Source organism: Aeromonas salmonicida (assembly GCF_028355655.1).
Taxonomy (GTDB): domain Bacteria; phylum Pseudomonadota; class Gammaproteobacteria; order Enterobacterales; family Aeromonadaceae; genus Aeromonas; species Aeromonas salmonicida.
The window spans coordinates 4,182,288-4,238,652 of sequence record NZ_CP110645.1; the positions used below are offsets into that span (position 1 = coordinate 4,182,288).

General features: G+C 60.3%; 53 protein-coding genes, 7 tRNA genes and 1 pseudogene (2 of these 61 only partly in view). 21 read left to right on the forward strand and 40 right to left on the reverse strand.

The genetic code is table 11. The features are described from left to right. The 3 genes from rlmD to ONZ54_RS19455 all read right to left on the reverse strand — a co-directional run. Positions 1–450, reverse strand: partial view of a 23S rRNA (uracil(1939)-C(5))-methyltransferase RlmD gene (rlmD, locus tag ONZ54_RS19445; RefSeq protein WP_059169429.1) — the beginning only. Its footprint begins 903 nt before the window's first position; only the first 450 of its 1,353 coding nucleotides appear in the window; it begins with the start codon at positions 448–450; its stop codon lies beyond the left edge, outside the window. 191 nt (positions 451–641) lie between these two features. Further along, complete coding sequence (gene amt / locus ONZ54_RS19450) at positions 642–2,087, reverse strand: ammonium transporter (protein ID WP_017412704.1); 1,446 nt, start codon at positions 2,085–2,087, stop codon at positions 642–644. 605 nt (positions 2,088–2,692) lie between these two features. Next, positions 2,693–2,778, reverse strand: a tRNA-Leu gene (locus tag ONZ54_RS19455). A gap of 143 nt (positions 2,779–2,921) precedes the next feature. Here ONZ54_RS19455 and ONZ54_RS19460 point away from each other — a divergent pair. Beyond that, positions 2,922–3,443 carry an RDD family protein gene (locus ONZ54_RS19460; RefSeq protein ID WP_165484172.1) on the forward strand — a complete coding sequence of 174 codons (522 nt, stop codon included), beginning with the start codon at positions 2,922–2,924 and terminating at the stop codon, positions 3,441–3,443. Between the two features lie 72 nt (positions 3,444–3,515). On the opposite strand, the gene lptG is transcribed toward ONZ54_RS19460, so the two are convergent. Both lptG and lptF read right to left on the reverse strand, forming a co-directional pair. Beyond that, on the reverse strand, positions 3,516–4,586 hold the full coding sequence (gene lptG / locus ONZ54_RS19465; protein WP_005315733.1) for an LPS export ABC transporter permease LptG: 1,071 nt from the start codon (positions 4,584–4,586) through the stop codon (positions 3,516–3,518). A 25-nt stretch (positions 4,587–4,611) separates the two neighbouring features. Continuing rightward, positions 4,612–5,724, reverse strand: coding sequence for an LPS export ABC transporter permease LptF (lptF, locus tag ONZ54_RS19470; RefSeq protein WP_271786944.1), 1,113 nt, complete (start codon positions 5,722–5,724; stop codon positions 4,612–4,614). 172 nt (positions 5,725–5,896) lie between these two features. Here lptF and pepA point away from each other — a divergent pair, with 172 nt between their 5' ends. The 6 genes from pepA to pbpG all read left to right on the forward strand — a co-directional run bounded on the left by pepA (position 5,897) and on the right by pbpG (position 14,078). Next, complete coding sequence (gene pepA, locus ONZ54_RS19475; protein WP_271786945.1) at positions 5,897–7,405, forward strand: leucyl aminopeptidase; 1,509 nt, start codon at positions 5,897–5,899, stop codon at positions 7,403–7,405. 174 nt (positions 7,406–7,579) lie between these two features. Next, entirely contained in the window at positions 7,580–8,035 is a 456-nt protein-coding gene (locus ONZ54_RS19480; protein ID WP_005315744.1) for a DNA polymerase III subunit chi, read from the forward strand. Between the two features lie 65 nt (positions 8,036–8,100). Next, complete coding sequence (locus ONZ54_RS19485; RefSeq protein ID WP_271786946.1) at positions 8,101–10,953, forward strand: valine--tRNA ligase; 2,853 nt, start codon at positions 8,101–8,103, stop codon at positions 10,951–10,953. A 184-nt stretch (positions 10,954–11,137) separates the two neighbouring features. Next, the gene (locus ONZ54_RS19490) at positions 11,138–12,430 is read left to right on the forward strand and encodes a hemolysin family protein (RefSeq protein WP_087757130.1); all 1,293 of its coding nucleotides are present in this window, start codon (positions 11,138–11,140) and stop codon (positions 12,428–12,430) included. An 18-nt stretch (positions 12,431–12,448) separates the two neighbouring features. Further along, on the forward strand, positions 12,449–13,114 hold the full coding sequence (locus ONZ54_RS19495; protein WP_059168790.1) for a DedA family protein: 666 nt from the start codon (positions 12,449–12,451) through the stop codon (positions 13,112–13,114). A 136-nt stretch (positions 13,115–13,250) separates the two neighbouring features. Next, positions 13,251–14,078, forward strand: coding sequence for a D-alanyl-D-alanine endopeptidase (gene pbpG, locus ONZ54_RS19500; protein ID WP_058395346.1), 828 nt, complete (start codon positions 13,251–13,253; stop codon positions 14,076–14,078). A gap of 326 nt (positions 14,079–14,404) precedes the next feature. Here pbpG and ONZ54_RS19505 read toward each other — a convergent pair. From ONZ54_RS19505 to pncC, 12 genes are all read right to left on the reverse strand, one after another. Next, positions 14,405–14,481, reverse strand: a tRNA-Arg gene (locus ONZ54_RS19505). A gap of 26 nt (positions 14,482–14,507) precedes the next feature. After that, positions 14,508–14,584, reverse strand: a tRNA-Arg gene (locus ONZ54_RS19510). Positions 14,585–14,611: 27 nt separating this feature from the next. Continuing rightward, positions 14,612–14,688, reverse strand: a tRNA-Arg gene (locus tag ONZ54_RS19515). Positions 14,689–14,714: 26 nt separating this feature from the next. Beyond that, positions 14,715–14,791: transfer RNA gene (locus tag ONZ54_RS19520), tRNA-Arg, on the reverse strand. 100 nt (positions 14,792–14,891) lie between these two features. Then, a tRNA-Arg gene (locus ONZ54_RS19525) sits at positions 14,892–14,968 on the reverse strand. A gap of 3 nt (positions 14,969–14,971) precedes the next feature. Continuing rightward, a tRNA-Ser gene (locus ONZ54_RS19530) sits at positions 14,972–15,064 on the reverse strand. 213 nt (positions 15,065–15,277) lie between these two features. Beyond that, on the reverse strand, positions 15,278–15,466 hold the full coding sequence (csrA, locus tag ONZ54_RS19535; protein WP_005315760.1) for a carbon storage regulator CsrA: 189 nt from the start codon (positions 15,464–15,466) through the stop codon (positions 15,278–15,280). A gap of 93 nt (positions 15,467–15,559) precedes the next feature. Further along, a complete protein-coding gene (locus ONZ54_RS19540; RefSeq protein WP_271786947.1) occupies positions 15,560–16,807 on the reverse strand; it encodes an aspartate kinase in 1,248 nt (415 codons plus the stop codon). A gap of 16 nt (positions 16,808–16,823) precedes the next feature. Then, positions 16,824–19,448 (reverse strand): alanine--tRNA ligase, encoded by a 2,625-nt coding sequence (gene alaS, locus ONZ54_RS19545; RefSeq protein WP_113720606.1) that lies wholly within the window; start codon positions 19,446–19,448, stop codon positions 16,824–16,826. 399 nt (positions 19,449–19,847) lie between these two features. Beyond that, positions 19,848–20,357, reverse strand: coding sequence for a regulatory protein RecX (locus ONZ54_RS19550; protein WP_212541052.1), 510 nt, complete (start codon positions 20,355–20,357; stop codon positions 19,848–19,850). 35 nt (positions 20,358–20,392) lie between these two features. Beyond that, positions 20,393–21,454 (reverse strand): recombinase RecA, encoded by a 1,062-nt coding sequence (gene recA, locus ONZ54_RS19555; RefSeq protein ID WP_021139427.1) that lies wholly within the window; start codon positions 21,452–21,454, stop codon positions 20,393–20,395. 80 nt (positions 21,455–21,534) lie between these two features. Then, a complete protein-coding gene (gene pncC, locus ONZ54_RS19560; protein WP_087757127.1) occupies positions 21,535–22,026 on the reverse strand; it encodes a nicotinamide-nucleotide amidase in 492 nt (163 codons plus the stop codon). Between the two features lie 201 nt (positions 22,027–22,227). On the opposite strand from pncC, the gene ybaK reads away from it, so the two are divergent. After that, the gene (ybaK, locus tag ONZ54_RS19565) at positions 22,228–22,701 is read left to right on the forward strand and encodes a Cys-tRNA(Pro) deacylase (protein WP_271786948.1); all 474 of its coding nucleotides are present in this window, start codon (positions 22,228–22,230) and stop codon (positions 22,699–22,701) included. A 40-nt stretch (positions 22,702–22,741) separates the two neighbouring features. On the opposite strand, the gene ONZ54_RS19570 is transcribed toward ybaK, so the two are convergent. The 3 genes from ONZ54_RS19570 to ONZ54_RS19580 form a co-directional block, all read right to left on the reverse strand. Further along, positions 22,742–23,482 carry a GNAT family N-acetyltransferase gene (locus ONZ54_RS19570; RefSeq protein WP_271786949.1) on the reverse strand — a complete coding sequence of 247 codons (741 nt, stop codon included), beginning with the start codon at positions 23,480–23,482 and terminating at the stop codon, positions 22,742–22,744. Continuing rightward, positions 23,472–23,909 carry a rhodanese-like domain-containing protein gene (locus tag ONZ54_RS19575; RefSeq protein ID WP_265433293.1) on the reverse strand — a complete coding sequence of 146 codons (438 nt, stop codon included), beginning with the start codon at positions 23,907–23,909 and terminating at the stop codon, positions 23,472–23,474. Before ONZ54_RS19575 ends, ONZ54_RS19570 begins: the two co-directional genes overlap by 11 nt. 85 nt (positions 23,910–23,994) lie before the next feature. Beyond that, a complete protein-coding gene (locus tag ONZ54_RS19580; RefSeq protein ID WP_271786950.1) occupies positions 23,995–24,483 on the reverse strand; it encodes an OsmC family protein in 489 nt (162 codons plus the stop codon). 131 nt (positions 24,484–24,614) lie between these two features. On the opposite strand from ONZ54_RS19580, the gene pdxR reads away from it, so the two are divergent. Then, the gene (gene pdxR, locus ONZ54_RS19585) at positions 24,615–26,042 is read left to right on the forward strand and encodes a MocR-like pyridoxine biosynthesis transcription factor PdxR (protein ID WP_271786951.1); all 1,428 of its coding nucleotides are present in this window, start codon (positions 24,615–24,617) and stop codon (positions 26,040–26,042) included. Between the two features lie 109 nt (positions 26,043–26,151). Further along, on the forward strand, positions 26,152–27,030 hold the full coding sequence (locus ONZ54_RS19590) for a hypothetical protein (RefSeq protein WP_271786952.1): 879 nt from the start codon (positions 26,152–26,154) through the stop codon (positions 27,028–27,030). A gap of 8 nt (positions 27,031–27,038) precedes the next feature. Here the strand turns inward: ONZ54_RS19590 and ONZ54_RS19595 are convergent, their stop codons facing one another. After that, positions 27,039–27,914, reverse strand: a complete 876-nt coding sequence (locus ONZ54_RS19595; RefSeq protein WP_155603586.1) for a LysR family transcriptional regulator — start codon at positions 27,912–27,914, stop codon at positions 27,039–27,041. A gap of 126 nt (positions 27,915–28,040) precedes the next feature. Between ONZ54_RS19595 and ONZ54_RS19600 the strand changes: the two genes are divergently transcribed. The 4 genes from ONZ54_RS19600 to ONZ54_RS19615 all read left to right on the forward strand — a co-directional run bounded on the left by ONZ54_RS19600 (position 28,041) and on the right by ONZ54_RS19615 (position 31,059). Next, a complete protein-coding gene (locus ONZ54_RS19600; RefSeq protein WP_017412989.1) occupies positions 28,041–28,442 on the forward strand; it encodes a CidA/LrgA family protein in 402 nt (133 codons plus the stop codon). Beyond that, entirely contained in the window at positions 28,435–29,124 is a 690-nt protein-coding gene (locus tag ONZ54_RS19605) for an LrgB family protein (RefSeq protein ID WP_005315798.1), read from the forward strand. The genes ONZ54_RS19600 and ONZ54_RS19605 overlap by 8 nt, the downstream gene beginning before the upstream one ends. Before the next feature lie 58 nt (positions 29,125–29,182). Next, entirely contained in the window at positions 29,183–30,097 is a 915-nt protein-coding gene (locus ONZ54_RS19610) for a hypothetical protein (protein WP_271786953.1), read from the forward strand. 77 nt (positions 30,098–30,174) lie between these two features. Next, the gene (locus tag ONZ54_RS19615; protein WP_265454885.1) at positions 30,175–31,059 is read left to right on the forward strand and encodes a type 2 periplasmic-binding domain-containing protein; all 885 of its coding nucleotides are present in this window, start codon (positions 30,175–30,177) and stop codon (positions 31,057–31,059) included. Positions 31,060–31,211: 152 nt separating this feature from the next. Here ONZ54_RS19615 and ONZ54_RS19620 read toward each other — a convergent pair whose 3' ends face one another. Together ONZ54_RS19620 and metB are read right to left on the reverse strand one after the other, a co-directional pair. Beyond that, a complete protein-coding gene (locus ONZ54_RS19620; protein ID WP_271786954.1) occupies positions 31,212–33,665 on the reverse strand; it encodes a bifunctional aspartate kinase/homoserine dehydrogenase II in 2,454 nt (817 codons plus the stop codon). Further along, complete coding sequence (gene metB / locus ONZ54_RS19625; protein WP_271786955.1) at positions 33,665–34,837, reverse strand: cystathionine gamma-synthase; 1,173 nt, start codon at positions 34,835–34,837, stop codon at positions 33,665–33,667. Before metB ends, ONZ54_RS19620 begins: the two co-directional genes overlap by 1 nt. Positions 34,838–35,132: 295 nt before the next feature. Here metB and metJ point away from each other — a divergent pair, with 295 nt between their 5' ends. From metJ to ONZ54_RS19640, 3 genes are all read left to right on the forward strand, one after another. After that, positions 35,133–35,456, forward strand: coding sequence for a met regulon transcriptional regulator MetJ (metJ, locus tag ONZ54_RS19630; RefSeq protein ID WP_005315809.1), 324 nt, complete (start codon positions 35,133–35,135; stop codon positions 35,454–35,456). Positions 35,457–35,495: 39 nt separating this feature from the next. Further along, positions 35,496–36,254, forward strand: a complete 759-nt coding sequence (locus ONZ54_RS19635; RefSeq protein ID WP_271788308.1) for an AraC family transcriptional regulator — start codon at positions 35,496–35,498, stop codon at positions 36,252–36,254. A gap of 84 nt (positions 36,255–36,338) precedes the next feature. Beyond that, positions 36,339–36,677 (forward strand): tRNA-binding protein, encoded by a 339-nt coding sequence (locus ONZ54_RS19640; protein WP_005315814.1) that lies wholly within the window; start codon positions 36,339–36,341, stop codon positions 36,675–36,677. 72 nt (positions 36,678–36,749) lie between these two features. Here ONZ54_RS19640 and ONZ54_RS19645 read toward each other — a convergent pair whose 3' ends face one another. The 3 genes from ONZ54_RS19645 to nudE form a co-directional block, all read right to left on the reverse strand. Next, positions 36,750–38,021 (reverse strand): aromatic amino acid transport family protein, encoded by a 1,272-nt coding sequence (locus tag ONZ54_RS19645; RefSeq protein WP_271786956.1) that lies wholly within the window; start codon positions 38,019–38,021, stop codon positions 36,750–36,752. A gap of 412 nt (positions 38,022–38,433) precedes the next feature. Next, positions 38,434–39,246, reverse strand: a complete 813-nt coding sequence (cysQ, locus tag ONZ54_RS19650) for a 3'(2'),5'-bisphosphate nucleotidase CysQ (protein ID WP_005315821.1) — start codon at positions 39,244–39,246, stop codon at positions 38,434–38,436. Between the two features lie 41 nt (positions 39,247–39,287). Beyond that, positions 39,288–39,896: an ADP compounds hydrolase NudE gene (gene nudE, locus ONZ54_RS19655; protein WP_058394900.1), complete on the reverse strand. Its 609-nt coding sequence runs from the start codon at positions 39,894–39,896 to the stop codon at positions 39,288–39,290. A gap of 148 nt (positions 39,897–40,044) precedes the next feature. On the opposite strand from nudE, the gene yrfG reads away from it, so the two are divergent. Beyond that, on the forward strand, positions 40,045–40,713 hold the full coding sequence (gene yrfG, locus ONZ54_RS19660) for a GMP/IMP nucleotidase (protein ID WP_271786957.1): 669 nt from the start codon (positions 40,045–40,047) through the stop codon (positions 40,711–40,713). A gap of 319 nt (positions 40,714–41,032) precedes the next feature. Here yrfG and tyrS read toward each other — a convergent pair whose 3' ends face one another. Next, on the reverse strand, positions 41,033–42,301 hold the full coding sequence (gene tyrS / locus ONZ54_RS19665; protein ID WP_271786958.1) for a tyrosine--tRNA ligase: 1,269 nt from the start codon (positions 42,299–42,301) through the stop codon (positions 41,033–41,035). Between the two features lie 145 nt (positions 42,302–42,446). Here tyrS and ONZ54_RS19670 point away from each other — a divergent pair, with 145 nt between their 5' ends. Further along, positions 42,447–43,268, forward strand: coding sequence for a helix-turn-helix transcriptional regulator (locus ONZ54_RS19670; RefSeq protein ID WP_271786959.1), 822 nt, complete (start codon positions 42,447–42,449; stop codon positions 43,266–43,268). 62 nt (positions 43,269–43,330) lie between these two features. On the opposite strand, the gene exeN is transcribed toward ONZ54_RS19670, so the two are convergent. The 13 genes and pseudogenes from exeN to exeC all read right to left on the reverse strand — a co-directional run bounded on the left by exeN (position 43,331) and on the right by exeC (position 54,871). Beyond that, complete coding sequence (exeN, locus tag ONZ54_RS19675; RefSeq protein WP_271786960.1) at positions 43,331–44,089, reverse strand: GspN family type II secretion system protein ExeN; 759 nt, start codon at positions 44,087–44,089, stop codon at positions 43,331–43,333. A gap of 97 nt (positions 44,090–44,186) precedes the next feature. Beyond that, positions 44,187–44,678, reverse strand: a complete 492-nt coding sequence (gene exeM, locus ONZ54_RS19680; protein WP_096117828.1) for a GspM family type II secretion system protein ExeM — start codon at positions 44,676–44,678, stop codon at positions 44,187–44,189. Beyond that, the gene (exeL, locus tag ONZ54_RS19685; protein WP_099994854.1) at positions 44,675–45,859 is read right to left on the reverse strand and encodes a GspL family type II secretion system protein ExeL; all 1,185 of its coding nucleotides are present in this window, start codon (positions 45,857–45,859) and stop codon (positions 44,675–44,677) included. Before exeL ends, exeM begins: the two co-directional genes overlap by 4 nt. Positions 45,860–45,979: 120 nt before the next feature. Next, a complete protein-coding gene (exeK, locus tag ONZ54_RS19690; RefSeq protein ID WP_271786961.1) occupies positions 45,980–47,005 on the reverse strand; it encodes a GspK family T2SS minor pseudopilin variant ExeK in 1,026 nt (341 codons plus the stop codon). Continuing rightward, a pseudogene (locus tag ONZ54_RS23360) lies at positions 46,995–47,066 on the reverse strand (type II secretion system protein GspJ); the annotation flags it as partial. The pseudogene ONZ54_RS23360 and the gene exeK, both read right to left, overlap by 11 nt. A gap of 25 nt (positions 47,067–47,091) precedes the next feature. Beyond that, on the reverse strand, positions 47,092–47,739 hold the full coding sequence (exeJ, locus tag ONZ54_RS19700; RefSeq protein ID WP_271786962.1) for a GspJ family T2SS minor pseudopilin variant ExeJ: 648 nt from the start codon (positions 47,737–47,739) through the stop codon (positions 47,092–47,094). After that, positions 47,736–48,095 (reverse strand): GspI family T2SS minor pseudopilin variant ExeI, encoded by a 360-nt coding sequence (gene exeI, locus ONZ54_RS19705; RefSeq protein WP_021139454.1) that lies wholly within the window; start codon positions 48,093–48,095, stop codon positions 47,736–47,738. Before exeI ends, exeJ begins: the two co-directional genes overlap by 4 nt. Next, positions 48,092–48,655 carry a GspH family T2SS minor pseudopilin variant ExeH gene (gene exeH, locus ONZ54_RS19710; RefSeq protein ID WP_271788309.1) on the reverse strand — a complete coding sequence of 188 codons (564 nt, stop codon included), beginning with the start codon at positions 48,653–48,655 and terminating at the stop codon, positions 48,092–48,094. Before exeH ends, exeI begins: the two co-directional genes overlap by 4 nt. Before the next feature lie 44 nt (positions 48,656–48,699). Further along, positions 48,700–49,131: a GspG family T2SS major pseudopilin variant ExeG gene (gene exeG, locus ONZ54_RS19715; RefSeq protein WP_005315859.1), complete on the reverse strand. Its 432-nt coding sequence runs from the start codon at positions 49,129–49,131 to the stop codon at positions 48,700–48,702. 36 nt (positions 49,132–49,167) lie between these two features. After that, on the reverse strand, positions 49,168–50,388 hold the full coding sequence (exeF, locus tag ONZ54_RS19720; protein ID WP_021139456.1) for a GspF family T2SS innner membrane protein variant ExeF: 1,221 nt from the start codon (positions 50,386–50,388) through the stop codon (positions 49,168–49,170). 71 nt (positions 50,389–50,459) lie between these two features. Beyond that, positions 50,460–51,965 (reverse strand): GspE family T2SS ATPase variant ExeE, encoded by a 1,506-nt coding sequence (exeE, locus tag ONZ54_RS19725; RefSeq protein ID WP_271786963.1) that lies wholly within the window; start codon positions 51,963–51,965, stop codon positions 50,460–50,462. Next, positions 51,965–54,001, reverse strand: a complete 2,037-nt coding sequence (gene exeD / locus ONZ54_RS19730) for a GspD family T2SS secretin variant ExeD (protein ID WP_271786964.1) — start codon at positions 53,999–54,001, stop codon at positions 51,965–51,967. Before exeD ends, exeE begins: the two co-directional genes overlap by 1 nt. Before the next feature lie 21 nt (positions 54,002–54,022). Further along, complete coding sequence (gene exeC, locus ONZ54_RS19735) at positions 54,023–54,871, reverse strand: GspC family type II secretion system variant ExeC (protein ID WP_276327973.1); 849 nt, start codon at positions 54,869–54,871, stop codon at positions 54,023–54,025. A 214-nt stretch (positions 54,872–55,085) separates the two neighbouring features. Between exeC and hslR the strand changes: the two genes are divergently transcribed. Continuing rightward, positions 55,086–55,484 (forward strand): ribosome-associated heat shock protein Hsp15, encoded by a 399-nt coding sequence (gene hslR / locus ONZ54_RS19740; RefSeq protein ID WP_005315870.1) that lies wholly within the window; start codon positions 55,086–55,088, stop codon positions 55,482–55,484. A 108-nt stretch (positions 55,485–55,592) separates the two neighbouring features. Continuing rightward, positions 55,593–56,365, forward strand: the 5' portion of a protein-coding gene (gene hslO / locus ONZ54_RS19745; protein WP_058394888.1) for an Hsp33 family molecular chaperone HslO. The gene runs 112 nt beyond the window's last position; 773 of the gene's 885 nt are visible here — the first part of the coding sequence; the start codon lies at positions 55,593–55,595; the stop codon falls past the right edge of the window.

Sequence of the window (56,365 nt, forward strand, 5' to 3'; positions counted from 1 at the left end):
ATCGTGAGAGTGCTTGCGATAAAAGCCGATCTCGGCACCGGCTTCGCAGCCACGCACCGCGTATTGGGCCTTGTTGCGATAGGCGAACGGGCTCTCCATGCCGAGGATGGGGTTGACTGTGGTGTTACCCAACCCGGCCTGCTCCAGTGCGCTCTGCACCAGAGCCTGCTTGAGCTTGAGCTGGGCCGGATAGGCCAGCGGGCGTACCTGACAACCACCGCACTCTGTGTTGGGGCAAAAGTCGGCGACCCGATCGGCAGAGGGCTGGAGCAGCTCGGTGACCTTGCCGTGCAGATAGTTCGGCTTGACCTCGGTCAGCTCCACCAGCGCCTGCTCACCGGGCAGCAGACCCTCGACGAACAGGGGGCGGTCGAACAGGCGTCCTTTGCCATCTCCCTTGTCAGTCAGTTCCAGGATCTCGATCTGGTGTTGATGTCCCACTAACGGCATGAGCGGCTCCAAAGGCATAGAAAATGATGGGGAAAATGGGGCAAGCCCATTAAGGGTGGCAGAGTTTAGCGGAGATCTGCCCAAATTGCAGGCATAAAAGGTTGGGTAAAGCGCACTCTACTTTTGCAGACATAAAAAAGCCGCCGGCATAACCGGCGGCGCACTCTTATTGGCACAGGGCCACGACTGGGTTACAGGCTATAAGCTTTCTCACCGTGGGTGGTGACATCCAGCCCTTCACGCTCCGCATCTTCTTTGACTCGCAGACCGACCATCAGATCCACCAGCTTGAAAGCCACCACAGAGATAACACCGGACCAGAGGATGGTGACTCCAACCCCGATAGCCTGGATCTTCACCTGAGTCAGGATGGAGTAACCCTCCGCAACCTGGTTGGTGACATAGTCCCACACCCCGGTACCACCCAGATCCGGGCTGGCGAAGACGCCGGTCAGCAGGGCACCGAGAATGCCGCACACACCATGCACACCAAACACGTCAAGACTGTCATCGGCGCCAAGCAAGCGTTTGAGACCATGAACTCCCCACAGCCCCGCCACGCCACCAATCAGGCCCATCACAAGGCCACCACCTACACCGACAAAACCGGCCGCCGGGGTGATCACCACCAGACCGGAGACGGCACCTGAGGCTGCTCCCAGCAAGGAGGGACGCCCCTTCATCACCCACTCGGCCATCGTCCAGGAGAGCGCTGCGGCGGCCGGGGCCACCCAGGTGTTGATAAAGGCCAGTGCGGCTATGCCATTGGCTTCCAGTGCTGAGCCTGCGTTGAACCCGAACCAGCCGAACCAGAGCAGGGAGGCCCCGATCATGGTCATGGTGAGGCTGTGCGGTGTCATGGGATCACGACCGTAGCCCAGACGTTTTCCCACCAAATAGGCCCCCACCAAACCAGCTACGGCGGCGTTGATGTGCACCACTGTGCCACCGGCAAAATCCAGTGCACCATGCTGGAACAGATAACCAGCCGTCGCCGTTGCTGCGGCTGCGGCATCAGCCGTGGTATAGGCATCCGGGCCCGCCCAGTACCACACCATGTGGGCCAGCGGTATGTAGGCGAAGGTGAACCAGATCACCGAGAACAGCAAGACGGCGGCGAACTTGATGCGCTCGGCGAAAGCCCCCACGATGAGGCCGCAGGTAATGGCCGCGAAAGCCCCCTGGAACACCACGTAGATAAACTCGCTGATACCGACACCTTTGCTGAAAGTGGCCGCGATGGAATCAGGGGTTACCCCCTTGAGCAGCACCTTGCTGAAAGAACCGTAAAGGCTGTTGCCCTCGGTAAAGGCCAGTGAATAACCGTAGATCACCCACAGCACGCAGATGAGAGAAAACAGGGTAAACACCTGCATCAGCACGCTCAACATGTTCTTGCTACGTACCAGACCGCCATAAAACAACGCCAACCCGGGGATCGACATCAGGATCACCAAGGCGGCAGAGAGCAGCATCCAGGTGTTGTCCCCCTTGTTGATGGTCACGGCAGCCACCACTGGCACCGCTGCCTGCACGACATCGACCGATGCGGTCACTATTACCTCTTCAGCCCAACTGGGGCTGGCCAGCAAGGCGGCAAGCGCCAACAGGCCTGTCATCACGAGTCTCTTGAGCATACTGCCTTCTCCTTCCCTGTCGTCCCGGCACCAGTCCGGGTCCATTTCCTGATATGAATATCGAATCCATAAGTTACGCCGCACACTGAATCCACTTTGTTGCACCACTGTTACTCGGCAGTGCATCGACTTGTCCAGCATCATGGCAATCTCAAAGCATAAAACAGGCCAACTCACTAAATCATTTAAGATCAATGCCTTGAAATCATACAGGCTGAGCAATGCACCAGAGTTGAGCACAAGGTACATCAGCGTGGGAGCAAGGGCGCACTTATGCTGTGCAGGGTAACCCGCTCGCACCGAAATAGAGCAGAGCATAAGCCAGGACAGATGACAGACCGGTGACGACCAAACAGCAGGTAACAACGGGGATATACCTGGCTACCGCCCGTGATGAATGCGGATACAGAGAGAAAGCAGTGGAGAGAAGCGAGCATTGACACAATATCAAAGGTCATCAGCAAGGATAGTCTTTGATATTGGCCGGGATCTGACAGGGCGCAGTCATGAACATGCCGCCACTTTGGCGAGACTGCATCCTGTTCAGGCACTGAAAAAACAAAAGGCCACCTACTTGGGTGGCCTTTTGTCATTGAATTAGTTGATGGTGCCCGGGGTCGGACTCGAACCGACACGATTATTCATCGGCGGATTTTGAATCCGCTGCGTCTACCGATTTCGCCACCCGGGCAACTGCGAGAGATTATACGAATGGCGCGATGCCATGCAAGGTGTTTTTCTTGTGCACGCTCTCGTTTGCTCATTTATTCAACGCCTTGCCGATACAAGGTCAGTTACATAGAATGCCCGCATCATATTAATGGAATAAAAACGATGGCCAAGCGTACACCCGTCTCACCAAAACCTGTCTCTACCGCAACCCCGCACTACCCGTCGGCTGGTCTGCTACGCCGCCTCGGCGCTCTGCTCTATGACTATCTTGTGGTCATCTCTTTGCTGATCATCGCAGGCTTTATCGGTATGGGGGTAGCGCATCTGCTGCTGGCAACCGGCGCAGCTACCATTCCGGAAGGCAAAGACGCTTCCTGGCTGCTGACCAGTCCGATCTACAGCGCCTGGCTCGCCTTCATCATCTGCGGTTTCTACACCTGGTTCTGGACCCGTGCCGGTCAGACCATAGGCATGCGCGCCTGGCGACTGCGCATTCAGAATGCGGATGGCAGCAACATTCGCATCACCCAGGCCCTGATCCGGCTGGCGACGGCGGCATTCGGCCTTGGCAACCTGATGTGTCTGTTCAACCGCAAGGCACCCCGTGCCTTTCAGGACATCTGGTCCGAGTGCGAAGTGGTGGTGTTGAGCAAGCAGGAGAACCTGGAGCAGCTGAACAAGTGATCTGGCGAGCAGGGTATGAATAACAAGAAGGGCACCCAGTGGGTGCCCTTCTTGTTTGGTCTATGCAGGCCGCTACTGTTTGCGGCTCAAGATATAGAAGGAGATACCGCCAAACAACAGACTGGGAGCAATGGCGGCCAGGATCGGCGGCACTGCGTACACCAGACTGATGGGCCCGAACACACGATCGCTCACATAGACGGCGAAACCTGTCATGATCCCCATCAGCATGCGAGCCCCCATGCTCACCGAGCGCAGCGGGCCGAAGATGAAGGAGGAGGCGAGCAGTATCATGGCCACCACGGAGAGCGGCGACAACAGCTTGCGCCACATCTCCAGCTTGTAACGCCCGGCGTCCTGCTTGTTGGCGTCCAGATAGCCGATGTAGTCGAGCAGACCGGCCACCGGCAGGTTTTCTGGGTCGATACTCACCACACCGAGCTGCTTGGGCGTGAGCTCGGAGCTCCACTCCATCTGGGCCTGCGTCTCGCTCAGGATCTGCGCGGGATCGTCAAAACGGGTGATCTGGACCTGCTTGAGCAGCCAGTGATGCTGCTCAAACACGCCTTCGCGAGCCTGGAGTATATCGATCAGTTTACGCTCTGGCGTGAAGCGATAGAGGGTGATGCCGGTCAGTGCGCCATCGTTGCGCACCCCGTTGATATTGACGAAGTTGTTGCCATCACGTGCCCAGACCCCATAAGCAGAAACAGTCAAGCGCCCCTCTGACAGCGCACCAGCCTTGACGTCGTCTGCCATCCGCTTGGCGATGGGCGCCACATATTCACCCATCAATCCCACCAGTATCATCAAGGGGATCGCAGTCTTGAGCGCCGCCATCACGATACTGATCTTGGAGCGGCCCGCCGCCTGCATCACCACCAGCTCAGAGCTGGTCGCCAGCTGACCCAGCCCTATGAGTCCGCCCAGCAGGGCAGCCAGCGGGAAGAACTGAACCGCCTCCTTGGGCATGGAGAGCAGGACGTAATAGAGCGCATTGATCATGTCGTAGTTGCCTTCCCCGACCGACTTGAGCTGCTCCACATACTTGATGAGCGCAGCCAGCCCGACCAGGGTCAGTTCACACAACAGGATCGACATGAAAATGACCCTGCCGATATATCTATCGAGAATGCCAAACATCAGGCGAGATTCCTAAGTTGCAGCATCATGCTGATTTTCTGTTGAAATAGCGTCCTTTCACCCCGTTCCACCAACTGGTGCCCTGCAAGTTGAGCGGCAGGCCGATCAACAGCAGATAGACCAGGGGCACCAGGAACATACCCGGCCAATGGGGCAGGCGTCCGCTGTCGATGGCCGAGCGCGCCGCGCTGAGCAACAGGAAGTAGGAGAGATAGAGCAAGATGGCCGGCAGCAGCTTGGCATAACGGCCCTGACGGGGGTTGACCCGCGCCAGTGGCACCACCAGGAAGGTGAGCACCAGAATGGATAGCGGCAACGAGATACGCCACTGCAGCTCGGCCATCATGCCGTTGTCCTGAGTCCCCAGCAGCTCGACCGTCGGCCTGGCGGCCGCCTTGCGGTTGGAACGCTCCATCTCCTGCTGACGGATCACCAGACTGTACTCGTCAAATTCGGAGATCTGGAACTGCCTGGTGCTGAAGTGCCCCTCATAGCGAGAACCATCTTTCAGGGTCAACCATTGCAGGCCACTGCTGTCGAGGGTCACCACCCCTTCCGTCGCGACCACCACAGAGGGCGGCTTGCCATCATGGGAGCGTTGCAGCACGAAGATTTTCTGCAGCAAAGACCCCTTGTCATTCAACTCCTGGATGTAGGCAACGAGGCGCCCCTTGTCGAGCTCCATGAAGCGACCCGCCTGCAGGAAAGAGATACCCGGATCGGCCTTGAATTCATCGATCACCTGATACTCCCGTTCCTTGGCCTGGGGAGCTATCCAGCCGGTGTTGAAGGCCGCAACGGCGGCAGTCAACAGGGCCAGCACCATGGCGCAGCGCATCACGAAGCGGTGACTGAATCCCACCGCATGCAGCACCGTCATCTCACTTTCGGCATACAGGCGCCCGTGAGCAAACAAGATGGCTAAAAACAGGCTGATAGGCAGCATCAACAACGCCATATTGGGCAGGTTGAGCAGCAACAGGGTGGAAACCAGGCGTGTCGGTACCTCACCATCGGCGGCATCGCCGATGATCTTGATAAATTGTTGGCTGACAAAGATAAGCAGCAATACGAATAACACTGCCAGCTGCGTTTTCAGGGTTTCCCTGAACAAATATCGGAAAACGATCACAGTCATTCCCAAGTAAACTTGTGTTTTTAGTCGAATGCCTGAAAAATAGGGCCGTATATTGGATTTTTACCAGTTTGAACTGCGGAGCCTATGGCTGTTCGCTCCGCCTCTGATACCCCAACAAGCACCGCATTATTCAATAAAAGGTGCCTTTTGTCTTTAGGATGTAGGAGATTCCATGGAGTTCAGTGTAAAGAGTGGCAGTCCTGAGAAGCAACGCAGTGCTTGCGTCGTGGTCGGCGTATTCGAGCCCCGTCGTCTCTCTCCGGTTGCCGAACAACTGGACAAGATCAGCGATGGCTACATCAGCTCGCTGCTGCGCCGTGGCGACCTGGAAGGGAAACCAGGCCAGATGCTGTTGCTGCATCAAGTACCAGGCGTGCTCAGTGAGCGCGTGCTGCTGGTCGGTTGTGGCAAGGAGCGGGAACTCGACGAACGCCAGTACAAGCAGATCATCAACAAGACCATCACCACCCTGAACGAGACCGGCTCCATGGAGGCTGTCTGCTTCCTGACCGAGTTGCACGTCAAGGGGCGGGATACCTATTGGAAGGTGCGTCAGGCGGTGGAAACCACCAAGGCGGGCCTCTACAGCTTTGATCAGTTCAAGACCAACAAGGCCGAGCCGCGCCGCCCGCTGCGCAAGCTGGTATTCAATGTGCCGACGCGTCGGGAACTGACCATTGGTGAAAAAGCCATCGCCCACGGTCTGGCCGTGGCGAAAGGGGTCAGAGTCTGCCGCGACGTGGCCAACATGCCGCCCAACGTCTGCAATCCGGCCTATCTGGCCTCCCAGGCCCGCCGTCTGGCAGACTCTTTCGACAATATCACCACCAAGGTGATCGGCGAGCAGGAGATGGCCGAGCTCGGCATGAACTCCTATCTGGCGGTAGCCCGTGGCTCCGAGAATGAAGCCATGATGGCCATCATCGAATACAAGGGCAACGCCGATGCCAAGCCCATAGTGCTGGTCGGCAAGGGTCTGACCTTCGATTCGGGCGGCATCTCCATCAAGCCGGCCGAAGGCATGGACGAGATGAAGTACGACATGGGTGGCGCCGCCTCCGTGCTCGGCACTATGCACGCCCTGGCCCAGTTGCAACTGCCCATCAACGTCATTGGCGTGCTGGCCGGTTGCGAGAACATGCCGGGTGGCAACGCCTATCGCCCGGGTGACATCCTCACCTCCATGTCCGGCCAGACTATTGAAGTGCTGAACACGGATGCGGAAGGCCGTCTGGTGCTGTGCGATGCGCTCACCTATGTGGATCGTTACGATCCCGAGACCGTCATCGACGTGGCGACCCTGACTGGGGCCTGCATCATAGCGCTGGGCCACCACACCACGGGGCTGCTGGCCAACCACAATCCGCTGGCCCACGAGCTGCTCAATGCCTCCGAGCAGGCTGGCGATCGCGCCTGGCGCCTGCCGCTGTTCGACGAGTATCAGGAACAGCTGGAGAGCCCGTTTGCCGACATGGCCAACATAGGCGGGCGTCCGGCCGGTACCATTACCGCTGCCGCCTTCCTGTCACGCTTCACCAAGAAGTACAACTGGGCTCACCTGGATATCGCCGGGACCGCCTGGAAGAGTGGCAAGGACAAAGGATCCACCGGTCGTCCGGTTCCCCTGCTGACCCAGTTCCTGCTCAACCGGGCAGGCGTGGATATCGAAGAAAAAGAGTAACTCCCCTGCCCCTTTCGATGAATGCATCGGAAGCCCGGGAGTTGCCCAGTACCACAAGGAAGAGGCCCGCCTCTTCCTTGTTTCATTCTTGAATCAGTGAGCAGCAGGCGGGAAAACTCCCTGTCAGCCTCTTCGGCGGTCAATAGTCCGTCACCGCAAAACGGGATCAACCTGATGAGCCAAGTGACTTTTTACCTGATGAACGAACAGGATGACGCACAGGCCAGCGCCGTCGAACGGCTCGCCTGCCAACTGGCGGCCGAGTCGTGGGGCGCAGGCCACCTCTACCTGTTTTGCGACGATGAGGCCCAGGCCCTGCGCCTGGACGAGTTGTTGTGGCAACTGCCACCGGAGCGTTTCGTGCCGCACCAGTTGCAAGGCGAGAGCGGTCAGGCGCCGGTGGAGATAGGCCATCAGCCGCCGAAACGGCGCTACGCCCGCCTCATCAATCTGGCCAGAGAGACACCTTTGTTTGCAGGACACTTCGCTCAAGTGGTAGATTTTGTCCCCACTGACGAAACGCAAAAGCAGCAAGCCCGCGAGCGCTACAAGCACTATCGCCAGGCAGGCCATGCCCTCGAGATGAGGGATCAGCCCGTCCTTGCCGCACCGGATCCGGCGCAGCCCTGACTACGTCACCCTCGATCCACGACGAATCAACACCAGACTCCATCCATCCAGATTACGGCGAGACCATGGAAAAGACTTTTAATCACAATGCCATCGAACAGGCGCTCTATCAGCACTGGGAAGCCCAGGGTTACTTCAAGCCCCACGGCGACACCAGCAAAGACTCCTTCTGCATCATGATCCCGCCGCCGAACGTCACCGGCAGCCTGCACATGGGTCACGCCTTCCAGCAAACCCTGATGGATACCCTGATCCGCTACAACCGCATGCAGGGCAAGAACACCCTGTGGCAGGCGGGCACCGACCACGCCGGTATCGCCACCCAGATGGTGGTTGAGCGCAAGATCGCTGCCGAAGAGGGCAAGACCCGTCACGATTACGGCCGTGATGCCTTCATCGACAAGATCTGGCAGTGGAAGGAAGAGTCCGGTGGCACCATCACCCGCCAGATGCGCCGTCTGGGCGACTCCGTGGACTGGGAGCGCGAGCGCTTCACCATGGATGAGGGTCTCTCGAGCGCTGTGCAGGAAGTGTTTGTCCGTCTCTACGAAGATGGCCTCATGTACCGCGGCAAGCGTCTGGTGAACTGGGATCCCAAGCTCAACACCGCCATCTCCGATCTGGAAGTGGAAAACCGCGAGATCAAGGGCCACATGTGGCACCTTCGCTATCCGCTGGCCAACGGCGCCAAGACAGCTGAAGGTCAGGATCACCTGATCGTCGCCACCACCCGTCCGGAGACCATGCTGGGCGATACCGCCGTGGCAGTAAACCCGGAAGACCCGCGCTACAAGGCGCTGATCGGCCAGCACATACTGCTGCCACTGGTGAACCGTCTGATCCCCATCGTCGCCGACGAACACGCCGACATGGAGAAGGGCACCGGCTGCGTGAAGATCACCCCGGCCCACGACTTCAACGATAACGAAGTGGGCAAGCGCCACAACCTGCCGATGATCAACATCTTCACCCTGGACGCCCACGTGCGCGCCGAGGCCGAAGTGGTCGACACCAACGGCAACCCCAGCACTGCCTACGACGCCGCCCTGCCGACCGAGTTCGCCGGTATGGAGCGCTTCGCCGCCCGCAAGGCCATTGTGGCCAAGCTGGATGAGCTGGGCCTGTTGGCTGAAATCAAGGATCACGTGCTGCAGCAGCCTTACGGCGATCGCGGTGGTGTGCCCATCGAGCCGATGCTGACCGACCAGTGGTACGTGCGTGTGGCGCCGATGGCCAAGACCGCCATCGAAGCGGTGGAAGATGGCCGCATCCAGTTCATGCCCAAGCAGTACGAGAACATGTACTTCTCCTGGATGCGCGACATTCAGGACTGGTGTGTCTCCCGTCAGCTGTGGTGGGGTCACCGCATCCCGGCCTGGTATGACGACGCCGGCAACGTCTACGTGGGCCGTGACGAGGCAGAAGTGCGTGCCAAGCACAGCATACCGTCCGTAACAGTACTGCGTCAGGACGAAGACGTGCTCGACACCTGGTTCAGCTCCGCCCTGTGGACCTTCTCCACCCTGGGCTGGCCGAACAACACCGAAGCGCTCAAGACCTTCCACCCGACCGACGTGCTGATGAGCGGCTTCGACATCATCTTCTTCTGGATTGCCCGGATGATCATGATGACCATGCACTTCATCAAGGACGAAAACGGCCAGCCGCAAGTCCCGTTCAAGACCGTCTACATCACTGGCCTTATCCGTGACGAAGAAGGCCAGAAGATGTCCAAGTCCAAGGGCAACGTGCTGGATCCGCTCGACATGATCGACGGCATCTCGCTGGAAGACCTGATGGAGAAGCGCACCGGCAACATGATGCAGCCGCAGATGGCCGAGAAGATCGGCAAGCGTACCGCCAAGCAGTTCCCGGAAGGGATTGAGGCTCACGGCACCGATGCCCTGCGCTTCACCCTGGCGGCGCTCGCCTCTACCGGTCGTGACATCAACTGGGACATGAAGCGCCTGGATGGCTACAACAACTTCTGCAACAAGCTGTGGAACGCCTCCCGCTACGTGCTGATGAACACCGAAGATCAGGATTGTGGCTTTGGCGGCGGTGAGATGGTGTTCAGCCTGGCAGATCGCTGGATCCAGTCCCAGCTGCAGGTCGCCATCCGCGACTTCCGCACCGCGCTCGATACCTACCGCTTCGACATCGCCGCCGGTGTGCTGTACGAATTTATCTGGAACCAGTTCTGCGACTGGTATCTGGAGCTGACCAAGCCGGTACTGGGCAAAGGCTCCGAGGCCGAGCAGCGTGCCACCCGTCACACCTTGGTGACTGTGCTGGAAACCCTGCTGCGTCTTGCGCACCCCATCATCCCCTTCATCACCGAGACCATCTGGAAATCGGTGGCCCCGCTGACCGGCGTGCACGCCGACACCATCATGCTGCAAGCCTTCCCGCAGTTCGATGCCGCCAAGGTAGACGACGCTGCGATGGCGGATCAGGAGTGGGTGAAGGAGTTTATCGTCGGCATTCGCAACATCCGCGCCGAGATGAACGTGGCGCCGAGCGTGGCCTTGAACGTGCTGCTCAAGTGCGATGCCAAGGACACCCAGCGCGCCGGTGACAACGAGGCCTTCCTCAAGTCCCTGGCCCGTCTGGAATCCATCCGCGTACTGGCGGACGGTGAAGTGGCTCCCTTGTCAGTGAAGAAGCTGATCGGTGCCACCGAGCTGATGATCCCGATGGCAGGTCTCATAGACAAGGATGCCGAACTGGCCCGTCTGGCCAAAGAAGTGGCCAAGCTGGTCGGCGAGTGCGCCCGTATCGAAGGCAAGCTCGGCAACGAAGCCTTCGTGGCCAAGGCGCCGGAAGCCGTCATCGCCAAGGAGCGCGAGAAGCTGGAAGAGTACCGTGCCCAGCTGGTGACGCTCGAGACCCAACAGGCCGAAATCGCCGCCCTGTAAGCCGATTGCTGTCCTGAAAAAGCCCCCTTTTACAGGGGGCTTTTGTTTATCTGTCCCCATCCCCGCTGGTTTACTCACACTTTCATACAAATTTAGCGAGCCAAATCACCTGCTTTCACAAGCGCATTTCCCCCAAATTCATTACACTGCCAGCGATCTTTTCTACCAGGAGTGCTGTGGCAGTATGGAAATATTGATCCTGTTTGGATTGATTTTGCTCAATGGCGTCTTTGCCATGTCGGAAATCGCCATTGTTACCGCACGCAAGGCCCGCCTTGGCAAGATGGCGAGCGAAGGGAATCGTTCTGCTGCCATTGCCCTCAGGCTGAGCGAAGATCCGACCAACTTCCTCTCCGCCGTCCAGATAGGCATCACCAGCATAGGCCTGCTCAACGGCATCTACGGCGAGTCCCTGCTGGCCCAACCGCTGGCGCTCTGGCTGCAGGAGTGGGGCATGGCCGCCAAGAGCAGCAGCATGCTTGCAACCGTGCTGGTGATCGTCATCGTCACCTACCTCTCAATCGTTGTCGGTGAACTGGTGCCAAAACGCCTCGGTCAGCTCAACGCCGAACGCCTCGCCTGTCTGGTAGCCCGCCCCATGATGTGGCTGGCGGCCATCACGCGCCCCTTCGTCTGGCTGCTGTCGGCCTCCACCAACGCCAGCCTGCGTATTCTCAAGGCCAAGCAGGATGGTGGTGCCAACGTGACCCAAGAGGAGATCCACGCCATGCTGGCGGAGGGTTCGGAAGCCGGGGTCATCGAAGATCATGAACACACTATGCTGCGCAACGTGTTTCGTCTCGACGAACGCAGCCTGGCCTCCCTGATGGTGCCGCGCAGCGACATCCGTTATCTGGATCTCGCGCTGCCACTGGAGGTGAATCTGCAGCGACTGGTGGAGTATCGCCACAGCTTCTTCCCTGTCTGTGATGGCAGCCTTTCCGATCTGGTTGGCATCATCAACGTCAGCAAGGTGCTGCACGCCTACATCAAGGGGGAGCCCATCGATCTGGCGGCCCTGACCCAGGATGGCAGCCTGTTGCCGGAGACCCTCAACGGACTCGAGCTGCTCAACCATTTTCGCACCCACGCCGAGCACATGGTGCTGGTGGTGGACGAATATGGCGAGTTGCAGGGGCTGGTCACTCAGCAGGATCTGCTGGAGACGCTGGCTGGCGATTTTCAACAGGAAGACAGCGAGGATAACTGGGCATTCCAGCGAGCCGATGGCAGCTGGCTGCTGGACGGCCTCATTCCCCTGCCGGAGTTGAAGGACTGCCTCGGACTGGTTCGACTACCGGAAGAAGAAAAACATCACTACCACACCCTAGGAGGGCTTATTATGCTGCTCCTTGGCCGTGTTCCCAGGACCGGAGATCTGGTCACCCTGGAACAGTGGCAACTGGAAATTGTTGACATGGATGGTCTGCGCATCGACAAGGTGCTCGCCATGCCTTTGCTCGATCAACCCAGCTAACCTGCGGAGTTTGCAAGAATGGAGCAGTTTTACCAACTGGCTCACGCCTTTATGCATCAGGATCTGGTGACCTTGTCCGATCCCAAGATGGCCTTTATGGTCTGTGGCGTGTTATTGACTTTTTTGGTGCTGGAGAATGGCTTCATCCCCACCGCCTTCTTGCCCGGTGATAGCCTGCTGATCCTGACAGGAGTACTCATCTATCAGGATGTGCTCTCCCTCAGCATAGTGCCGCTACTTATCCTGGCTACCTTCGTCGGTACCTGGCTGGGCTATATGCAGGGTCGCTTCCTCGGCCACACCAGGATGTACCATCGCCTCTTGTCTCATGTGGAAGACAGGCACAAGGAGAAGGTCTTCTATCTGCTGGACAAGTACGGCATCCTGACCCTGATCACCGCCCGCTATATTGCTTTCGTACGCACTGCCTATCCCTATATCGTCGGGGCGACCGAGATCCCCCAGGGGCGCTTTCTCATCGTCAATCTGATCAGCTCCATCATGTGGATCTGCCCGCTGGTCGGGCTGGGTTACTACCTGAGCCACACCAAGCTCGCCGCCCAGTATGAGTCACAGTTTCTCAGCATCATTCTCTACTTGCCGCTGGTGCTCTTGCTGGGGGGCATTGTCGCCCTGCTCTGGCGCTGGCTGAGTAAACGCAAAGCCGTTCTCCCACGAGAGTGAGTCAAATACCAAGGGCCATCGCAAGATGGCCCTTTTTTTACCAAAATAGTGGTGAATTCCCACGGGCACCCTTGTAAAACCAGAGTAAAAATGCGTGAATCTAGCGCCTTTTTTCGATGTAAACGGAGTCGGTAGTATGCGGTGTCGGGTTAGCGCAATGGCGCTGGTATATGCATTGGTTGGACTGCTGGGTTTGCCAGCAGCATTGGCTGCCCCCAACCCGGCCAAACTGCAACTGCGATCGAGCAGTGCCCTTGTAGTGGACGTCAACACGGGCAAGACTCTGTATCAGAAGAACGCCACCCGGGTTCGGCCGATCGCCTCGCTGACCAAGCTGATGACGGCGCTGGTGGTACTGGAGGGGCGACAGAGCCTCAACCAGACCCTGACCATAGATCAGAATGACAGGGACAACGTCAAGCACACCTATTCACGCATCCGTTTCGGCACCAAGGTGACACGCCGTGATGCCCTGCATTTGACCTTGATGTCCTCCGAAAACCGCATGGCTTCGGCCCTGGCACGCCACTATCCCGGCGGCCGCCAGGCCTTCATCCGCGCCATGAACAACAAAGCCAGGCAGCTTGGTATGCGCAACAGCCGCTTCCACGACTCCACCGGCCTGTCGACGCGCAACGTCTCCACCGCCCAGGATCTGGCCAAACTCATCTCCGCCGCCTATCGCCAGCCGCTGATCCGCCAGTTCACTCAGGATGCAAACCGGGATATGCGCTTCAGTACCCCCGCCTATCGCCTGATGTTCAACAACACCAACCCGCTGGTGAAGAACCCTGACTGGGGTGTGCGCCTCTCCAAAACGGGCTTCACCGATGAGGCAGGCCGCTGTCTGGTGATGCGCGCCAAACCCGACAGCCGTGAGCTGGCCATAGTACTGCTCAACTCTGTGGGCAAGCGCACTCCCATCGGCGATGCCAACCGCATTCGCAAATGGCTGAAAAGCTGAGGCTCTGAACAGGTGTGGGAAAAAGGATGCTGCGGCATCCTTTTTTATTGGCCGCAGCTCTACGGGTCTCGTCACGTCGAGCCTGCCACACTTGCCCATCGGTTTGGCTCAGCCCGCTATTTGGCAGAGGAGCGCAGAATGGCGCTATGGTGCAAGGTATTGAGGGGATCAGCAGGACGAGGTGAACGCAAGGGTGAGGCCGGGTGGAAACCCATAGATGAGGGGAGAGAAAGGGGACGATTGGTCATGTTGCCAGGCATCAGGGGCTGCCTGGCCAGCTCCGGCACATAAAAAAACAGCCCCGACCTAAGTCGAGGCTGTCTATATGGTGCGCCCGGGAGGATTCGAACCTCCGACCACCTGGTTCGTAGCCAGGTACTCTATCCAGCTGAGCTACGGGCGCTCATCAACTTTTGGTACTGCTCAAAATGGTGCGCCCGGGAGGGTTCGAACCTCCGACCACCTGGTTCGTAGCCAGGTACTCTATCCAGCTGAGCTACGGGCGCTCACAAACTTTTGTGTACTGCTAAAAATGGTGCGCCCGGGAGGATTCGAACCTCCGACCACCTGGTTCGTAGCCAGGTACTCTATCCAGCTGAGCTACGGGCGCTCACAAACTTTTGGTACTGCTCAAAATGGTGCGCCCGGGAGGATTCGAACCTCCGACCACCTGGTTCGTAGCCAGGTACTCTATCCAGCTGAGCTACGGGCGCCCTGATTTAAAACGATAAAAAAAGCTTACTTATCAGTAAGCCTTTTCCAAAGTGTCGACTTGCTGATGGTCAACACATGACTCTTGCTTGAGTCTTAATATGGTGCGCCCGGGAGGATTCGAACCTCCGACCACCTGGTTCGTAGCCAGGTACTCTATCCAGCTGAGCTACGGGCGCAAATGGCGGAGAAGGGGGGATTCGAACCCCCGATGCGGGTATAAGCCGCATACTCCCTTAGCAGGGGAGCGCCTTCAGCCTCTCGGCCACCTCTCCGTTTGCGGGGCTGATAATACTTCACAGGGATTTTTAGTCAAACACTTTTTTGGAGAAAAAAGCGTGTTCGCTCAGCATTTGGACAAAGCGTGGAATATTCAAACAATATCGGCACTTACCCCGCAGTTTAGTGCCTTGCAGGGCCATTTCAGACGCGCAAAAAAACAAAAGGCGACACAACAAGTGTCGCCTTAAAGCAGCTATCGATGCGGCTTAGAAATTCGGTTGGCCCGGCACTTTCTCGGCCTGTATCCGCATGTAGATCTCTTCACGGTGTACGGAGACCTCTTTCGGTGCGTTAACACCGATACGAACCTGATTGCCTTTAACGCCCAGTACGGTGACAGTCACTTCGTCACCAATCATCAGGGTTTCCCCTACACGACGAGTCAAAATAAGCATTCGCTTGCTCCTGTATCCTGTTTTGTATTTATATCGATATGCGACATTATCTTACAAAGATACCGATATGGTAAATGGTTGAAACTAAATCAATCAGGGATTGTTCCCCAAGGGCTGCTCATGAGGCTCATTATCCAGCCCGAAAGCGGCGTGCAAGGCGCGCACGGCCAGCTCCAGGTACTTCTCGTCAATCACCACGGATATTTTGATTTCAGAGGTGGAAATCAACTGCATGTTGATCCCCTCCTCGCCCAATACCTTGAACATGGTGCGGGCGACACCGGGGTGGTTCCACATGCCGACACCGACAATGGACACCTTGGCTATCTCGCCGTTGCCCTGCACGCAGGCGGCCCCCAGTTCACTGGCGGTCTCCTCCAGCAAGGCGCGCGCCCGGCGATAGTCATCGCGATTCACCGTAAAGGTGAAGTCTGCTGTGCCATCCCCCAGCGTGTTCTGCACTATCATGTCGACATCAATGTTGGCGTCGCTGATCGGATTCAGGATCTGCGCCGCAACGGTGGGCCTGTCCGGCACACCCAGAATGGTCAGACTGGCCTCGTTGCGATTGAAGGCTATCCCGGATACCAGGGGAGCTTCCATCCTCTCACCTCCATATGTGATTAAGGTTCCCTCTCCATCGACAAAGCTCGACAGCACCCGTAGTGGTACGCGGTACTTGCCCGCGAACTCCACCGAACGGATCTGCAGCACCTTGGCCCCCAGGCTCGCCATCTCCAGCATCTCCTCGAAAGTGATGGTGGAAAGACGACGCGCCTTGGGCTCGATGCGCGGATCCGTGGTATAGACCCCATCCACATCGGTAAAGATCTGGCATTCATCGGCTTTGATGGCCGCGGCTACCGCTACTGCCGTGGTATCAGACCCACCGCGCCCCAGGGTCGTGATGGCATTTTGCTCATCACGGCCCTGGAAACCGGCGATCACCACCACCTTGCCCGCCCCCAGTTCAGCCTGAACCTGTTCGGTGTCGATGTGGGTGATACGTGCCTTGCCATAGGCGGAGTCGGTATGAATGCGTACCTGATCGCCGGTCATAGAGACCGCAGCGCAACCGCGTTTGTTCAACGCGATCGCCAGCAGCGCTATGGTGACCTGCTCACCGGTGGAGACGAGCACATCCATCTCGCGCCGGTTGGCATCAGGATCCAGCCGCTGGGCCATACCCAGCAACCGGTTGGTTTCCCCCGACATGGCAGAGACCACTACCACCACGTCGTGTCCCTGGGCGCGGGTCAGTTGAACCCGCTCAGCCACCGCCTCGATCCGCTCCAGCGTGCCGACCGAGGTGCCGCCGTACTTCTGTACATAGAGTGCCACAGATCACCTCGCCCTTTTACAGGCGCTCTTCCAGCCAGGAGTGAACGGATTGCAGTGCCGCAGGCACAGCTTCTGGCTGAGTGCCACCCGCCTGAGCCATGTCAGGACGACCACCCCCCTTGCCACCTACCTGCTGGGCCACCAGATTGACCAGCTCACCGGCCTTGACCTTGCCGGTCAAATCGCTGGTCACACCGGCGATCAGGTTGACCTTGTCATCGCTGCTGGTTGCCAGCAACACGACACCGGACTTCATCCGGTTTTTCAGCTCATCCAGCATGCCACGCAGTGACTTGGGATCGGCCCCTTCCAGCGCCGCTATCAGCACCTTCTGACCGTTTATCTCGATCACCTGGCTCAACAGGTCGCTACCAGCCTGGGCGGCCAGCTTGGCCTTGAGCTGCTCCAGCTCGCGCTCCATCATCTTGGACTTGTCCAGTATCTGGCGCACTTTATCGGCGATGGAGAACTGATCGCCCTTCACCAGAGCCGCTGCCTCTTCGATCTGCTCACCCATCTGGTGCATGAAATCGATGGCACCCTTGCCGGTCACGGCTTCGATGCGACGCACACCGGCGGCAATGCCACTCTCGGCGATGATCTTGAAGAAGCCGATGTCACCGGTACGCTTGGCGTGAGTACCGCCGCACAGCTCGGTGGAGTAGTCGCCCATGCGCACTACGCGCACGTCGTCTTCATATTTTTCACCAAACAGCGCCATGGCACCGGCCGACTTGGCCGCTTCCAGATCCATTACCTGGGTAGCGATGTCGTGGTTGGCACGGATCTGGGCATTGACCAGCTCCTCGACCCGACGAATGGTCGCCATGGTCAGTCCTTCGAAGTGGGAGAAATCGAAGCGCATGCGCTCAGCCCCCACCAGAGACCCTTTCTGAGTCACGTGATCCCCCAGCGCCTGGCGCAGGGCTGCGTGCAGCAGGTGAGTCACAGAGTGGTTCAGGGCCACAGCCTGACGACGCTCGCCATCGACCACGGCTTCGACCAGGGCGCCTTTCTCCAGGGTACCCAGCTCCAGATAACCCTTGTGAATGATGGCCTTGCCCGCTTTCTGGGTATCGGTCACGGCGAAGATGCCGTCATCTACCTTGAGCACACCGCAATCACCCACCTGACCACCTGACTCGGCGTAGAAGGGAGTCTCGGCCAGTACCACGACGGCTTCTTCACCGGCGATGAGGCCATTCACTTCGACGCCATCCTTGTAGATGCCGACGACGCTGGTTTTCTGGCTCAGCTGCTTGTAACCGGTAAACGGGGTCTCGAAGTCCAGCTTGAGCACCTCGTTGTAGTTCACACCGAAGCTGGAGGCCTCTTTCGCGCGGGCACGCTGCTTCTCCATCTCGGCATTGAAGCCCTCTTCGTCGATGCCGATCTCGCGCTCGCGCACTACGTCGGCGGTCAGGTCAGCCGGGAAACCGTAGGTGTCATACAGCTTGAACACCACCTCGCCAGGTATGACCTTGGCATCACCCAGGTTGGTCAGCACGTCTTCCAGCAGCAGCAGGCCGCGATCCAACGTACGGACGAATTGCTCTTCCTCGATGCGCAGCACGCGCTCGACCAGCGGCAGCTGGGCGATCAGTTCGGCGCCCACGTCTTTCATCTGCACGGCCAGTTCGGCAGCCAGCTTGTAGAAGAAGACGTCGGTGGCACCCAGCTTGCGACCGTGACGCACGGCGCGACGGATAATGCGGCGCAGTACATAGCCGCGACCTTCGTTGGACGGCATGACGCCGTCAGCGATCAGGAAGGCGCAGGAGCGTATGTGGTCGGCGATGACGCGCAGGGACTGATTGCTGAGATCGGTAGTACCCACGATCTCGGCCGCTTTCTTGATCAGCGCCTGGAAGATGTCGATCTCGTAGTTGGAGTGCACGCCCTGCATGATGGCGGAGATACGCTCCAGACCCATGCCAGTATCCACGGACGGACGGGGCAGCGGTTCCATGGTACCGTCAGCCTGACGGTTGAACTGCATGAACACCACGTTCCAGATCTCGATGAAACGGTCGCCATCTTCTTCCGGTGAACCGGGAGGGCCACCCCAGATGTGATCGCCATGGTCATAGAAGATCTCGGTGCAGGGGCCACACGGACCTGTATCACCCATCTGCCAGAAGTTATCGGAAGCAAAGGCTGCCCCCTTGTTGTCACCGATGCGCACTATGCGCTCGACCGGCACACCCACTTCATTTGCCCAGATATTGAAGGCTTCATCGTCCGTTTCATACACGGTTACCAGCAAGCGCTCTTTGGGCAGCTGGAGAGTACCGGTCAGGAATTCCCAGGCAAAACGGATGGCGTCCTGCTTGAAGTAGTCACCGAAGCTGAAGTTGCCCAGCATTTCGAAGAAGGTGTGGTGACGAGCGGTATAGCCGACGTTTTCCAGGTCATTGTGTTTACCACCGGCACGCACGCAACGCTGGGAAGTGGTTGCCCGATTGTAGGCACGCTTGTCTGCACCAAGGAACACATCCTTGAACTGGTTCATGCCTGCGTTGGTAAACAACAGGGTCGGGTCGTTATGCGGTACCAGCGAGCTGGAAGAGACAACCTGGTGCCCCTGGGAGCGGAAATACTCGAGAAACGCAGCGCGTATCTCTGACGTGGACATATACATGGAAAATCCTGCTTGATTCGAATACGGACTTTTAACCGCATTAATGTAAGTTTTCTGCGGGGTAAAGTAAAACGTGCCGGCCGGTCACGGGTGAAAAAGTGCGCATAAATGTGTGTTGGCGGGCAATGGAGGCAGACAAGCCGTTTTTGCAGAGAAAATACGGCCACACGCGAGGGAATATTCGTGGCAAAACGGGTCGGTGAGCCTACAGAAAAAAGGAACACACCCTCAATACGCGGACGTGGGCCTGCCGTTCGATCTGTGCACCGCTTGGTGGCTTGATGTGACGCGACCTGTGGCCTCATGGGCTGACAGGCGGTCACCCGGAACAATGCAGGAACAAGGCCTGTATCGGGATAATGGCGCAATCAGCACGGTTGATGGCATGCCGCTTCCAGATCAATCGTCTTGAGTTTCGCTCTCCATCATGGTCGCGATGGCATAACGGGCCTGATCCTGATTAAACCCGCGCCCTAGCAGATACTTGAGCCACTTCATCCGCAGTTTGAAGTCGCCCAGATCGCTGGCTCTGGCTCGCCGCTCAAGCAGGGCAAGAGCCAGCTCGAACCAGTCCAGTTCAGGCTGATCAAACGCGGTCTCTATCTGGCCATCGTCCAGCCCCTTGCGACGCAGCTCAAAGCGGATCTTGATGGGACCATGACCCTTGGCAGCACCAGATCGCACCGCCATGGCGCCATAACGCTCGTCATTGACCCAGTTATACCCTCGGCAGTAGTCGACGACAGCGCAGGCGACATCTTCGTTGAAGCCCTGCTGGTGCAGCCGGTTGGCCAGTTCAGACTCGGCGCTCTCGCGGCGAGCCAGACTGCGCATGGCAAAAGCGCGGGCGGCAGCAAACTGCTCTTCGAAGGAGGGTTCAGTGGGTTCGCAGTTAGGTGTATCAGTCATAAATGACAAGGCCGGGGGTTAGCCCGGCCTCACTGTTATTCGAACTCTTGTTCGCTTTCGGCTTCGAGCTCGTCGGCATCCGCCACGACCGGCTTCTCGGCCGGCGCATCACCGGATAGCAGCAACTCACGCAGTCTGGCTTCCACCTCTGCCGCCATCACCTTGTTCTCGGTGAACAGCTTCATCACGTTGGCCTTGCCCTGACCTATCTTCTCGCCGTTGTAGCTGTACCAGGCACCGGCCTTGTCGATCAGCTTGTGCTTGACGCCGAGATCCACCAGCTCACCTTCCTTGGAGATACCGACACCATAGAAAATCTGGAATTCAGCCTGCTTGAAGGGAGGCGCAACCTTGTTCTTGACCACCTTGACGCGGGTCTCGTTACCGACCACTTCGTCACCTTCCTTGATGGCGCCGATGCGGCGGATGTCCAGACGCACTGAGGCGTAGAACTTGAGCGCGTTACCACCGGTAGTGGTTTCCGGGCTGCCGAACATGACACCAATCTTCATCCGGATTTGGTTGATGAAGATACACAGGCAGTTGGCGTTCTTGATGTTGGCGGTCAGCTTGCGCAGCGCCTGGGACATCAGACGAGCCTGCAGGCCGACGTGGGAATCACCCATCTCGCCTTCGATTTCTGCTTTCGGCGTCAGAGCGGCCACCGAGTCGACGATGATGACGTCAACGGCGTTGGAGCGCACCAGCATGTCGCAGATTTCCAGCGCCTGCTCACCGGTATCCGGCTGGGAGATCAGCAGGTCATCGACGTTGACGCCCAGCTTGGCTGCATAGATGGGGTCGAGGGCGTGCTCCGCATCGATAAAGGCACAGACCTTGCCTTTCTTCTGGGCTTCCGCAATCACCTGCAGGGTGAGGGTGGTTTTACCAGAAGATTCCGGACCATAGATCTCGACGATACGGCCGCACGGCAGACCGCCGATACCCAGCGCCACGTCAAGGGAGAGGGAACCGGTAGAGATGGCTTCGATATCCATGGTCTTGCTGTCGCCCAGACGCATGATGGAGCCTTTGCCGAACTGCTTTTCAATCTGACCCAGCGCAGCCGCCAGTGCCTTCTGTTTGTTCTGATCCATGCCAATCTCCGCTGGAAATCGTGAGTAATAAGTGAAGTCGGGCTAAGTATACTGTCTATTCATACAGTATCAAGCCCAATTTATCTGAGCAGGGCCAAGAGTCCGGACAAGGCCTGTCTGACCGCCTGCTGGCGTACCTGACGCCGGTCACCGTCGAAACGGGCTAGCAGGGAGTGATGGCGGCCACCCTGTTCCGCCCAGGCGAACCAGACGGTACCGACAGGTTTGTCTTCGGTTGCACCACCCGGGCCTGCGATACCGCTGATGGCCACGCTGATGGCGGCCGACGAGTGGGCCAACGCGCCACGGGCCATCTCCAGCACCACAGCCTCGCTTACGGCCCCGTGCTGCTGCAGACTCTCGTCACTCACCCCCAGCATCTGCTGCTTGGCCTGGTTGGTATAGGTGACGAAGCCGCGATCGAACCAGCCAGAGCTGCCGGCAATGTCGGTGATGGCCGTTGCCACGCCACCGCCGGTACAGGATTCGGCGGTAGCCGCCAGCCAGCCTCGCTGGCCGAGGGCCTTGCCAAGTTCGGTGGCGAGGTGCTCTATCTCTACGTCCAGTTTCATCCCGGCTCCCTAGCTCGTTGAGGAGGCTCATTATGCGATCCTGCTGCCATCCCCCGCAACCGGAGCAGGGCAGAAGCCCGCCTTGCCCGTCTCAGCACGGCCATACTGGCAGCCTGATGTCATTCGTTCAGAACTCATCATTGCATCCATCGACTCGCGAGAGCAGACTGTTTGGCCTTGTTTTGACTCAAGGCAACCAACATGACTCCTGCCATCAACCTGCTGAAAAAGCTCAAGATACCCCACAAGCTCTACCCCTATGAGTGCGATGCTCACGACGATTTCGGCAAGCACGCCGCGACTCGGCTCGGCCTGCCGGAAGCCCAGGTGTTCAAGACCCTGATCGCCCATCATGACAAGCAGGCAGTGGTGGCCATAGTGCCTTCATCCAGCATGTGCAGTCTCAAACAGCTGGCCAAGGCCACGGGTTTGAAAAAGGTGGAGATGATGACACCGGCGGAGGCCGAGAAGCTGACCGGTTACAAGGTAGGGGGCATCAGCCCGCTGGCCCAGAAGAAATTGTTGCCAACCGTGCTCGATGACTCCGCCATGGCGTTTGACGAGATCCTGGTGAGCGGCGGCAAACGCGGCCTCTCGGTCGGGGTGGCGCCGCAAGATATGCTGACGCTGATGAATTGGATTGCGGCCCCGATTGGTGAACACCAGGGGGACTAGTCAAAAAGAGAGGCCCAGGCCGACCCTGAGCCTCTGCATATCACTCGGCTTTCCCATGACAGGCGGTGGTCAGATCGGATAACCGCAGCCGCTGCCTGCCAGCCTCATCGAAGTTCTCCTCTGCCAACCAGCGCGTGAAGCACGCCTGCAGGGCGGGCCACTCGCTGTCGATCACCGAGAACCAGGCGGTATCCCGACTGCGTCCCTTGTCTACCCTGTTCTGGCGAAATGTCCCCTCATAACTGAAACCGAGCCGCAGCGCCGCCCGCCAGGAGGGCTTGTTGAGGGCATTGCACTTCCACTCGTAGCGCCGGTAGCCGAGAGCAAAGGCGTTGGCCATCATCAGCGCCATGGCCGCCGTCGCCAGACGCGACTGTTGCAGGGCCGGCGAGAAGTGCAGCCAACCCACCTCAATGCTGCCCGCCTGGGGATCGATGCGCAGGTAGCTGGCGAGCCCCAGCGCCTTGCCGCTGTCGGCGTCCGTTTTTGCGTCCACTATGGCGTAGAACTGGGGATCAGCCTTGGCGACGCACTGTTGCAGCCAGGCCTGCATGGCCGCCTCATCGGCGAAGGGACCACTGGTGAGATAGGTCCACATGGCCCCACTGTCGGTGCCGAACGCCTGCCAGAGAGCGGGTCCGTGGCGCTCGGGATCAAGCGGCTCCAGCCGGCAGCCCCAGCCTGACAGTGGCTGATGAGGAGGAAACTCGGCCCCGCGCCAGTCGGGCAAAGGGACACCAACCGCTTGGTCAAACTCGTTCAGATGATGATCAGCAGCCACAGGTCATTCCCCCTTCCAGCAAAACGCCCGCATCCTCACCGAGGGCAACGGCAAAGCCGTCCTGACGCCACCAGTGCAGACCACCGATCAGCTCCTTGACCTGAAAGCCCAGCGCCGCCAGTTTGTAGGCCCCTTGAGTCGACCCGTTGCAGCCTATGCCATCGCAGTAGCAGACATAAACCTTGTCCCGCGCAAGGATGGCCGTCGTCGCCGGATTCATGGAGCCATGGGGGAAAGAGACGGCCCCTGGAATATGCCCCAGCCGGTAATGCTGCGCGGTTCGAGTGTCGATGACGACGATGCGCTCTTCTTTTTCCAGCAGATCGGCAGCCAGGTCCGCCGGGTCGGTGCGAAATCTCAGCTGGGCTTCGAAAAAGGCGCTGGCGTCCATCGGGCTGGCAAGACCCGTACTCAATACATGACTCATGGTGAAGCTCCTTGTGGCTAAACCCGGATCCGGGTGGTGGCGATGGTGTTGACCTGACTGATGAGGTCGGAGCCCAATACATGGCTCATAGGGAAGCCTCCCGTGGCCACAGTACGATTTGGGTGGTCACTGTGGTCCTGACGGAATTGGCGATAAAGCACTCCTCGTGGGCCTGGTGGTGCAGTTGCTCCAGCTCGGCCAGGGTCGGCTGGCGTGCGCCGCCAAACAACACCTGCGGACGCAGGGTTACCCGAGTAATCGACTGACGCCCCCGTTCATCCACCTCCATGACGCCAATCGCCTGATCCCGATAGCGGTCCACCAGATAGCCTTGCTTGGCCACCAGCCAGAGAAAGGTCAGCATGTGGCAGCTGGAGAGAGCGGCCACAAAGGCCTCCTCCGGATCGACGTGCTCGGCCACCGACCAGGGCAAGGGCACGACCTGAGGGGATGAAGAAGCGGCCACCCTGACACCGCCGTCGAATTCCCATTGATGGGCCCGACTGTAGCGCTGATCGAGGAAGGGCTCGCTGGCGCCTCGCTCCCAGCTGATGATGGCGCTGTATTCCGACATGCAGACTCCTTTCGTTGCCAATATGGTTGATCATGTTCCTTGCGCACCAATGTAACGGGATAATGGCCTTGCCACGCCGACCAATTTTGCCAATATGGGCAGACCAATTATGCCAAGCGCCGGAGATAGCCATGCCCGCCCTGCCAACCCTGTTTGCCACTCAGCAAGCTAGCGAGCTGCCGCTGCACGAGCAGCTGGTGCGCACCCTGCGCGGTGCCATCCTGGCCGGCCATCTGCCCCAGCACAGCCGGCTGCCCGCCAGCCGTATGCTGGCAGGGGATCTGGGGGTCTCCCGCAGCACGGTAGAGCTGGCTTATGGTCGGCTGGAGGCGGAAGGTTATCTGGTGCGCAAGGTGGGGGCCGGCAGCTTTGTAGCCCTGGCAGCGGTATGCCCGGCGCCACGTCCGCCCCAGTCGGCGGCCGGACTCTCCCGCCGTGGTCAGGAGATGGCCGCAGGCGGCGCCTGTCATGACACACCACAAGTCGGCACCTCGTTTGCGTCCAGTCAGCCTGACTCCCGCCTCTTCCCTCATGCGCTCTGGGGTCGGCTGATGCAGCAGCAGTGGCGTCAGCAAGGCGAACGCTGGATGAACTATGGCGACCCGCAAGGCTTGCCTGAGCTGCGGGCCGCCATCAGCAGCTATCTGGTGCAGTCCCGCGGCGTGGTGTGCGAACCGGATCAAATCCTGATCCTCACCAGTTCCCAGCAAGGGATACTGCTGGCGACCCAGCTGCTCATCGATGCCGGTGATACCGTCTGGGTAGAGGATCCCGGCTACCCCGGGGCCCGTACCGCCATGGAGAGCGCCGGTGCCAGAGTGCACCCTGTGCCAGTGGATGGGGAGGGGCTCAATGCGCAGGGAGAACACCCGACACCCCGCCTCATCTACACCACACCGGCCCACCAGTACCCCCTGGGCGTGCCCACGAGCCTCGCCCGCCGAATGGCGTTGCTGAGGGAAGCCGAGCGTCACGGCGCCTGGATCCTGGAGGACGATTACGATGGGGAATATCAGTACGATCAGCGCCCGCTGCCCGCCTTGCAGGGGCTGGATAACCAGGGGCGAGTCATCTATGTGGGGACCTTCAGCAAGGTGCTGTTCGGTTCGTTGCGACTCGCCTATCTGGTACTGCCAAGGCCGCTGATGAGTGCCTTCTGCCAGGCCAGGGCGGCCTTTGATGGCCACAGCAACCAGTTGCAGCAGGCGGTCACCGCAGATTTCATCCGTGCCGGTCACTTCGCCACCCACCTGCGCCAGAGCCGGCTCATCTACCAGAGCCGACGAGACCTGTTGCTGGCCGAGCTGGCCAGCCACTGTCCGCAGCTCACCCCCATCCACAGCGGCGCCGGGCTGCAATGCGCCGCGCTGTTGCCCGCTGGCGGCGAGACCCGCTGGACCAACCCCGCCAATGCCCGGGGCATAGGTCTGCGTCCACTCGGACAGTTCTACCTCGGCGAGCCAAATCTGGAGGGCTGGCTGCTCGGCTTTGGCGCCCTCGACAACCAGACACTGCGCCAGCTATGTCGCCAGTTGGGAAACTTGATGAAGTCATCCTGATGGCGGTGTGAACGCACTCTTCGCCGAGCAGATACGTGGCCTGCGACCGGGCAAGACCCGAAAACAGCGAACTATAATGGATGCAAGATAGCCGTTGAGCCTAGCCGAGATGTATAGACTCCTGTTTCTGACCCTCTGCCTTTTCCTCCCTTCCATTCTGATGGCAGCCACCCGTTTCACCTATATCAGCCCGGAGAGCGAACGGGATCCCCGCATGACCTATGACAGAGAGCTGCTACGGCTGGCGCTCGACAAAACCCGCGACATGTTTGGTGACTATGAGCTGGTGCCCGCCCCCATCATGACCAAGGACAGAGCGCGCATCAGCCTACAATTCAACAGCTTTACCAACCTGTTCGTCATGGACAGTTACAGCAGCAGGCGCAATGGGAAGGGGCTGGCCTATGTGCGCTTTCCCATTCATCTGGGCATCGTCAGCTACCGCATCTGCTTCGTCAGCCCCAAGCAGCAGACTGCCATAGCTGGGGTAACCGATCTGGACGGGTTGCGCCGTTTCACCTTTGGCCAGGGCAAAGGCTGGCTGGATGTGGAGATACTGCGCCATGCCGGTCTCAAGGTCGTGGAGGTGGTGAGTTACGAGATGCTGTTCAAAATGGTGGCTCGTGGCCGTTTCGATCTCTTGTGCCGCGGCGCGAGCGAATTGCGCAGCGAACAGCTTACCCACAAGGACGTTGCGAACCTGCTGGTAGACGACCATCTGCTGCTCTACTACCCGCTACCTCGGCTCTTTTACACCAACATGGCAAATGGTGATGCCCTGAAACGGGTAGAGGTCGGTCTGCACCGGGCATGGCAGGACGGATCCCTGCAAGCGCTGTGGCGCCACAGCTTCGGCCCCGCCATCGCCTTTGCCGGGCTCAAGCAGCGGCGCATGCTGCGACTGGAAAACCCCTTCCTCGAGGGGATCAACTTCGACTATCTCCCCTACTTCTACAACCCCATGACGGATAGCTTCGGCAAAGACTGAGCACGATTTCAGCCCTGCTCGCGGCAGAGCGCGAGCCAGGCTTCGGCGGTGCGGGAGAGATAGCGATCGCTCGGCCAGATCACCCCGAGCCGCCAGCTGAGTTCAGGCAAAAGCGGCCGCAGCACCAGCCCGTCCGGTGTCAGCCGCCGACAGATGGGCTCGGGCAGGAAGGCAATCCCCATGCCACTGCGCACCATGGCGGTGAGAAAGTCCCACTGGCTGCTGCGGGCTGCCACCTGGGGCACGAAGCCCGCCTGCTGGCATGCCTGCTCCAGCCGCTCGCTCAGGGTGAAGGCCTGGGTGTAAAGCAGGAAGGGTTCATCACGCAAATCCTCCAGCCGGATCTCACGGCATGCGCGCCAGCGCGGCAAGTCCGGCAGCACTACCTGAATGGGATACTGATCCAGCTCCAGCGCACTCAGGGCGCCCCCCTCCCGGGTCGGCAGCATGGTGATGGCAAGATCCAGCTCCCCCGCCAGCACAGCCTGCTCGATGCGCCGACCGCCATATTCGACGATGGAGAGCTCCACCTTGGGATAACGGCTGCGATAGGTGCGGATGAGATCCGCATAGACGTGACCCACCATGGGCGGGATGCCGAGGGCCAACCGGCCAAATTGCAGGCTCTGCAGATCGGCGAGTTCCGCCTCCAGCTGCTGCATCTCGGCCAGTATGGTCTGGGCCCGATTGAACAGCACCTGGCCGCTGTCGGTCAGGGTGAAGCGGCGCCCCTCGCGGTTGAGCAAGGGTTGGCCCAGCTCCTCCTCGATATTGCGGATCATCTTGCTGATGGTGGGCTGGGTGACGAACAGCTTCTCGGAGGCTCGGGTGAAGCTTTGCTCCCGCACCAGTTCCACAAAGTAACGCAGGGCTCGGATATCCATGGTGCTCTCTATGCTGGCTGGAACCTTGATCATGCCTCTTTGGCATGAATTTGATAATTTAAATTCATTTTTTGCAGGTTTTGCCTGTCTCTATACTGTGAGCCAGTTCACAGAAAGACACCCATCATGAAAGCCCTCTGCATTCGCTGGTTCCAGACTCCCTTTCAAATCGCCCTGCTGGCCGCCATCTGGCTGCTGGCCGATGCGGCGGTACGTACCTTCCATCTGCCGCTGCCCGCCAACCTCACCGGCATGCTGGCGCTGCTGGTCCTGATCCTGCTCGGCGTGGTCAAGACCCAGTGGTTCAGCGCCGGCGCCCGCTGGCTGCTGGCCGAGATGTTGCTGTTCTTCGTGCCGGCCGTGGTGGCCGTGGTCAACTATCAAGATCTGCTGTTGCAGGAGGGGTGGCGCATCATGCTGGTCTTGCTGATCAGCACCACTCTGGTGCTGGGCACCACGGCGCTGGTGGTGGACAGGGTCTATCGCCTCGAACTGAAGCTCGCTCGCCGGAGTCGCCGCCATGTCTGATACCCTGCTCGGCCTGCTCTGCTTCGCCCTTACCCTGCTGTTCTACTACGCCAGCAAATGGCTCTATGGTCGCAAGCGCATACTGCCCCTGATGCCGCTGCTGCTGGCGCCCACCCTGCTGGTTGCCGTGGTGCTGCTGTTTCACATCCCCTATCAGGACTACATGGCTCAATCCCACTGGCTGCTCTGGTTGCTGGGACCGGCCACCGTCGCCTTCGCCGTGCCCGTCTACGAGAACCGCCAGCTGATCCACCGGCACTGGCTCTCCCTCTCTGTCGGGGTCGTCGCCTCCGTCATCATGGCTGTGGGCAGCACAGTGCTGCTGGCGCGCTGGCTGCACCTCTCCGACATGTTGCAGCGCAGCCTGGCGATGCGCTCCATCACCACACCGTTCGCGGTGGAAGCGACCCGCGCCATCGGCGGCCAGACCGATCTCACAGCGCTGTTTGTGGTGCTGACCGGGGTGATCGGCATGGCGGTGGGGGAGAGCGTGCTCACCCTGCTCGCCATTCGCAGCCGCCTCGGCAAGGGGGCCGGTTTCGGCGCCTCGGCCCATGGCGCCGGCACCGCCAAGGCGTACCAGATGGGTAACGAGGAGGGCGTCGTCTCCAGCATGGTGATGATGATAGCGGGCATGGTGACGGTGCTGCTCGCCCCCCTGCTCGGCCGGATGTTCTGGTAGCACGGGCAAACAGGCTGGGCACACTACACTCAAACAAGTGTGTGTCTGGAAACATCGCATGATCCGTTATGGCCTGTTCCCGTTCTGGTTGCTGTTTGGCAACCTGCTGCTGACCCAGCCCTTGCTGGCGGTCGAGATTTTTACGCATGCCAGCCCGGAGAGCGAACAGGACAAGCGGGCATCTTATTACCGTGACCTGCTGCAGCTGACGCTGGATAAAACCCGTGACAGCTACGGCGAGTATGAACTGCAGGCCGCGCCGCCCATGAATCGGGTACGGCTGCGGCTAGCCATACAGCAGGGAAGCTACCCCAACTTTTTTGCGGTGGATAGCCAGCGCCCGGCCAGTGAAGCCGAGTCTCTCGACTATGTTCCCTTCCCGGTAGACCTCGGCATACTGAGTTATCGGATCTGTTTTGTCAGTCCCCAGCGTCAACAGGCACTAGCCAGACTGACCCGCCTTGATGAGTTGAAAGGCTTCCTCCATGGCCAGGGGCGAGGCTGGCAGGATGTCACCATTTTGCGTCATGCAGGCATGCGAGTGCAGGAGGTCGACAACTACGAGCGCCTGTTCAAGCTGGTAGAGCGGGGCCGGATCGACCTGTTCTGCCGGGGGGCCAACGAGCTGCTTACCGAGCTGGAAACCCACAGGGATCTCACCCGCCTCACTGTCGATCAACACATAGCCCTCCACTATCCCTTCATCCACCTCTTCTATACCCACAAGGGGAACAAGCACGCCCTCAAACGCATCCAGACAGGACTGTTACTGGCCTGGCAAGATGGCTCCCTGCAGACGCTCTGGCTCAAGACCTTCAAGCCAGCCCTCGACTTTGCCAGACTGGATAAGCGACGGCTGTTCCGGTTGGACAATCCGCAACTCCGGGAGCTGGAGATTGACTACCGCGACTATACCTACGATCCGCTCAGGGGCACCTTTGGATCAGGAGGCACGAGAAACGGCGAGCCCTGACACCAGGTGACACAGACGCAGTAACACGGCCGCAGCCACTATATTCAGAAGAGTCTATTTTTCGACAGGAGGTCGTGATGATCTGGTTCTCTCTGCTTGTCCTCTTGCTGACCCTGTCAGCGCAGGCTGCCACACCGACTCTGTTCACCCACATGAGCCCGGAGAGTGAACGGGATCCCAGAGTCACCTATGACCGTGAACTGCTGCGACTGGCGCTGGAGAAGACTCGCGCCAGCCATGGTGACTTTCAATTGCGAGCCGCCCCCCCCATGACATTGGCCAGGATGTGGATCAGCCTGCGCTTCAACCACTATCCCAACCTGTTTGCCATGGACAGCTACCGCTCAGACCGTGACATGACGGGGGTCGACTATGTTCGTTTCCCCATCCATCTCGGGATCGTCAGCTACCGCATCTGCTTCGTCAGCCCCCAACAGCAGGCAGCCGTCGCCAGCGTCACCACCCTGGATCAGCTGAAGAAGTTTACTCTCGGCCAGGGCAAGGGCTGGCTCGATGTACACATCCTGAGGCAGGCAGGGTTCAAGGTGCAGGAAGTAGAAGGCTATGAGCTGCTGTTCAAGATGGTGGCACGCGGTCGCTTCGATCTCTTCTGTCGCGGGATCAACGAGTTGCCGCAGGAGAAACTGAACCACAAGGAGATCAGGGACCTGGTCATGGATGAGAGCATAGCCCTCTACTATCCCCTGCCCCGGGTCTTCTTCGCCCACAATGCCAATCGGGAGGCCATACAGAGAGTAGAGGCCGGGCTGAAAGCTGCCTGGCAAGACGGTTCATTGCAAACCCTCTGGCTCAACACCTTCAAACCTTCCCTCACCTTCGCCCACCTCGATACACGCCGCCTGTTTCGGCTTGAGAACCCCTTCATCAAGGGGATAGGCTTCAACTACCAGGCTTACTTCTACGATCCGGTCCACAGTCGGTTCGGGCCGGGCGAGCCATAGCAAGAGGGCGCCAACCGGGCGCCCTCTATTTATTTGCGGTGACAGCGCCAGATCCGAGCGCCACTTTTCCCACCTCAGCGATCTTCTCAGAGACGGACGCAGACCTGCCACAGAACGCGCTGTGTATGGCTGAGGCCGTCACTCTTCTCACCTCAGAGGCTGGTGCAGATCTGCCACAGGTCATACTGGATAGCGGCGGCCGTCACTTCACGCCCTGCCCCCGGTCCCTGTATCACCAGCGGGTTGGTACGATAGCTGTCGCTCTCGATGGCGAACACGTTGTCACAAGGCAGCAAATTGGCGAACGGGTGGTGAGGCTCCAGCGCCTCCAGCCCGACCCTGGCCTTGCCATCGTGCTCGAAGCGGGCGACGTAGCGCAGCACCTTGCCAACCCGACGCGCCCCTTCAAATGCGGTCTGGATCGGGTCATCCAGCTCTTTGAGCCTGTCCATGAACTGATCCGTGCTCACCTTGCGCAGTGTCACCGGCACCAGGTTTTCCAGTTCGATATCGGCGGAATCCAGCTCGAAACCCGCCTCCCGCGCCAGGATCAGCAGCTTGCGGCGCACATCCTGGCCGGAGAGATCCTCGCGGGGGTCCGGCTCGGTCAGGCCGTGCTGCCACGCCTCGTCCACCAGCTCGGAGAAGGGGCGAGTGCCGTCATATTGCTGGAACAACCAGGAGAGGGTGCCGGAGAAAATACCCGAGACCCCCTGAATGCGGTCGCCGCTCTGGCGCAGCATCTGGATGCTGGACTGGATCGGCAGCCCGGCGCCCACGGTGGCGTTGTAGCGCCACTGCACCTGATGATCGCGGCAGGTCTGCTTGATGCGCTGGTAGAACTCGCTCTCGGCGGCACCGGCAAACTTGTTGGCGGCGATGATGTGAATACCGAGCTGGGCAAAATCCGGGTAGTAGCGACTCACCGTCTCGCTGGCGGTCAAGTCCAGGGCTATCAGCGTATCGAAACTGTGCTGCTCCAGCTGGGTCAGCAGTTCGGGCCAGATCAGCGGTTTGGGGTTGAATTTGTCCTGCACCTTGAGGGGATCCAGCCCCTCTTCGTCCAGCTGCCCCCCTTCCGAGCTGAACACCCCGTACAGGGTCAACGCCAGATTGAGCTCATGTTCGAGCCGCGCCTTCTCGCGGGCATAGAGGGTGAGCCAGTGGCCGCCTATGTTGCCCTTGCCAAATACCACCAGCCCGACCCGGGTCGGGCGACTGAACAGGGCGCTGTGCAAGGCGATGAGCAGGGGCTCCAGCACCACCTGACGCAGCACGGCCACCAGGCTCAGGCCATCTCTGGCCACCTGCACGAACTCCAGCGGCTGATCCGCCAGCAACTGATAGAAGCGGTGACACTGCTCGGCGTTGTCGGTGACACCAGCGCCCACCAGGGCCACCAGACTGAATCCCTCTTTCTGGATGAGGCCGGTGAAGCTGCCCTGCAGCTGGAAGTCGCGCAGTATCTCGAAGGCCCCTTCCGCCACTTCCAGGGTGTAGGCCAAACGCAGTACCCGCCGATCCGGCTGACGCTGCAGGGTGAGCGGATTGAGGCGGTGGCGGGCCAGATGGGCCTCGATAGCCGCCACCGTCTGTTCATAATGGGTCTGCGGCAGCACCTTCAGCTCGATGAGGGCGATCTGGTCCACCGAGGAGACGATGCGGGCACCGCCGGAGCGCGGCGCCCGGCGCAGTATGTGGGTACAGCCCTCATCCGGGTTGTAGCTGCAGCGCAGGGTGAGACGCTGGCGACTGTCCGCCACCGGTTGCAGGGTGCGCGAATGCAGCACGGACGAACCGAGGCGAGCCAGCTCGTTTGCTTCTGCCAGACTGAGACGCTCCAGCAGGCGCGCCTCCTTCACCCGGCGCGGATCGGCGCTGTAGACACCGGCCACGTCGCTCCAGATGGTGGTGGATTCGCCATCAGCCAGGGCTGCCAAGAGGCTGGCGCTGTAGTCGGAGCCGTTGCGTCCGAGCAGCAGGGAGCGCCCCTCCATGTCGGCGGCGATGAAACCTGTCACCACGATGCGACCGGCATGTTCGGCCAGACGGGCCTTGAGCAGTTCACTGGATAGGGCCGTATCCACCTTGACCAGGGCACCATCCTCGGCACGCAGGAAGCTGCGGGCATCAAGCCAGATGGCCTTCTCACCGCGGCTGGTGAGCAGGGCGGCCAGCAGGCGCGCCGACCACACTTCGCCAAAGGCGAGCAGGCCGTTGCGGGCGAAGCGATCAAACTGCCCCTCCAGGGTCTTGGCGATCAGCTGCATGTCGTCGGCCAGCTGCTGGCTGAGATCGAGCTGCAGCTCTCCCTCCAGCAGGCCATCGATGAGGCTCTGCTGATAGGCTTGCAGCGCAGAGATGGCTTCACCGGCCGCCTCATCCCCCGCATCGGCCAGCTCCACCAGCTGGATCAAGCGATTGGTGGTCTTGCCGGCGGCGGAGACCACGATGAGCTCATCCCCGCCAACCTGCTGTTCGACGATAGCGGCGACCCGGCGATAGCAGACCGGATCCGCCAGACTGCTGCCACCGAATTTGTGTACCTGCCGCCGCTTCAACCCTGCTTGTGTTGCCACCGCTATATCTCCTTGCTGCTGTTCCATTACTTCGCCACCTGTTCTGCCAGCTGCGCCTGTTCAAAAGCCTGAGCCAGATCGGCCACCAGATCTTCACCGTGTTCAATACCCACCGACAGACGCAGCAGCTGGGCGCTGATGCCCGCCGCCTGCTGCGCCGCCGGTGTCATAGCCCTGTGGGTCATGCTGGCCGGATGGGCCACCAGACTCTCCACCCCGCCGAGAGACTCGGCTACCGAGAAGAGGGTGAGGGCCGCGAGGAAGGTGCGTAATCCCGCCTCGCTGCAATCGAGTTCAAAACTTAGCATGGCGCCGAAGCCGGACTGTTGACGGCGCGCAATATCATGGCCTGGATGGCTCTGCAGGCTGGGATGATAGATCTTTTTGACCAGCGGCTGTTGCTGCAGGAAGGCGAGAATGCGGTCCGTGTTCTCCTGATGGGCGCGCAATCTGGGAGCCAGGGTGCGCAGGCCGCGCAGGGTGAGGTAGGAGTCGAACGCGCCGGAGGTGAGTCCCAGACAGTTGGCCCACCACACCAGTGATTCAGCCAGCGCGGGATCCTTGGCAATGGCCACGCCCCCCACCACGTCGGAGTGGCCGTTGATGTACTTGGTGGTGGAGTGGACCACCAGGTCCGCACCCAGCGCCAGCGGCTGTTGCAGCAGCGGAGAGAGGAAGGTGTTGTCCACCACCACCTGGGCACCCACCTCATGGGAGGCGGCGGCGATGGCGGCGATGTCCACTACCCGCAGCAAGGGGTTGGAAGGGGTCTCCACCCACACCAGCGCCGGCTTCTGTGTCAGCGCCTCTGCCAGTGCGGCCTCATCCCCCTGATCGACAAACTGCACCCGATAGTGGCCCTTGGCAGCCAGATACTCGAACAGGCGCCAGGTACCGCCGTAACAGTCGTGAGGGGCGATCAGCAGATCCCCCGCCTTGAGCAGGGCCGTGGTCACCAGATGGATGGCCCCCATGCCGGTGCCGGTCACAACGGCGCCAGCGCCCCCTTCCAGCGCCGCAAGGGCGTCCGCCAGATTGGTACGGGTCGGGTTGCCGGAGCGGGCATAATCGTATTGACGGGGCTCGCCAAAGTCGGCAAAGGTGTAGTTGCTGGAGAGGTAAATGGGCGGCACCACGGCACCGTGCTGCGTGTCTGTTTCAATCCCGGTGCGTACCGCCAGGGTGGCCTTATGACTCATGCTGCTCTCCTTGGCTTTGTGACTGGGCGATTGATCCGGCTCGATTTCCGATGCAACGTACCGGCAGGGTAGCCTGGTGGGTCATTTCCGCTCTCCTTGATGTGTCTCGGGACTGTGTCTGCGGTTTCTCTGCCACACTCATCCCCGCCATTGCTGGCTCATGGTGAACCACACTACGCCACTGCAAAAAAGCCGTCAACACTTCTGGACGTCTAAATGGCTTTGCTGTTGGATTGCCATTAATTTCCTTAAGGGTTAAAATCCGCGCTCACGGCCAAATGAGAACAGGTGAATCATGGGTACAGAGTGGAACGGCGACTACGTCAGCCCCTACGCAGAACACGGCAAGAAGAGCGAACAGGTCAAGAAGATTACTGTCTCGATCCCGCTCAAGGTGTTGAAGGTGTTGACCGATGAGCGCACCCGTCGCCAGGTGAACAACCTGCGTCATGCGACCAACAGTGAGCTGCTCTGTGAAGCCTTCCTGCACGCTTTCACCGGTCAGCCGCTGCCCTGCGACGACGATCTGCGCAAGGATCATCCGGACAGCGTCCCCGCCGAGGTGCGCGCCATCATGGAAGCGCTGGGCAAAGAGATCGAAGATTTCGACGCAGAGTAATACCTGCGACCTATGCCAAACAGCAATCCCTCTTTGAAGATGACGCGGCCCCAGGCCGCGTCATTGCTATCTGCCACCTCCCCCTTCAGCCTGCGCCACTACCAGAGCGACATCAGCAGCCACAGCCACGACTTCGCCCAGCTGGTGATCCCCCTGGACGGCCCCCTCGAGATCGAGGTGCAGGGCCAGGGACGTCGCCTTGCCCCCGGTTTTGTCTGCGTGATAGCCCCCGGCGAGCGGCACGACTACGCCGCCGATCCGGCCCTCTCGTTTCTGGTGCAGGAGAGCGACTGGCTCCCCGGCGATCTGGCGGCCCGCCCCTTTATCGCGCTGGACGAGCCCCAGCGCCACTACCTCACCTTCCTGCACCGCATGGTGGCAGCGGGTCGACAGGTGGTGGGCATGGAGCAGGTGTGGCTATCCCTGCTGGCACAAGGGCAAGAAATGCACTCCTCTGTACCTCCTCGCCTTGCCGCCCGTATCCTCAAGGTGCAGCGCCATATCGAGGCCCATCTCGCCGAGCCCCTTGGCAATGAGCAGCTCGCCGCCATCGCCTGCCTCGGTCAGAGTCAGTTCAAGCACACCTTTCGCCAGCAGCTGGGGATGAGCGTCTCCCACTACATACGGGCACGGCGCATGACACTGGCACGCACCCTGCTTTCCCACACCCAACTGCCCATAGGCGAGATCGCCAGTCGCTGCGGCTACCAGAATCAGGGAGCCTTCGCCGAGCGCTTCCTGACCGAGAGCGGGCTGACCCCTTCCCTCTGGCGCCAACAAAACGGCCGCTTGCCGTAACCGGGCGGCCGTTTGCCGAAGACGGCGCAGGTGGTTTCGAGGCATGCTGAGGCCAATGCAAGGTGTATGAAACGAGGATCCAAGATGCAGACCATAAGCTGGCAGCAGTTCGAGATGATAGAGCTGAGAGTGGGCACCCTGGTGCGGGTCGAGCCCTTCCCCGAGGCACGCCGGCCCGCCTACAAGGTGTGGGCGGATTTCGGTCCCGAGCTCGGGGTACGCAAGAGCAGCGCCCAGATAACGGATCTCTATCAGCCGGAGGATCTGGTGGGGCGCCAGATAGTCGCCGTGGTGAACTTTCCCCCCAAACAGATAGGCCCCATCCAGTCGGAGTTTCTGCTGACCGGTTTCTACCGGGCTGACGGTGCGGTTGTGATGGCCATCCCTGAGCAGGCGGTGGAGAACGGCGCAAAGCTGGGCTGATGCCATTGGCCCCATGAAAAAAGAGAGGCGACCCCGGGGTCGCCTCTCTCATTTTGTTGCCGCAGCTCGCTGTTACTTCAACAGGCTGAAGATCAGCGCCGAGACCGCCAGCGACCCGGTCAGCAGGATGAAGCCGTTGGTCCAGCACTGGCGGAAGCGGGCCAGCGCCTCCACCTTGTAGACCGCTATCACCGGCATGATGAAGAGGATCATGGCGATGACGGGGCCGGAGAGGGTCTCCATCAGACCCAGAATGCCAGGGTTGATGACAGCGGCACCCCAGATTGCGAAAAACATCAGGACTATGCCGAGCCGGTCCGCCTTGGCCAGCGACAGGCCGGTGGGCTTGGCGATCAGGCTCTTGAGGCTCTCGCGGGCACCGAGGAAGTGACCGAGGAAGGAAGAGCTGATGGCGATAAAGGCGATGAGCGGCCCCAGCGTCACTATCACAGGGTTGTCAGTGATGTTGGCCAGATAGGAGAGCACTGAGACGTTCTGGGCCTTGGCCTCGGCCAGCTGGGCCGGAGTGAGGCTCAGCACGCAGGAGAAGACGAAGAAGAGCACGAAGCCCACCAGCATTATGGTGGTGTTGCGCAGGATCAGGCCGCTCTTGGCCTCCGCCTGCTCGCCATATTCCCGCCGCTGCACATTGGCAAAGCCGGAGATGGCGGCGGCGTGGCTGAAGGCAAACACTGTCACCGGCAGCGCCAGCCAGACGGTATTGAGGAAACTGCCGCCATCAAAGGCGGTGACTTCCGGCCACTGCCACTGGGGAATGAGATAGCAGGAAAGCGCCGCCAGAATGGCTGCCAGCGGATAGACCATGAAGGCAAAGGCGCGCAGCATCGCTTTCTCCCCGGCCATCATCACGGCGATCATGGCAAACACCAGCATGCCGGAGAGCATCACCCGGTTCGGGGTTGCCATGCCGAGCTGGTTGACCATGAAGCTCTCCACCGTGTTGGTCAACCCGACGCCGTAAATGAGCAGTATGGGGAAGATGGAGAGGAAATAGAGCGCCGAGATGAGCCGACCGGCCATCTTGCCGAAGTGCTCCTCGGCCACCTCGGTGAAATCAGCATGGGGACGGGAGGAAGAAAGCACAAAGCGGGCCAGCCCGCGGTGAGCCAGGAAGGTCATGGGACCGGCCAGTACGGCGACTATGACCAGGGGCCAGATACCGCCCAGACCCAGGTTGATGGGCAGAAAGAGTATGCCGGCGCCGACGGCGGTGCCAAACAGGCTGATCACCCAGTGGGTATCATGACTGCGCCAACGGGCAGTGCTGGTAACGGCTGGCTGGGAAGCAGACAGCTCCTTGACGACATCTACAGATAAACTCATTACTAATCCACTTTTTGTCAGTGTTTTAATCTGAGCATATTGTGGTTTATCAGGATTTAATTCTCAAAATAAGGGACTGAAACATATCACTACCATAACGAGCTCAAGCCAGTGAGATAGGGAATTCAATCGGGATTGGATAATCGTGTAAAACTACAAATAAGAAAAAATGCGATATATAAATCCAAATTTACATTCATACTCACTTTTTTATTTTGACCAAATGATCGTTCGCAGGATTACCTGAAAATCCATGCCAAATCTTCCCGCTCGATGATGACGTTCCACTGTCATTCACGTTCTTTGCCAGTGGATACTCCTATGCATACCGGATAAAAGCAGCGGATCACACCAGACAATCAGGCGACCATGAGGTCGCCTGATTGAGTCTTGCGATGACATGTCAGGCAACTCAGTGAGCGAGAATAGTGCCCCAGGCGAGATCCGGATCTCCCATCACTATGAAGTCCGGGTTCTCCAGCGACTCGGTTTCGTTGTAGCTGAGCGGTTGCAACGCCAGGCTGAGGATACGACCGCCAGCCGCCTCGACGATGCACTGGGCAGCGGCGGTATCCCACTCGCCGGTGGGGCCGAGTCGCACATAGCAATCGGCGGCCCCTTCCGCCACCAGGCAGGACTTGAGGGAGCTGGAACCGAGCGGTATCAGCTCGTAGTTGATAGCCGGATTGAGGCGACGGGTCAGGTTCTCCAGTTTCTGGCGACGGCTGATGGCCACCACCAGAGAGTCTGGCTGGTCATGTTCGTGATGCATGGCGCTGATGGGCAAGGTCTCGCCGTTCACCTCCTTGAAGGCACCGTGACCACGTACCGCCCAGTAGAGCACGTCAGACTCGGGGGCGTAGATGACACCGAGCACGGGCACGTTGTCCCGAACCAGGGCGATCAGGGTGGCGAAGTCGCCGCTGCCAGCAATGAACTCGCCGGTGCCGTCAAGGGGATCCACCAGCCAGTACTGCCGCCAGTTGGATCGCTGACTGAAGGGCACATCAGCCGCCTCTTCGGTCAGCACGGGTACATGGGGGGTGAGCGCCGACAGCGCCTGTTTGAGGTAGGCATCGGCAGCAAGATCGGCACTGGTGACCGGGGTCGCATCCTCCTTCAGCTGACGCTCGAACTGACCGCCGTGATAGATTTCGTGAAGGATACGCCCCGCTTCGCGGGCGATCTCCTTGACCCCTGGAACCCAGGCCAACAACTCCTGCATTTTGTTATCCTCTGTTTTTATTGCCTTTGCCCACGTTCGGGCTAGTTTTCCTGCTCCGCCAGCCACTTCTGGGCCAGCAGCAGGGCACTGATGCTGCGCGACTCGGTAAAGTCGGAACGCGCCAGCAATTCATCAATCCGGTTGAGCGGCCAGGGGATCACCTCCAGAGGCTCGGGTTCATCGCCGACCCGCTGCTCGGGGAAGAGATCCCGCGCCAGCAGTATGTCCATCCGGCTGGAGAAGTAACCCGGCGCCAGTGACACCTGCTTGAGGGGGATCAGGCTGTTGGCGCCAAAACCGGCCTCCTCCATCAGCTCCCGGTTGCCCGCCTCGAAGGCGTTCTCACCCGGGTCGATCAGTCCCTTGGGAAAGCCCAGCTCGTAAGAGTGAGTACCAGCCGCATACTCGCGCACCAGCAGCAGGGTGTGGGCGTCATACAGGGGCACCACCATGACGGCGCCGCGGTTGCCACCCCGCATCCGCTCATAGACTCGCTCCTCGCCATTGGAGAATTTGAGGTGCAGGGATTCCACCTTGAACAGCCGGCTCTCGGCCACTATCTCGGCCTTGAGGATCTCCGGCTTGTTCTTGTCGAGATCCAGGGTCTCGACACAGATATGCTCGGGCTTGCTCTTGTGGTGGTCACTCATCGGGCGTTGGCTGCTCGTTAAAAAATAGTGCTTCAAGAGTAAACGACTCCCACACCGAACACCACGGGGCAAGGGCGGGAAAACGGACGGAAAAATCCGTTATAATGCCGCCCCGTTTTCCTCCCGAATATTGACACCAAGAGGCCCCATGCCGACCCAGCTGCCCTGGCACCAGATAGACACAGTCCTGCTCGATATGGATGGCACCCTGATCGATCTCCATTTTGACAACCACCTCTGGCAACAACTGGTGCCGGCACGCTACGCAGAGCGACTCGCCCTGCCGCTGGACCAAGCCAGAGCACAGATCGATGCCCACTATCACGCCGTCAGCGGCACCCTCGACTGGTACTGTGTGGATTACTGGAGCCAGACCCTGGGGCTGGATATTCGCGCCCTCAAGCAGGAGATCCTGGATAAGATCCAGTGGCGGCCCAACGTCATCCCCTTCCTTGCCGAGCTGCGGGCGGCGGGCAAGCAGCTGGTGCTGTTTACCAACGCCCACCCCGCCAGCCTGTCGGTCAAGGAGGCGCGGCTCGGCCTAGCCGGGCATCTGGACCTGATGGTGAGCACCCACGAGCTGGGCTGGTCGAAGGAGAGCCAGCACTGCTGGCAGGCGCTTGCAGAGCGGCTGGCGTTCGATCCGGCCCGCACCCTGTTTGTGGATGACAGCGAGCGGATCCTGCGGGCCGCCGCCGACTACGGCATCGGCTATCAGCTTGCCATCCAGAATCCGGACAGTTGCCAGCCCGAGCAGCACATCACCGCCTTCCCGGCGATCCGTGACTATGCCGAACTGCTGCCGCTGGCTACTTGATACCGATACGGGGACAGGATTCACCACCCTCCCCGATGTATTCCGTGACTACGCAGAATGACTGCCGCTGATTACTTGATACCGATACGGGGACAGGATTCACCACCCTCCCCGATGTATTCCGTGACTACGCAGAATGACTGCCGCTGATTACTTGATACCGATACGGGGACAGGATTCACCACCCTCCCCGATGTATTCCGTGACTACGCCGAATTGCTGCCGCTGACAGCGTGATTCGGCTGTTGGGGTAGAGACGGGGACGCACAATGGAAAGGGCTGCCCGGGCAGCCCTTTCTCGTTGATGTCGGGAAGCTGGCTAGCCCAACCACGCCACCAGCTGGTACTGCTTCTTGCCCCTACGCAGCAGCAGGTAGCGGTCAAACAGCCGATCCTCGGCACTGAGCTGCTCATCCAGCTTGATGACGCCATTGAGGCTGATGGCTCCCGCCGCCAGCAGTTCGCGGGCGATCCGCTTGGAGTTCGCCAGACCGCAGCTGACCAGCAGGCTTACCAGATCAGTCTCGCCGCGGACTGTGCTGCTCGGCATGCCATCCTGCGCCAGCTGGGCCAGATCGCTCTCGCCAAGGCGCGCCACGTCGCCGCTAAACAGCAGCTCGCTGATGCGCTGCACCGCCGCCAGCGCCGCCTTGCCGTGCACCAGTTCGGTCAGCTCGTTCGCCAAGACCTGCTGCGCCTGCTTGCGCCCCTGCCGCTTGGCATCTTCCGCCTCCAGTGCATCAATCTCGCTCAGCGACATAAAGCTGTAGTAGCGCAGGAAGCGGTAGACATCCTCATCCGCGGTGCCGAGCCAGAACTGGTAGAAGGCGTAGGGCGAGGTGAGCGCCGGATCCAGCCAGACGGCTCCACCCTCGGTCTTGCCGAACTTGGTGCCGTCCGCCTTGGTGATAAGCGGCAACGTCATGCCGTGCACCTGCGCCTGATGGAGGCGGCGGGTGAGATCCATGCCACTGGTGATATTGCCCCACTGATCGTTGCCGCCAATCTGCAGGGTGCAGCCGAGTCGCTGGTGCAGCACCGCAAAGTCGTAGGATTGCAGCAGGGCGTAGGAGAACTCGGTGAATGAGATGCCCTGATCCGGACGAGCCAGCCGCTGGCGCACCGACTCCCGCGCCAGCATGGCGTTGACCGAGAAGTGCTTGCCGATATCCCGCAGAAAATCGAGGGCTGACATCTGCCCCATCCAGTCACCATTGTTGACCAGTTGCGGGGCCGACAGGCCCTCATCGGCGGGCAGCAGCGCCCTGATCTGGGCCGACAGGCTGGCGACCCAACCCTGTACCGTGTCGCTGCTGTTGAGGCTGCGCTCGGTCGCCTTGAAGCTGGGGTCGCCGATAAGGCCAGTCGCCCCGCCCACCAGTGCCACCGGGGTGTGGCCCGCCAGCTGGAAGCGGCGCAGCATCAAGAGCGGCACCAGATGACCGATATGCAGGCTGCCAGCGGTGGGATCGAACCCGCAATAGACGGTACGCGGGGTGGCGAGGTGGGAGGCCAGGGCCGCCGGGTCGGAATTCTGGGCCACAAGGCCGCGCTCGGTCAGCTCATCGAGCAGGTGGGGGTTGATCATGGGTTCTCCAACAGCAGGGGGAAAACCGTCATCCTCGCCGTTCTGGCCCGTGGCGAATATGTCCCCTGAGGGACAGTTTTGTCACTCTCGTGCTAGCATCCAGCCATAGTAGGGAATAGCTCCCCGCCACCGGAAACGTGCCACCATGACCCAGCCATTCACCACAGATGCCTTGACCCGCAGCATGACCGAGGTGGTCGATTCCCTGCACAGCAGCGCCTTTGCTGCGGCGCTGGTGCGGCTGATCCAGCAGCAGGTGGCGTTTGATTGCGCCCTGCTGCTCGGGGTGGGGCAGCGGCCCGTCTATCTTTACGACAACCTGAGCCATCAGCGAGCCCTGCTGTTTGATCGCTACCTCACCAGCCACTTCAGTCAGGATCCCTTTATGCAGGCGCTGGAGCAGGGCTTGCCTGCCGGCGTCTGGACCCTGGCGCAGGTGTCACAAGGACGGCTCGATCCCGAATATCGCCACCACTTCTATCAGGCCACCGGCTGGCAGGAGGAGGTGGGGCTGATCCTGCCGGTGCGGGACGGGCTGACGCTGATGCTGTTTCTCGGCCGCCTCGACAAGCGCAGCTCCCTGAGCCAGAACGAGCTGGCGAGGCTGGAGCAGCTGTTTCCGCTGGTACATTCGCTGTGTCGCCAGCAGTGGCAGCAGAGCCAGCCGCTGCTGGCGGAGAGCCCGGCGCTGCCTGACAGTGCCAGCCTGAAGGCGGCGGTGGCGCAGGCCATCGCCAGCGTGGGCGGGGATCTGCTCACCCGCCGGGAGCGGCAGGTAGCCGGGCTGCTGTTGCAGGGGCTGGATACCGAGGCGATCGCCACCGAGCTCGGCATTGGCAGCGGCACGGTGAAGAATCACCGCAAGCATCTTTATGGCAAGCTGCGGCTCGGCTCGCGGGCCGAGCTGTTCAGCTTCTTTCTGAATCACCTGATCACCGCGCCGGCTGGCGACATACAAACCCCATAACGACATAACCCCGCCGAAGCGGGGTTATTTTCATCATACGTCCACAACACCAGACAATGTCGTCAGATACGCCCCTGGTAGCGCAGCGGGAAACGGCCCTGACCATCGGGTTGACCGAGGAAGGGCAATCCCTGCTTCATCTCTTCCGGCAGCTCAGGGCCAGGTTTGAGAGAGCCCTGGAACAGGTACTGGCGATTAGCCTGCAGTTCCAGTTTGCCCATCACCTGCACCGCCTCCGAGCTCTGCTTGAGTTCGGCCACCAGACGGGAGTCGATGCAGGTCAGCTTGATCTCGGGATCCCCCAGCGGCAACTTGCCGGCCGAGGTGTCTGCATCGGCGCCATACCAATAGAGCTTGCCGTAGAGGTTGTCACACCAGGGGTTGCCCTGGGCAAACTGATCGACCTTGAGCTGCAACTGACCCGACACCGTCAGCGGGAACGGCAGCCGCATGGGTACCCGATCCAGCACCCAGGGTGCGGGCACATTGAGGGTAATGTCGCGACCAAAGGCGGCGCCATTCCAGCCGACCACACCCTGGCCATTGAGGCCGCTGCGATCGCCGAAACGCAGAGAGACCTCGGGGGCGAAGCGCAGCAGTGACCAGCCGTTGAGCTCCCAGCGCAGCTGGGTCAGCGACTCGCTGGCATATTGCAGCCGGGCGACCTGACCGCTCCAGAGGGTGCCGCTCACCCCTTCCAGCTGCACCAGGTTGGGCGGCAACGGCAGATGGCGCACCACCAAAGAAGCGGGCAGCTTCACCAACAGAAAACCGAGATAGGCCACCAGAAACAGGGCGGCGATCAGTACTTTTTTCTTCATAGAAAATGACTCAACTGAAAATGTCTGGCCTTGACCAGGCCCTGAGCCCCACAGGGACGAAATACCGGGTACTCGGCGGCACTCAGCCCACTGGATGTCATTGGGGACGACTCAACTGCAAGCGTCTGACCTTGACCAGACCCGGGGCCAGATTCTCACGGGCCACCTCGATCACCTGCACCTGGACGCCGTGCTGATCGGCGAGGCTCGCCAGCCAGATCAGCAGATCATCGAACGGCACTGTGTCGATCCACACCTGCAGCTCCTGACCCTGGGGTTGCAGGCGGGCAATCTTGATCTTCTGGTTGAAGGCAGTGCGGTTAACCACCCCTTCCAGGGTGCCGCTGGTGTCAAGCTGACGGCCCTGACCGCCCTGCATCGCCAGCACCTCTTCCCCCTTCTCTTTCAGCCAAGCGAGCGTCTGTTGCTGACTCAGCACCTGCCGCTCGCGCTCGGCGATGCGGTTGACGATGGGCTGCCAGACGATCCAGTAGAAGAGCCCGATCAGCAGGCAGCTGCCACCCACTGCCACCAGCCGCTGCTCGCGGGCGCTGATACTGCGCCACCAGCCTTGTAGTTTGTCCATCATGATGATTTACCTTTCAGCACCAGTGCCCCCTCAACCTTGCCCTCTGTGCTGCGCACCTCACCCTGCTGCACCTCGAAACGCTTGCCCGCCAGCTCGCGAAAACGCTCTATCTCGGTGAAACCGGGTGCCGTCACCTGCAATCTCAGCTCGCCCCGGGCGGCGTCGAAGCGCAACACCTGCGGCTTGAGACCCGGCACCTCGGCGAAGGTGGGAGCCAGTTCAGTCAGCAACAAGAGCACACCATCCTGCGGCGTCTGCCCCAGCAACTTGAGGTGCTGCGCCATCTGGCTGCGCACGTTCACTATGCGGGTCTCCCCCGGGAAGATACGGGTGTAGACCTGCCGGATCTCGGCTTTGAGAGCCTTGTCCTGCTCCGCCAGCTGATAGAGATGCACACCGCGCTGGGTCAGCGCCACCAACAGCAGCAAGCCGGCGACCACGGCAACCTTGCGCCACTGCAACCAGTAACGGGAGTATTCTGTTTGCGGCCGGTAGGGGCCCTGCAACAGGTTGGCCTGACAGTTCAACGCCCCTTTGGCCAGCAGCAGCATGGGCAGTTCGGGATCTGCCGCCTGCCAGTTGGCCGTCGGGATCGGCGGTACCGGGGTATGGCTGTGGATGGTAACCGGTTCGGCTTCGACCGCCAGCAACATGGCCAGCAGCGGCTCGTCGGCTACTATGCCCTGACAGGGGCCCTGGCGCAGCAGCCACTCCTTGCCAAGTTGCAGGGCTGACCAGCCATCGGCGGCCTGAGGCAGCGCCAGCACGTCCGGCAGCAGTTGCTGGCTCTTGAGGCCCGCCGCCTCCAGCCAGCCCAGCCAGGTCTGCATCTTCTCCTTGTCGACCGCCATCAGGTCCACATCGTGGCCCTCGTGGGCCAGCACCACCAGATGCAGCTCATCCACATCGGAGGCGATTTGCTCCTCCAGCAGATAGGGCAAGGCAGCCGCGGCCTGGCGACTGTATTTGCCCGGCAGGCTCACCCGCCGGAAGATAAGGTCGCTGCCCGGCACCAGGGTCACCACGGGGCGGCCACCGGCACGCTCCCGCAGCTCGCCGAGGGCATGGGCCGAGGCCAGGGTACCGGAGGCAATGATCTCCTCCTCCTTCGCCGACCACACCAGCCACTCGACCGGTTGCTGCGCATTGGTCCCCAGACGGATGACCAGACTCTCGCTCACAAATATCTCTCCTGCCATTCCCGTCCGCATCCAGGGGATGGGCGGGAGCGCAGCCTTTGGCTGCTGTCCAATACGGATTCAGAGCGGGTTCGGCCATCAGCCGTCACCCACACCTGTTTGTTATTCGGCGCCACCGCTGAGGCGGCGCAGCATCACCAGCTTGTTGTCCTTGCCACGCACGAAGACACTCTCCAGCCTGGCCCGGGTATCACCGACTTCGGCGATCAATTTGGCTTCGAAATAGCTGCTCTTGACGTCCAGCGCCGCATCCAGCCCCTGGATGTTGCTCACCTGCACCGGCATCTGATCCGTCATCGCTTTCTTATCCTTCCACCCCTTCTGAGGGCGGCTGGTCAGCACCCGTTTGGCGTCATCGAGACCAACCTTGTCCTGATAAAGCGCCACCAGCAGCGCGGCCTGCTCCGGCTTGATGGTGTTGATGTTCACCACCAGCTTGTCGGTCGGCAAGGCGCACACATAGGGCGCCAGCCGGGCATACAGTTTGGCACTCACACCGCGCACTGCCCTCAGCTCATCCGTGCTGATCATCCACTGGTTCGCGGTCAGATAAGGGGGCGTCAGCCCTTCGTAATAGGCATCTTCGGCACCGTAGCTGGAGACCAGCGCCGTATCCTTGTCGGTCCAGTCGCGGATGGCATCGGTCAGCTGCACCGCCTCGTAATCTTCGACTTCGAGCTGCTTGAGCAGGGCGCGAAACGCCTTGACCTGATAGGGCTGCTTCTCGAGGTCATCGCCGCTCACCCCGTCTTTCAGGGGCACGCTCAGGCTGTTGAGGTTGAAGCAGGATTGCAGATCCCGCACCCGGCCGGTCAGCTTGCCGTCATCCACCGGGAAGACAGCATCCTGCCTGGCCCAGTTCTGGCCCAGACTCACCACATTGGGGTCGTCTTTGAAATCCTGAGCCAGCACCTTGCTCACCAGGGCTTCCGCCGACATGGCATACCACCATGCCTGCTTGCCAGCAGTGAGGTTGCCGGTGCGGCGCAGTTCCAGCTGCAAGCGACCGCTCATGTTGCTGGCGATGATCACCATCACCGACAAGATGAGCAGCACCACCAGCAGGGCCATGCCACCCTGGCGAGCCGGTCTGGCTGCGTGCACTCCCCGATTGCGCCTAGTTGCCATTGTCTGCTCGCTGGCCACCGGCCCCGATGAGGAACTGACAACGAATTGTGCCGTCATCTTCAGTGACGCTCAGGGGAAAACGACGATCAATTACCATTGTCAGCCCTCTGGCCACCGGCCCCGATGAGGAACTGACGACGAATGGTGCCGTAATCCTCCAGATCCAGCTCCACCGCCAGGCCGTAAGGCAGCACGTTGCGCTGGGTCCACTCCTCCTTCCAGGCACCCTTGTCGTAAAAATAGAGCCGCAGCGCCGTCACCCGATCCAGCATGGGCTGAATGCGCGGCTCTGTGCCGATCACCGGATCCGGATAGAGGTAGCTCAGCCGCTCCAGCTTGTGATCCTTGAGACGCCAGCCAACCCGCTGCAAACCGGAGCGTGGCAGCATACCGTCCGGATTGAGCCAGCCACCGCGAATGAAGGCCATGCCCCAGTCATCGCTCTGCTGGCCGAAACGGGACGCCGCCAGCAGCACCTTGTTGTTCTCGCCGTCGATGCGGCCACTGCGGGGTACCATCTGGGTGATGTCCCGCTCCATCAGGGTGAAGGCCAGCTGCAACTCGGAGAGACGAGCCTCTTTCTTCTTGGCCACCTCGTCGCTGGTGAGCACCCCCTGCAGCACCTGATAGGCGCCCATGCTGAGGCTGGCGAAGATGGCGATGGCCACCAGCATCTCAAGCAGAGTAAAACCGTCCTGACGGGACTTTATTTGGGTGTCGTTGATCAGGTTCATCGGCTGATATAGGTCCGGATCATGGCCACAGGGCTCTCGGCCTTGGGGGCAGTACGCACTTCCATATCCAGCGCCTTGAAGTTGTTGTCGGCGGTGGCGACGCCGCGATAGCGCCAATACCAGGTCTGCCCAGCCATCTTCTCGTCCCCTTCCACCCAGCTGTCGCCGGGCCACTTGGCTTCGAGTTTCTGCTGCACCAGCTGGTTTTCCACCACCCAGGTCGCCAGCGTCTTCTCTTCCAGATAACTGAGTGCAGAGAGGTGTTCGCTGGCGGTTTTCATCACGGCGAGACCCGCGATGGCAAACACCGCCAGTGCGACCATGACCTCGAGCAATGTCATGCCACGGGCGTTCACTCCTCTTCCTCCTCGTCCTGCAGCAGTCGCAAGCGACCGAATTCATCCGCCTTGACAGTCCGCAGGTAGCGCACGTCCTCATTCTGCTGGGTCAGGGTCAATACGAAAGGGCTGAGCTCGCCACCGGGGAAGATCAATACCTGGGGCGTGCGCTCCTTCTCGTCCCGATCCTGCTCGGTTTTCTCGTCGGACTCGGTCCGCCAGCTGAACCCTTCGAGCTCGATGGCCAGCGTCATCTCATCCGGCAGTGTGACCTGCCCCAGGATCTTGTCGTCGGTCAACGCCTGCCATTTGCGATCCTTGGCCCCGCGCTGCATGAACTGCCAGCCGTTCGCCTCGATACGCAGCCCCACCAGCCGGCCATCCATCACCGAATACTCCTGCGCCTGTTGCAGGGTCGCCATGAAGCGGCGCGCCTGCTTGTCGAGCTCGCGATCGCCTCTGGCCCCCCCCATGCTGAGGGTGACGGCAGTGGCCACCAGCCCCATCAGCATGGCCACCAGCAATACTTCCAGCAGGGTGAAACCGGCTTGGCGATGACGAGACGAGGAGCCCCTCACGGCAGCATCGCCCACAGCACCTTGATGGCAGCGCAATCAATCACTTATTGGAAATCCTTCAGATTCCAGTTGCCGATGTCATCATCGGTACCGGCTTCGCCATCCAGCCCCATGGAGAAGATGTCGATCTTGCCGAACTGGCCCGGGCTCAGCAGCTGGTAAGGATTGCCCCAAGGATCCTGCGGCAGGCGCTTGATGTAGCCGCCGTCACGGTAGCTGCGCGGCTCGGGGGCGGCGGTCGGCTTGTTGACCAGCGCATCCAGGCCCTGCTCCGTGGTCGGGTAACGGTTGTTGTCCAGCTTGTACATGTCGAGGGCATTTTCCAGCGCCACTATATCGGAGACGGCTTTCTGCTGGTCAGCCTTCTCTTTGTTGCCCATCAGGTTGGGCACCACCAGGCTGGCCAGGATCCCGAGGATCACTATGACCACCATGACTTCCAGCAGGGTAAAACCGGATTGACGACGCTTTTGCATGACTTACTCCCTAACGAAATGAGATGGCGCAGGCCATCAGAGATTGACCATATTGTTGAGCTCGAGGATCGGCTGCAGGATCGACATCACGATAAACAGCACAACCCCGGCCATGGAGACCACCAGCAGGGGCTCAAACACGCCGAGGGCTATGTTCACCTGGGTTTCAAATTCCCTGTCCTGGTTGTCTGCCGCCCGCTCCAGCATGTTGTCGAGCTCGCCGCTCTGCTCGCCGGAGGCGATCATGTGCAGCATCATGGGCGGAAAAATCTTGGTTTCATCCAGCGCCTTGCGCAGGCTGGTCCCCTCACGTACCCGTTCGGTGGCCTCACCAATGCGCGTACGGGCAAAGTCATTGGAGAGCACTTCGCCGGCGATCTTCATCCCCTCCAGCAAGGGCACGGCACTGGCATTGAGGATGCTCAAGGTGCGGGCGAAGCGGGCTGTGTTGAGACCACGGCTGACCCGGCCTATGACCGGCAGGCGCAGTATCACCTGATGCCAGTGACGGCGACGCTTCTCGTCGGTCAGCCACCAGCGCCAGACAAAGCCACCCAGGAACAGTAGCAGCAGGAACCAGAGGCCGTAATGCTGCATCAGCTCGCTGGTGCCGATGAGGAAACGGGTCGTCGCAGGCAACTGCTGGCCCATGTGTTCAAACTGGGCCACCACCTTGGGTACCACGGCAGTGAGCAGGATCGAAATAACCCCGACCGCCACCAGAGTGAGGACTATGGGGTAGATCATCGCCTGCAGCAGCTTGGTGCGCATATGCTGGCGCTGCTCCGTGTAGTCGGCGAGCCGGTTCAGCACCTTCTCCAGATGACCGGACTTCTCCCCTGCCGCCACCATGGAGCGGAACAGCTGATCGAACACGTGGGGGAAGGCCCCCAGCGAATCGGCCAGCGAGTAGCCTTCTACTACCTTGCTGCGCACGGTTGCCACCAGGCTGCGCAGATGGGCCTTTTCGCACTGCTCGGCCACTGCCCGCAGCGCCTCTTCGATAGTCAGGCCGGCGCCAACCAGGGTCGCCAACTGGCGAGTAATGAGGGCCAGCTCGGAAGTGGAGGCACCACGACGAAACAGCACGAAGCGATTCGCTTCACGCTTTGCCTTCTCAGTGGTCTCGTTCACCTCGAGCGGGGTCAGCCCCTGCTCGCGCAGTTGCTGGCGTACCTGACGGGCCGAGTCGCCCTCGGTCACCCCCTGCTTCTGGCGCCCCTTGCTGTCGAGGGCTTTGTATTCAAATGCTGACAATACTCTTGCTCCTCTGCCCTAGCACTGTGACGTCTTGCTATCCCGATTCAAATCGCTTGCCTGACCGAACATCAATCTTCCCGGGTCACCCTCAGCACTTCTTCAAGGCTGGTCTGCCCCTTGAGCACCTTGTCGATGCCATCCCGGCGGATGCTGGGGGTATGGCCGCGGATCAGCCGCTCTATGGCCAGTTCGCCGCTGGCGCTGTGGATCGCCTCGCGCACCGCTTCGTCGATCACCACCAGCTCATGGATACCGGTTCGGCCACGGTAGCCGGTGTGGTTGCATTGCTCGCAGCCAACCGGGCGCCACACCTGCTGATCTGGCGCCAGCTCCATGCCCATGGCCTCCCGCTCCTGCTCAGTGATGGGGCGTGGAGTGCGGCAATCCGGACAGAGGGTACGCACCAGCCGCTGGGCCAGTACCGCCAGCAAGGATGAGGAGAGCAGGAAAGGCTCTATCCCCATGTCCCGCATTCGGGTGATGGCGCCGATGGCGGTGTTGGTGTGCAGGGTCGACATCACCAGGTGACCGGTCAGCGACGCCTGCACCGCTATCTGGGCGGTTTCCAGATCCCGGATTTCCCCCACCATCACCACGTCCGGATCCTGACGCAAGATGGCGCGCAGGCCGCGGGCGAAGGTCATGTCCACCTTGGTGTTGACCTGGGTCTGACCTACCCCTTCGAGGTCATATTCGATGGGGTCTTCCACCGTGAGAATGTTGCGATCCCGCGAGTTGATCTCGGAGAGCGCTGCATACAGGGTGGTGGACTTGCCCGAACCGGTCGGGCCCGTCACCAATATGATGCCGTGGGGCTTGCGAATAAGTTCGCTGATGATGTTGCGGTTGGCCAGCGTCATGCCGAGCTGCTTGAGCTCGAGGCGCACGTTGTTCTTGTCGAGCAGACGCAATACCACCCGCTCGCCGTAGCTGGACGGCATGGTCGAAACCCGCACGTCCACCGCCCGGCCACCGATACGCAATGAGATGCGGCCATCCTGTGGCACCCGCTTCTCGGCGATGTCCATCCGCGACATGACCTTGATGCGCGACACCAGCAGGGAGGCCAGCTTGCGATGGGGGCGCAGTATCTCCCGCAGCACGCCATCAATGCGGAAGCGAATGACCAGCACCCGTTCGAAGGTCTCGATATGGATGTCCGACGCCTCCTCTTTTATCGCCTCGCTCAACATGGCGTTGATGAGGCGAATGATGGGGGCGTCGTCATCGGCGTCCAGCAGGTCCTCACTCTGGGGCAACTCTTCGGCCAGGGCAAAGAAGTCCATCTCGTTACCGAGATCTTCCATCAGCTGGCGCGCCTCGGAAGAGTCGCGCTGGTAGTGGGCCATCAGCAACTCTTCAAACTCGTCACTGCCAAGCTGCTCCACCTCGAAGGCGCAGCCCGCTACCCGCCGAACTTCCAGCAGGGTTTGCGGCGCGACCCCCTGACGACAGAGCAGCAAGGGAGTCCCCTGCCGTTCGGTCAGAATGACACCGAAGTTGCGGGCAAAGGCAAACGGCAGCTCGGGCAGGGCTGCTGGCAGATCCGTTCCATCGAGCTGGTACGCCGCCATTACTTGTTACCCTGTACGAACGGCTGTGCTCCATCGGCCGTCGCCTGCTGGCGGGCCTTCATCAGCTCGATCTGCTTCTGTATCTCGGGTGACTGGACCACATCCTGCCCATATTCGGGCAGCACCTGCCGATCCGGCGAGGTGGCATATCCCTTTTGAGCCGCCGCCTCCAGCTGTTGAGCGCGGAACAGGGTGTACTTGTTGCTGGATATCCCCGAATAGACGTTGGCATCGCGCAATATGGTGGGCCGGATAAAGACCATCAGGTTGCGCTTGGAGGTGGTGTTGGAAGTAGAGCGGAACAGGTAGCCCAGCACGGGAATGTCGCCCAGCAAAGGCACCTTGGAGACCTTCTCCTGAGTCTGCTCATCCATCAGACCGCCAAGCACCACGGTTTCGCCACTTTTGACCAGCACGGCGTTCTTGATGGTGCGGGTATCGAAGGTGGGACCCAAGGTAGCCGTACCTGTAGCCTGTTTCTGCGCGACACTGGAGACCTCCTGCTCGATATTGAGCAGCACTGAATCCCCTTCGTTTATTTGCGGCGTCACCGTCAACTTGGTGCCCACCGTCTTGCGCTCTATGGTATTGAACACCTGATCGCTGGTGGTGGAACTCTGGGAGCCGCTCTGCACCGGCACTTCCTGACCCACGTTGAAGGAGGCTTCCTTGTTGTCCATGGTGACGATACTCGGGGTGGAGAGAATATCGCTCTTGGTGTTGGTGGAGAGCGCAGTCACCAGTGCAGCCCAGTTGCCATGATAGAAACCGGCGGCCATGCCGTTGAAGTCTTTTGCCAAGGCAGCCAGACCCGTGGTGGTGCCATTATCCTTGTAGTCTTTGGCGGCGATCGCCACCGAGCCAATGGGCAGGGTAGTGTCGGTAAACTGGGTGCCGCCACCGTTGGTATTGGCCCACTGAACCCCCAGGTTGAGGCCGTCACCGTCGGCAATTTCGACGATGATCGCCTCCACCAGCACCTGAGCACGGCGGATATCCAGCTTGGCAACCACTTGCTCCAGCTCGGCCATCACATCCGGTTGGGCCGTGATGACCAGCGCATTGGTGGTCTCATCAGCCGAGATGGCCAGCTTGCCACCGCCTATGCTGGCGTTGCCGCCACCGGCCGTGGTGCCGCCCCCCTTCTTGTCCGCTTCTATGCTGGTGCTGACGCCCTTGAGCACCTCCACCATGTCCTTGGCCTTGCCATATTTGAGATAGAAGACCCGGGTATTGCCCTGGCTCTGCAGGTCGCGGTCGAGCTGGCGCACCATCTGTATGATGCGAGCCCGCGCCTTGGGTTCACCACTGACCACCACGGAATTGGTGCGCTCATCGGCCACTACCTTGGGCGCCAGCAGCAGGGAAGTGTTGCCGCCCTGGGAGTTGCCATCCTTGTTGAGGTTGGTCACCAGTCGCACCATCTCGCCGGCGGAGGCATATCTCAACTTGATGATGTCCACTTCCTGATCGCCCGCCTTGTCGACCCGGCGCACCACTTCCACCAGACGGTTGACCACGGCGGCACGGCCGGTGATGAGCAACACGTTGGAGGGATCGTAATGCACCACGTTGCCGCCACCGGCGTTGTCGTTGAGCTGACGCAGCAAGGGGGCCAGTTCACGCACCGAGACATTGCGCACCGGCACCACCCGGGTCACCATCTCGTCGCCAATGCCCGGGTTGGTCTCATCCACCACAGGGATGGCCGAGGTCTTGGCATCCTTGGAGCGCACAACCTTGAGCACGCCGTTATCCATGGGCACAACGGCAAAGCCATAGACGTCGAGCACGCTCAGGAAGAACTGGTAATACTGCTCTTCGTTGAGCAAGTCGTAGCTGCGGACGTTGATCTTGCCGCGTACCGAAGGCTCTATGATGATGGTCTTGCTCAGGTTCTTGCCGACCGTGTTGATGAACTCTTCGATGTCGGCATTCTTGAAGCTGGCAGAATACTCGGTGGCCCAGGCAGAGCCTGCCATCATCAGCGCCGCCGCGACCGTGGCAAGACGCCAGCTCTTCCCTTTATTTATCATTCTTGGTGCTACTCCAAATCATTATTCTGACAAGCCGACATAAACGTCGTAGAGCTGTCCCTGCCGTTCGACGGTGACGGTCATTTCCGTGGCGCCTGCCACCTGCTGCATCGCCTGCATGGCCTGAGCGTTATCCCGCAGATCCAGACCATTGATGCTGACCGCCATGTCATTGGCGACCAGACCGAGTTGATTGAACAGTTCTGGATTGCTGCCCGGATTGAGGCGATAGCCGACCATGCGGCCATCCACTCGTACCGGTGAAATATTGAGGTAATCGGTGATCTTGCCGGGGTTGCCCAGCAATTCGCTGCGCACCGAGGAGAGCTTCTCATCCGGGTTGCCCTGCTTGGGCAGGGGTTTGCCGTACTCTTCCCCGTCCAGCATCAGGGTCTCGTCACGCGCGTCACGTTCTATGATGACGCGGTCGGCAAACACCTGGCGAACCTTGGCCTGGGTGCCATCGATGAAGTCACCTATGCCATAGGAATTTTGCACACCGCTGTGGGCTATGATTGCGATGGACTTGGCGGGATCGGAACTGGCCAGCACACCGTTGAGCTGCGCATTGAGCTGGGTCTTGGGTGCGTCGGCTGCGACAGCATCGGCCGCCCGGGCCTGCTGCTTCGCCTTGCCAAACAGTGCCAGCCGGCTGACGCCGCCGAGATCGAGCCGGGCCTTGTCCTGACCCTGACTGCCTGCCACGGCCGGTTGCCAGGGCTGACTGCTCTGCTGGCTACCGAGATCCAGCAGCCGCCAGGTAAGACCGGCGCACTGGTGGGCCAGCAACAGCAGCAAGAGCCAGAACAGGGGCTGGCTGAAACGGGAGAGCGGCACGGTTTTGCAACGGGCCAGAAGGGAGCTCAACAAGTCATCCCTGAACGGTAGCGTCATGTTTATCAATATATTCTGGCTTCCAAATCGGTTGGCTATTGTGTACGGCAATGGACCCAGAGACAACCGACCGGATGGTATCAAGCTGTGAAAATTGACATTCCGTCACACCATCAGCCCCCCTGTTTCTATCCCGAGGCCTGCCTCTGGTATAATCAGGCTCCCCTTTCAGCCATCCCGGAGTCGATTCATGCCGAATCCCGCAGAAACCACAACCCAGGTCCGCCTCGACAAATGGTTGTGGGCCGCGCGTTTTTACAAGACCCGCAGTCTGGCCCGCGATCAGATTGAAGGGGGCAAGGTGCACTATAACGGCCAGCGCAGCAAACCTGGCAAGGCCGTTGAAGCCGGCGCCCTAATCCGTGTCTGGCAGGGCCAGGACGAGCGGGAGGTACGGGTACTGCAAGTGAGCGAACAGCGCAAGTCCGCCCCGCTGGCCCAGCTGCTCTATGAAGAGACGGAAGCCAGCCTGAAAAAACGGGCCGAGAACAGCGAGGCACGCCGCTTCAACAGCCAGTTTGCCCCGAGCCCCGAGCGTCGTCCCGACAAGCAGGAGCGGCGCCAGCTGATCAAGGTCAAGCAATACTGACTCGCCAACGTGGCCCTTTTATGACGACAGGGGGCGAGATAAGTTCCTAACCACCTGTTTATTATTGTTTTTATCTATTCACCTCACCTAAGAACCCAGGAATACATGATGAGTAACCAAGATCTCCTGTATCGCTATCTGTTTGAAGAGTACGAAGTCCGGGGTGAGCTGGTCCAGCTGGATCACACCTACCGCCACGTGGTGGAAGCCCAGAGTTATCCGGTGCAGGTGCAAAAATTGTTGGGTGAACTGCTGGTCGCCACCAGCCTGCTGACCGCCACCCTCAAGTTCGAAGGCTCCATCACTGTGCAATTGCAGGGTGATGGCCCTGTCCGTCTGGCGGTGATCAACGGTGACAACAACCAGCAGTTGCGCGGCGTGGCCCGCTATGAAGGGGAGCTGCCGAGCGATGGCAAGCTGCAGAGCCTGATTGGCAACGGCCAGCTGATCATCACCATCACTCCGGAGCAGGGCGAGCGCTATCAGGGCATCATAGCCCTGGACGCCGATACCCTGGCAGGTTGCCTGGAGCACTACTTCGCCCAATCCGAACAGCTGGCCACCAAGCTCTGGATCCGTACCGGCTACCACCAGGGTGAACCGCGCGCCGCCGGCATATTGCTGCAGGCACTGCCCGCCCAGAGCGAGGATCACAGCGCAGATTTCGATCACCTGACCCAGCTTACCGCCACCATCAAGGATGAAGAGCTGTTCGGGCTGGAAGCGGAAGAGATCCTCTACCGCCTCTACCACCAGGACAAGGTGCGGGTGTTCGATCCCCAGGCAGTCGAATTCCGTTGCACCTGCTCCCGCGCACGCTGTGAAGGGGCCCTGCTGCAGATAGAAAAGGAAGAAGTCTTGGAGATGGTGCAGGAGCTCGG

What these genes read in the sequence shown, in the direction of transcription:
- nudE (WP_058394900.1), bottom strand. Translation starts at nt 39,896, where the DNA reads ATGAGTGACCACCACAAGAGCAAGCCCGAGCATATCTGTGTCGAGACC.
- ONZ54_RS19485 (WP_271786946.1), top strand. Translation starts at nt 8,101, where the DNA reads ATGGAAAAGACTTTTAATCACAATGCCATCGAACAGGCGCTCTATCAG.
- ONZ54_RS19495 (WP_059168790.1), top strand. Translation starts at nt 12,449, where the DNA reads ATGGAGCAGTTTTACCAACTGGCTCACGCCTTTATGCATCAGGATCTG.
- ONZ54_RS19670 (WP_271786959.1), top strand. Translation starts at nt 42,447, where the DNA reads ATGACCCAGCCATTCACCACAGATGCCTTGACCCGCAGCATGACCGAG.
- exeG (WP_005315859.1), bottom strand. Translation starts at nt 49,131, where the DNA reads ATGCAAAAGCGTCGTCAATCCGGTTTTACCCTGCTGGAAGTCATGGTG.
- metB (WP_271786955.1), bottom strand. Translation starts at nt 34,837, where the DNA reads ATGAGTCATAAGGCCACCCTGGCGGTACGCACCGGGATTGAAACAGAC.
- exeE (WP_271786963.1), bottom strand. Translation starts at nt 51,965, where the DNA reads ATGGCGGCGTACCAGCTCGATGGAACGGATCTGCCAGCAGCCCTGCCC.
- ONZ54_RS19460 (WP_165484172.1), top strand. Translation starts at nt 2,922, where the DNA reads ATGGCCAAGCGTACACCCGTCTCACCAAAACCTGTCTCTACCGCAACC.
- ONZ54_RS19595 (WP_155603586.1), bottom strand. Translation starts at nt 27,914, where the DNA reads ATGGATATCCGAGCCCTGCGTTACTTTGTGGAACTGGTGCGGGAGCAA.
- metJ (WP_005315809.1), top strand. Translation starts at nt 35,133, where the DNA reads ATGGGTACAGAGTGGAACGGCGACTACGTCAGCCCCTACGCAGAACAC.
- ONZ54_RS19575 (WP_265433293.1), bottom strand. Translation starts at nt 23,909, where the DNA reads ATGAGTCATGTATTGAGTACGGGTCTTGCCAGCCCGATGGACGCCAGC.
- ONZ54_RS19605 (WP_005315798.1), top strand. Translation starts at nt 28,435, where the DNA reads ATGTCTGATACCCTGCTCGGCCTGCTCTGCTTCGCCCTTACCCTGCTG.
- ybaK (WP_271786948.1), top strand. Translation starts at nt 22,228, where the DNA reads ATGACTCCTGCCATCAACCTGCTGAAAAAGCTCAAGATACCCCACAAG.
- cysQ (WP_005315821.1), bottom strand. Translation starts at nt 39,246, where the DNA reads ATGCAGGAGTTGTTGGCCTGGGTTCCAGGGGTCAAGGAGATCGCCCGC.
- pbpG (WP_058395346.1), top strand. Translation starts at nt 13,251, where the DNA reads ATGCGGTGTCGGGTTAGCGCAATGGCGCTGGTATATGCATTGGTTGGA.
- ONZ54_RS19580 (WP_271786950.1), bottom strand. Translation starts at nt 24,483, where the DNA reads ATGTCGGAATACAGCGCCATCATCAGCTGGGAGCGAGGCGCCAGCGAG.
- exeK (WP_271786961.1), bottom strand. Translation starts at nt 47,005, where the DNA reads ATGGCAACTAGGCGCAATCGGGGAGTGCACGCAGCCAGACCGGCTCGC.
- ONZ54_RS19490 (WP_087757130.1), top strand. Translation starts at nt 11,138, where the DNA reads ATGGAAATATTGATCCTGTTTGGATTGATTTTGCTCAATGGCGTCTTT.
- ONZ54_RS19600 (WP_017412989.1), top strand. Translation starts at nt 28,041, where the DNA reads ATGAAAGCCCTCTGCATTCGCTGGTTCCAGACTCCCTTTCAAATCGCC.
- ONZ54_RS19645 (WP_271786956.1), bottom strand. Translation starts at nt 38,021, where the DNA reads ATGAGTTTATCTGTAGATGTCGTCAAGGAGCTGTCTGCTTCCCAGCCA.
- tyrS (WP_271786958.1), bottom strand. Translation starts at nt 42,301, where the DNA reads ATGATCAACCCCCACCTGCTCGATGAGCTGACCGAGCGCGGCCTTGTG.
- lptG (WP_005315733.1), bottom strand. Translation starts at nt 4,586, where the DNA reads ATGTTTGGCATTCTCGATAGATATATCGGCAGGGTCATTTTCATGTCG.
- pncC (WP_087757127.1), bottom strand. Translation starts at nt 22,026, where the DNA reads ATGAAACTGGACGTAGAGATAGAGCACCTCGCCACCGAACTTGGCAAG.
- ONZ54_RS19480 (WP_005315744.1), top strand. Translation starts at nt 7,580, where the DNA reads ATGAGCCAAGTGACTTTTTACCTGATGAACGAACAGGATGACGCACAG.
- pdxR (WP_271786951.1), top strand. Translation starts at nt 24,615, where the DNA reads ATGCCCGCCCTGCCAACCCTGTTTGCCACTCAGCAAGCTAGCGAGCTG.
- hslR (WP_005315870.1), top strand. Translation starts at nt 55,086, where the DNA reads ATGCCGAATCCCGCAGAAACCACAACCCAGGTCCGCCTCGACAAATGG.
- ONZ54_RS19640 (WP_005315814.1), top strand. Translation starts at nt 36,339, where the DNA reads ATGCAGACCATAAGCTGGCAGCAGTTCGAGATGATAGAGCTGAGAGTG.
- csrA (WP_005315760.1), bottom strand. Translation starts at nt 15,466, where the DNA reads ATGCTTATTTTGACTCGTCGTGTAGGGGAAACCCTGATGATTGGTGAC.
- ONZ54_RS19550 (WP_212541052.1), bottom strand. Translation starts at nt 20,357, where the DNA reads ATGACTGATACACCTAACTGCGAACCCACTGAACCCTCCTTCGAAGAG.
- exeN (WP_271786960.1), bottom strand. Translation starts at nt 44,089, where the DNA reads ATGAAGAAAAAAGTACTGATCGCCGCCCTGTTTCTGGTGGCCTATCTC.
- yrfG (WP_271786957.1), top strand. Translation starts at nt 40,045, where the DNA reads ATGCCGACCCAGCTGCCCTGGCACCAGATAGACACAGTCCTGCTCGAT.
- exeM (WP_096117828.1), bottom strand. Translation starts at nt 44,678, where the DNA reads ATGATGGACAAACTACAAGGCTGGTGGCGCAGTATCAGCGCCCGCGAG.
- recA (WP_021139427.1), bottom strand. Translation starts at nt 21,454, where the DNA reads ATGGATCAGAACAAACAGAAGGCACTGGCGGCTGCGCTGGGTCAGATT.
- ONZ54_RS19615 (WP_265454885.1), top strand. Translation starts at nt 30,175, where the DNA reads ATGATCTGGTTCTCTCTGCTTGTCCTCTTGCTGACCCTGTCAGCGCAG.
- ONZ54_RS19620 (WP_271786954.1), bottom strand. Translation starts at nt 33,665, where the DNA reads ATGGAACAGCAGCAAGGAGATATAGCGGTGGCAACACAAGCAGGGTTG.
- exeJ (WP_271786962.1), bottom strand. Translation starts at nt 47,739, where the DNA reads ATGAACCTGATCAACGACACCCAAATAAAGTCCCGTCAGGACGGTTTT.
- pepA (WP_271786945.1), top strand. Translation starts at nt 5,897, where the DNA reads ATGGAGTTCAGTGTAAAGAGTGGCAGTCCTGAGAAGCAACGCAGTGCT.
- exeD (WP_271786964.1), bottom strand. Translation starts at nt 54,001, where the DNA reads ATGATAAATAAAGGGAAGAGCTGGCGTCTTGCCACGGTCGCGGCGGCG.
- ONZ54_RS19590 (WP_271786952.1), top strand. Translation starts at nt 26,152, where the DNA reads ATGTATAGACTCCTGTTTCTGACCCTCTGCCTTTTCCTCCCTTCCATT.
- alaS (WP_113720606.1), bottom strand. Translation starts at nt 19,448, where the DNA reads ATGTATATGTCCACGTCAGAGATACGCGCTGCGTTTCTCGAGTATTTC.
- lptF (WP_271786944.1), bottom strand. Translation starts at nt 5,724, where the DNA reads ATGACTGTGATCGTTTTCCGATATTTGTTCAGGGAAACCCTGAAAACG.
- ONZ54_RS19635 (WP_271788308.1), top strand. Translation starts at nt 35,496, where the DNA reads ATGACGCGGCCCCAGGCCGCGTCATTGCTATCTGCCACCTCCCCCTTC.
- ONZ54_RS19610 (WP_271786953.1), top strand. Translation starts at nt 29,183, where the DNA reads ATGATCCGTTATGGCCTGTTCCCGTTCTGGTTGCTGTTTGGCAACCTG.
- amt (WP_017412704.1), bottom strand. Translation starts at nt 2,087, where the DNA reads ATGCTCAAGAGACTCGTGATGACAGGCCTGTTGGCGCTTGCCGCCTTG.